This is a genomic window from Rhodothermales bacterium (genome assembly GCA_039944855.1).
Classification (GTDB): Bacteria; Bacteroidota; Rhodothermia; order Rhodothermales; family JANQRZ01; genus JBBSMX01.
This window is the reverse complement of record JBDUXZ010000022.1, coordinates 113345-162185: the sequence shown is the minus strand read 5'-3', so window position 1 is coordinate 162185 and position 48841 is coordinate 113345. Positions and strand designations below refer to the sequence as shown.

The window sequence follows — 48841 nt, the reverse complement described above, 5'->3', positions numbered from 1 at the left end:
CGAGCTCCTCGGGGATCTCCATCTCGAAGAAGCCCTTGAGCATGGGGCGGTGGATGCCGCTGACGAGGGCGGCGTAGGAGGTGTACATGAGGACGGCCTGGTACTCGTGGGCGAGGTCGTCGTTGAGCCCGTCGATGAGGGTCTGCCTGTCGGTAGTCATCGTAGGAGGGTTCATGAGTGAGCAAATAAGGACACACTCCCTGTTTTGACGCAGGGAGTGTGTCACGGTTCGGCCGTCGGGGCACTCACGCCCGGCTCGTCCTGCTCCGCCTTACGGCCAGATACCGCGCTGGAGCGCCACGTCGGCCACGCGGCCGATGGCGAGGATGTACGCCGCCGTGCGGAGGTCTACTGGCCCGAGCGACTGCCCGTTGAGGCCGCGCTCGCTGCGGAACCGCTCGATCCGCTCCAGGTCGCCGTTGATGCGGCGCTGCGTGTCGACTACAGCGTCGGTGGCGCGGTTCATCTTGCCGAGGAGTTTCTGGTTGACGACCTCCTCCTCCCACTGCTCGTTCTCGTGGTTCTGCACCCACTCGTAGTAGGAGACCGTCACGCCGCCGGCGTTGCAGAGGATGTCCGGCAGCACGGGGATGCCGCGCTCGAAGAGGGCGCGGTCGGCGGCCGGCGTCGTGGGCCCGTTCGCCCCCTCCACGATCAGCCGCGCCCGAATCCGGTGCGCGTTGTCGGCGCGGATCTGGTTTTCGAGGGCGGCCGGGATCAGTACGTCGCATTCCATCGCGAGAAGCGCCTCGTTCGAAATCGGCTCGGTATTACTAAGGCCCTCGACGAAGCCCGTCCGGTCGCGCTGCGCGAGGGCAGCCTCGACGTCGATCCCATCCCAGTTGTAGATGCCACCCGAGACGTCGCTGATGGCGATGACGCGGGCACCGGCCTCGGCGAAGAGCTTGGCTGCACTCGCCCCGACGTTCCCGAAGCCCTGGACCACGACGGCCGCGCCGTCCACCGAGTCCAGCCCCTTGACGAGGCCGCGGCGGAGGGCCTGCTCGCAGGCGAAGAGGACCCCGCGGCCCGTCGCCTCGGCGCGCCCGCGCGAACCTCCGATGTCGAGCGGCTTGCCCGTCACCACGGGGAGGTTGTTCTCGCCCGGGTGCATCATGGCGTAGGTGTCGTAGATCCACGCCATCGTCCGCGCGTTCGTGTTCACGTCCGGGGCCGGGATGTCGACGAACGGCCCGATGTTGTCGCCGAGCTGGGAGACGTACCGGCGCGTGATGCGGCGGAGGTCGCCCTCGGTGAGCTCGGTGGGGTCGCACTCGACGCCGCCTTTGGCTCCGCCGAAGGGGACGTCGACGACGGCGCACTTCCACGTCATCCACGCGGCGAGGGCGCGGACCTCGTCGGCGTTGACGCTGGGGTGATAGCGGACACCGCCCTTGCCAGGGCCGCGCACGCGGTTGTGGAGCACGCGGTGGCCGACGAAGTTCTGGACCGTCCCGTCGTCCTTCTCGATGGGGAACTCGACGGTGATCACACGCTCGGGGCGGATGAGGAACTCGACGAGGCCGGAGTCCAGCTCCGGCAGGTACCGCACGGCCGTGCTGAACTGCTGCTGCGCGATGACGAAGGGGTTGAGCTCCTCAGGACGGAGCTCCTCGGAGTGTTTGGGGGGAGCGGTCTGGGTCGAGGAAGGCATGGGAATGAGAGAGTGGCTGTAATGAGGAAGTAGGGAAGGAGGCCTTATGCTTCCGAGAGGCCGCTACGGATGCGGCGTTCGGAATAGCCCCGCGACTGCCGCTCCGCCCGTCGGGAGCCCCGGATCAGGCTGTCCGCCTTGACCCGGTAGGCTTCGGCGGCCTCCGGCTGGTAGAAGACGGCACCCACGCGGAAGCGCTTATTCCCCGCCGGCACCGCGACTTCGACGACGTCGAGGTCCTGGGAGCCGAGGAGCGCGGTGCCGACCGGAGCCAGAATCGACAGCTTGCCCTCGTGGAAGTCCGCTTCGTGGGGGTAGACGAGCGTGTACTCCTTCGCCGCCCCCGTGTCGAGGTCCTGCAAGCGGAACTGGGAGTGCATGGTGATCACGTGGTAGGGGATGTCCTCGGAGGGCACCACGACGGCGCACTCCAGCTTCCTCCGTAGACCGCAGGCGTACGCAGGGCTCCAGCCGCCCTCCTTTTTCATCCGGGAGAGCAACGTGGTCAGGCGGAGGTGGTCTTCGTCGGTGAGGTAGATCGTCTGGTCGTTCATGGCGGTAGGGAGGAGGCCGGGCCGTAGAACACGTCCGGGCCTTGGTGACTAGAACTCAGGCGCTCGCCAGACGTCCTCGATGTTCCTGCAGGCGCGTAATGAGCGCGCTTCCGAGGGAGCGTGCGGCGAGTCGGGCGCGTCGTGGATCAACGGTGAGCCCGGAGAGCCTCCCCCGGGGGACGTCCCAAGGAGTGGGTGCGAACGAAGGGAGGACCTCCCCGCTGATGAGGGCCCCTCGCCAGAGCATCCCCGTCAGGAGGGCGCTCGGCGTGGCGATGTTGCGGCTGCGCGGAGCGGCGTGTGGTGGCCGCTCCGCAGCACGTCGCTCGGTCGCGCTCCGCAGGGGGCGGTCCCGGAGGGGGCGGCCCCGGAGGGCCGGGGCCTCGGGGTCGAGGAAGTGGACGACGTAGTTGATCATGAGAACCTCTCTCGTGAGGGCCTCGACGTGGAACACGGAGGCCAGTGTGGCGGAAGCCGATGGGCCGTGTCCGCTTTCTCTACTGCGTTGTTCGTGTTTCTCTACTGCCTTGTTCGTATCCCCAACCGATCTGTTTCATCTCTTATCTTGATGTAGCGATAGGATCCCCCTATCACGAGACGCTATGACGCTCCTCCAGCTCACCTACCTCCTCGCCCTCGACAAGCACCGCCACTTCCGGCGCGCGGCGGAGAGCTGCTTCGTGACCCAGCCCACGCTGAGCACGCAGATACAGAAGTTCGAAGAAGAACTCGGCGTCGTCCTCTTCGACCGCACCGCTCATCCGATCATGCCCACCCGGATCGGTCGGCAGGTCGTCGCCCAGGCGCGCTCGGTGGTGGCCGAAGCCGAGCGGCTCGAGCAGCTCGTGCAGGAGGCGGCTGGGGAGATGGAGGGGGAGCTGCGCGTCGGCATCCTCTCGACGCTCGCGCCGTACCTCCTCCCCCTCGTCATCGCCCCGTTCTCCCGCCGCTACCCCGGTGTCGCGCTCGTGTTCGAGGAGCTCCCGGCGGACCGGATCGCAGCACACATCCGGCGCGACCTGCTCGACGCCGGCCTCGTCGCCACGGCCGTCACGGAGCGGGGCATCGCAGAGGTCCCGCTCTTCGAGGAACCCCTCGTGGGGTACGTCGCCCCCGGACACCGGCTCTACCAGCGGAAGACCCTGCGCACGGAGGACCTCCACCGCGACGACCTCTGGCTTATGAGCCCCGGCAACTGCTTCCGCGATCAGACACTCGAGCTCCTCCGGGGCTCGGCGCAGGCGGAGCCGCCCGACGCGGCGGAGCAGAACGTGGTCGAGTTCGCGAGCGGGAACCTCGAAACGCTCCAGCGCCTCGTGGACCGGGGCCACGGGATGACGCTCCTGCCGCTGCTCGCCGTGCAGGTCGAAGGCTCGCACGCGCCGGAGTCGGTCCGCCCCTTCCAGAGTCCCGCGCCGAGCCGGACCGTCCGGCTCGTCCACGCCGAGACCCTCGTCAAGCGCCGTCCCATCGAAGCGCTCGCGGCCGAGATCGTCGAGGCCGTCGCGCCCATCCTGCCGGAGGGCTCCATCCTCTACGAACCATGACACGGCCACCCATGCGCGTGCGCTTCTGGAGCGTGCGCGGGTCGATCCCTACCCCAGGCCCTACGACCGTGCGCTACGTCGGCCCAACACACGGTGGCTGAGCAGTTGAGGCCGAGGCGTGAGCGAGGGGGACCCCGGCCCCTCATGAGGAACGGCCGGAGCGAACCGGTGGTGAGGGTACGGGCGGCGCAGCGATCTTCGGCAGCACCCGTCGGCCCCGTCAGCCGAGGGCTATGGGCGCGGCGAGGGTCTCGCCGGGGATTCCGAAGGCGTCGACGAGGCTGACAGCGACGGGCCGGATCTGCCCGAGGAGCGCGTTCACCTCGGCCCGGATCGCGTTCGACTTCGGGGCGTCGATGTAATGCTGCGCGAGGAACCAGCCGTGGTGCGTCTCCAGCCGTTCGAGCGCGTAGAGCGCCGCGAGGCGGTCGAGGTGCGCCCGCAGGGCCTCGTCCTCGACGCTGCCGACGGCGGCCTGGAAGCGCTCCAGCACGAGCCGCTCGGCGTGCGCCTGTGCGAGCGTGAGGAGGTGGTCCTGCACCTCGACGAACGCGTCGAACGAGTCCTGACCGCCGTCGATGCGGCCCTTGAGGCGGCGGGCGGCCGAGATGAGGAGGTCGCGCTCGCGCGCCTCGAAGAGGCCGGCGTGCATGGCCGGGTCGAGGAGGTGGGCCGCGCTCGTCTTCCGCCGCTCGACCGGGTTCGGTTCGCCGATGCGGACGCTGACGCGCTCGCCGAGCTTGCCGAGGAGGCCGAAGAAGTCGAGCCCCTCGAACTCCTGCTGGTACCCGGCGAGGAGGCTCTTGGCGACCTGGAGCATGAGGACCGTGTTGTCGCCCTCGAACGTCGTGAAGATGTCGGCGTCGGCGCGGAAGCGGGCGAGGCGGTTGGCGTAGCGGTAGCCCTCGCCGCCGCAGGCCTCGCGGCTCTCCTGGATGGCGTCGGTCGCGAACCGCGTCGCATACGCCTTGAGCGCGGCGGCCTCGGTCTCGATCGCGCGGAGGTCCGCCCTCTCAGCCGTCGCCTGGAATCGCCGTGCGAGGTCGTGGAGGGCGAACGTGAGGCCGTAGGCCGCTGCCACGCGCGGGAGGAGGCGGCGCTGGTGGCTGAGGTAGTCCAGGATCGCCACCTCGGGTTTGTCCTTCGGTCCGAACTGGCGTCGTCGCGCGCCATAGCGGACGGCGATCGTGAGGGCGCTCTTGGCCGCACTCACCCCGCCGGACGCCACCGCGATCCGCCCGCCGACGAGCGTCCCGAGCATCGTGAAGAACCGCTTCGACGAGGACGGGATCGCCGACGTGTACTCGCCCTCCGGGCTCACTTGGGCGAACCGGTCGAGGAGGTTCTCGCGCGGGATGCGGACGTGGTCGAACCAGATCCGCCCGTTGTCGATGCCGTTGAGGCCGAGTTTGTAGCCGCTGTCCTCGATGCGGACGCCGGGGAGCACCGCGCCGTCCTCGCTGCGGATCGGAACGAGGAAGGCGTGGACGCCGTGGCGCTGCTCGCCCAGGACGAGCTGGGCGAAGACCGTCGCCATCCGCCCGTGCGCGGCGGCGTTCCCGATCCACTCCTTGTGGTCAGCGTCGGTCGGTGTGTCGACGACGAACTCGTCCATTCCGGGGTCGAACGTGGCGGTCGTCTGGAGGTCGCGGACGTTCGAGCCGTGGCCCTTCTCGGTCATCGCAAAACAGCCGGGGAGATCGAGCGTCGCCACGCGCGGGAGGTACTGGCGGCGGTGGCGCTCGGAGCCGAGTTGGTTGATGCTCCCACCGAAGAGACCGAACTGGACGCCGAACTTCACGGCCAGGCTGAGGTCGTGGTACGAGATCGTCTCGAAGGCGGCGATGAAGGCCTCGACGTCGTCCTCACCGCCAGCGTACTCAGGGTAGGCGACCGCGCCGATTCCCTGCTCGGCGAGGTGCACGGTCCAGCGGAGGACAAGCTCGCGGTAAGCCTCCTTGCCGAGGGGCTCGTCGGGGTGAGCAAAGACGGGGTCGCGGAGGAGCGTGCGGACGCGGTCGCGCAGCGCCTCGCGCGCGCCGCCGAGAACCGACCGTAGGGCGGCGACATCGAGCCCAGCGTCGTCGAGGGAGGGTTCGGCCGGAAGCCCATCGCCCTCAGCGACGGGCCGATCCTCGACGAGCTCACGGACGGCCTCGTGGCCGACGATGCCGAGGGCCGCCTCGATCTCGGCGAGGGCCTGGCGCGCCTGCGGCGTCGTGTATGTCGCGTCGCTCACGCCCGTGAGGTTCGCCATCTCGGCCCCCAACTCGGCGAGGCTCTTGCCGGCGGCGTCGGGGATGTGACGCGCCGCCTCTTTGATCGTGCGGATCCAGCGGTAGTAGGCGCTCGCGCTCGGAGGGTTCTGGGGGTCGAGCCACCCGCTGAGCGTCGCCTTGTCGGCCTCACTCAGCCAGTCGGCGGCCTCGACGCGGGTGCGGATCTCGTCGATCTGGGAGGGCGTCAGGAGCCCGTCGGCCCAGGCGATGTAGAGGAACGGGAGGATGCTCGCGACCCCGTATGTGAGGTCGGCGACGGGCGAGGCGGAGTCGGGCACGGGTGCGGGGAGTGGGTCCTCGGGATAGGCCTCGGTAGTACCCGGCACCCGCGTAAAAGATCAACGGCCGGAGGCGGATGGGGGCCGTTCAGGTTAACCTCGGTCTCGCCCTGCTTCGACCGCTCGGTGACGGGTCAGGATTTGTGAACGAGGGCGACCTTGAAGAGGCCGCCAAACAGGGCCGGCTCCGCCTGATCGAGCACGGTCCGGGACGAACCGACGACACCCTCTGCGCCGTTCGGAGAAGGCGCGGGAGCACCTGGAAGGCGAGCGAGCACCCCGGACAACTCGGGGCTGCCACCCGCTGCACCAGTGTCTATGAAGGCCCCGTGCTGGAGGTAGTCGCCGCACGCGGCGGGGCGGTCGCCCAACGGGCTACGCATCACGGTAGGCCAGGAGACGGAGCGCGTTGAAGACGACGATGAGCGTGCTCCCTTCGTGGAGCGCGACGGCCGGCCCGATGCCGAGCCCAAAGATGGTCGCGGGGACGAGGAACGCCACCATGCCGAGGCTCATCCACAGGTTCTGCCGGATGATGCCCCGCGTCTTCCGGCTGAGCCCGACGGCGAAGGGGAGGTGGCGGAGGTCGTCGGCCATGAGCGCCACGTCGGCCGTTTCCAGCGCCACGTCACTTCCGGCCGCGCCCATCGCGATGCCAACTGTCGCATTCGCCATCGCGGGCGCGTCGTTGACGCCATCGCCGACCATCGCGACCTTCGACTCCCGGCTGAGCGCCTTGATCGTCTCGACCTTGTCGTCGGGCATGAGGTCGCCGCGCGCCTCGTCGAGCCCGACGGCACGGGCGACGGCGTCGGCCACGCGCTGGTTGTCGCCAGAGATCATCACCATCCGCTTAATGCCGATCTCGCGGAGTCGGGCAATGGTCTCCTTCGCCGCCGCGCGCGGCGTATCCATCAGCCCGACCACGCCGAGGTAGCGGTCGCCCCGGCGGACAATCATCGTCGTCCGGCCCTCGATTTCCAGGCGCTCGACGGTCTGCCGCACGGCATCGGGAAGCGGCGGACCAGGGACCTCAGCGAAGAGGTCGTCTTTGCCGATGAACACGGCCTCGCCGCCGAGGTCAGCGCGGATGCCGCGCCCGGTGATGCTCTGGAGGTCGTGCGCCTCGGCGGGCGCGACGCCCTCGGCCTCGCCGTGGCGCACCACCGCTTTCGCGAGCGGGTGGTCGCTCAGCCGCTCGACGGCGACGGCGGTCGTGAGCAGCTCGGATTCGGTCGCGCCCTCGGCGGGCACCACGTCCGTCACGCGCGGCGCGCCCTCGGTCAGCGTCCCCGTTTTGTCGAAGGCAATCGCCGTGAGCTGGCCGAGGTTTTCGAGCGGCCCGCCGCCTTTGACGAGGACGCCGCCGCGCCCGGCCCGCGCCACGCCCGAGAGCACGGCGCTCGGCGTCGCAATCGCGAGGGCGCACGGGCTAGCGGCCACGAGCACCGCCATCGCCCGGTAGAAACTCTCTGCGAAGGTCTCGTCTACGACGACCCACGCGAAGAGGAGCAGGACGACGAGGCCGAGCACGGCGGGCACGAAGACGCGCTCGAACCGGTCCGTGAAGCGCTGTGTCGGCGACTGTTCGGTCTCGGCTTCGGTTACGAGTTGAACGACGCGCGCGAGCGTGGACTCGGCCGAGGTCTTCGTCACGACGACGTCGAGGGCGCCGCTCCCGTTGATGGTGCCTGCGAAGACACGGTGCGCGGCGTCGAGCGCTTGCGGATCGGAGAGGGCCGCTTCCGTGTCATCGACGGGCCGCTTGTCGACGGGGACGCTCTCGCCCGTCACGGGAGCCTGGTTCACCGCGCTCGTGCCTTTGACCACGAACCCATCGGCAGGGAGCCGTTCATTCGTTTTCACGACGATGGTGTCGCCAACGGCGAGGTCCTCGACGGGCACCTCCTGCTCCGCGCCGTCGCGGCGCACGACCGCCGTCTCTGGGGCGAGTTCGGCGAGGGCTTCGATGGCCTTCCGCGCGCGGCCCATCGCGTAGCCTTCGAGCGCGTGGCCGATGGAGAAGAGGAAGAGGAGCAGCCCTCCCTCGAACCACTCGCCGAGCGCGGCGGCCCCGGCGGCGGCGACGAGCATCAGGAAGTCGATCTCGAACCGCCCGGCCCGAATCGAGTCCCACGCCTCGCGCACCGTGAACCACCCGCCGAAGAAATACGCCCCGATGAATAGCGCGAGCGGGACCCACGCAACGATCCCGGTGAACGTGCCGAGCGTCCAGCCGAGCGCCACGCAGACGCCGGAGAGCACGGCGAAGATCACCTCGGTCCGCTCGCCGAAGATGCCGCCGTGATCGTGGTCGTGCGCCCCTCCGCCCTTAGCGTTCCCGTGATCGTCGCCCGGCCCGTGGTCGTGGCCCGCATGGGCATCGGCCTCGACAAGCGCGGTCTGTTCAGCGGGTTCAGGTGCCGTGATCGTCACGCCGAGTTCACCGAGCAGGCGGCGGAGCGCTGACTCGTCGGTCGCCTCGCGGTCGAACTCGATGCGGATCGGCCCCGTCGCATTTGCCTCCGCTTCGACGACGCCGGGGGCCTGCTTCAGCCGCTCGGCCACGGTCCGGGCGCGGCGCTGATGGCTCAGCCCGTCGACTTCCCACAGTACGTGGCGGTAGCGGCCGGTGATGAGAGCGCCGGTGCGCTCGGCGATGCGGCGGATGCGGGGGAGGGCGACGGCGCCGGGGTCGTAGTGGATGCAGACACGGGCGGGCTCGCCGTCTTCAGCCGGGAGGACGTGGGCACTCTCGACGCCCGCCGTGGCCGTGAGGGCATCGGTGAGGCGGGCCACGCAGGCATCTCGGACATCGGGCACATCCGGGAGCAGAACGGGGAGGTCGAGGCGTAGAGATTCAGGCATCGCAGAGGGGGGTGAGAGGAGAGCCAAGAGGCGCCTCACCGACAGCGAGGTAGACAGCCCCGAGGAGGTACTCTTCGTAGTCGGTGTCGGTTGTGTAGGTTGTGATCGACCGCCACGGCTGCACGTCTTCATAGGCGCGGCTCACGCCGAACGGTCGGTTAACCCATTCGCCGAGCCGGATCAGCCACTCGGGCCAACCTTCAGGCCGTCGGAGGCCCCCGACGGCGACATGGCCGCCCGGTGCGAGAGCTTCGACCGCCCGATGGATCACATCGTCGTGCTCGGGGACCATCTCGAGCCCGAACGTCGAGACGATACCGTAGAGAGGTTCCGGGAAGGCATAGTCTCGCACGTCAGCCTCGACCAGTTCCACATTGGTCCAACCGTGTCTGCCCACCCGCTCGCGGGCCTTCTCGATCATCCCCGGCGAGAGATCCACGCCGACGACGCGGCCCGTCGGTCCCACGGCGCGGACGAGGTGCGGGAAGTTCGCGCCCGTCCCACAGGCGAGGTCCACGGCGGTATCACCGGGGCGGAGACCAAGGGCGTCCACGGCTTGGCGGTGGAAGCGTCCTGCCCCGACGAGGTCGTAGGCCGCCGCGACAACATCGTAAAGGGGGGCGAGGCGGTCGTAGAGCGCGCGGACAGCGCCGGGTGGGAGCAACTCGGGCGGTGACACCGGGCGTATCCGGCGACGCACGAACGCAGCGCCACCTAGCGCAGCACCGAGGGCAGCACCAGTGAGCAGGAGTCGGCGGGTCGTCATACTGTTTCGGGCTGTGCGGCGGGCGCGATATCGCCGTCGCGGTGGAAGAGCCGGTAGAGCACAGGCAGAACGACAAGCGTAAGCGCCGTCGCTGACAGGATGCCGCCGATCACGACCGTCGCGAGCGGGCGCTGCACCTCGGCACCGGGGCCCGTCGCGAGCGCCATCGGGACGAACCCGAGCGACGCCACGAGCGCCGTCATGAGGACGGGCCGGAGCCGCTGGCGTGCCCCTTCGAAAATCGCCTCGTCGAGTCCAACACCGCGCTCGCGGAGCTGGTTGATGAACGTGATCATCACAAGGCCATTCAGCACGGCCACGCCCGAGAGCGCGATGAACCCGACGGCGGCGGTGATCGAGAGCGGGATGCCCCGCAGCCAGAGCGCTGCCACGCCGCCCGTCAGCGCGAGCGGGATGCCGGTGAAGACGAGGAGCGCGTCTTTCGTGCTCCCGCACGTGGCGTAGAGTAGCCCGAAGATGAGCAGGAGCGCGAGGGGCACGACGAGCCGGAGCCGCTCGGCCGCCGAGATCATCTGCTCAAACTTCCCGCCCCAGCCGAGCCAGTACCCCGCCGGCACATCGACGCGCGTGGCGACGGCCGTCTGCGCGTCCTCGACGAACGAGCCGAGGTCACGCCCACGCACGTTCGCCATCACCATCACAAGCCGCTTTCCGTTTTCACGGCTGATCTGGTTCGGGCCGGGCGCGAGGTCGAGCCGGGCGACCTCGCCGAGCGTGATCGTCCGGCCGCCGGCGCGTCCTCCAACGAAGCCGTCGGCCGAGGCAGGTAGCACCGGGGGGGCGGCGGGGAGCGGGATAGGCAGCCGCTCCAGCCGGTCCAGGTCCACGCGCTGCGTCTCGGGCAGGCGCACCACGAGCGGGACGCGCCGGTCGCCCTCGAACACGATACCGGCCTGCTTCCCGCCGACCGCGATCTCGACCACCTCCTGCACGTCGGCCCGCGTGAGCCCGTAGCGAGCGAGGGCGTCGTCGTCGAGTTGGACGGTCAGCATCGGGAGGCCGGTCGTCTGCTCGACGCGGACATCGGCGGCACCGGGGACGGTTTCGAGCACGCTCGCCACGGCCTCGGCGGTCTCGTTCAGCACGTCGCGGTCGTCGCCGTAGACCTTCACCGCGAGGTCGGTCCGCACGCCCGCGATCAGCTCGTTGAAGCGCATCTCGATGGGCTGCGTGAACTCGTAGTTGTTGCCGGGCACGCCGCGTGCCGCCCGCTCGATCTTCTCGACAACCTCGGCCTTCGAGAGGTCGGGATCGGGCCACTCGTCACGGGGCTTGAGGATCACGAAGTTGTCGGCCACGCTCGGCGGCATCGGGTCCGTCGCCACCTCCGGCGTGCCGATCTTGGCGAAGACGAACGCGGCCTCGGGCACGCCGCGCTGGATCGCCGCCTCGAGTTCCGCCTGCATCCCGACGGCCTGCGTGAGGCTCGTGCCGGGGATGCGGAGGGCGTGGAGCGCCACGTCGCCCTCGTCGAGTTGGGGCATGAACGTCGTCCCCATCCGCCCGGCGAGGAGCGCGGCGAGGAGGACGAGCACGGTCGCGCCGGTGAGCACGACCGGGCGGTTGGCGAGCGCGTAGCGGAGCGCCGGCCGGTACACCCGCTCGGCCCAGACCATCAGCTTGTTCTCTTTCTCCTCCTTCGGCGCGCGGACGAAGAGGGCGACGGCGGCGGGCACGAACGTGAGCGAGAGCACGAAGGCGGCCCCGAGCGCGAAGATCACCGTCAGCGCCATCGGCGTAAACATCTTGCCCTCGACGCCGGTGAGGAAAAGGATCGGGACGTAGACGATCATGATGATGAGTTCGCCGAACATCGTCGCCTTGCGCACCTCCTTCGAGGCGTCGAACACAACGCCTAATCGCTCTTTCAGGTCGAGTTGCCGTCCCAGCTTCTCGCGAGCTTCGGCGAGCCGCCTCACGCAGTTCTCGACGATGATGACAGCCCCGTCCACGATCAGCCCGAAGTCGAGCGCGCCCAGACTCATCAGGTTCGCCGAGATCCGGTTCTCGACCATCCCCGTCACGGTGAGGAGCATCGAGAGCGGGATGACGGCGGCCGTGATGAGCGCGGCTCGGAGATTCCCGAGGAAGAGGAACAGCACGGCAATGACGAGTAGCGCGCCCTCGACGAGGTTCTTCTCGACCGTCCGGATCGTCGCGTCAACGAGCTGCGTCCGGTCGTAGACCGTCCTCACCGTCACGCCGTCGGGGAGCGAGCGGGCGGCCTCGGTGAGCGCGGCATCCACGCGCTGCGCGACGACCTGGCTGTTCTCGCCGACGAGCATGAACGCCGTCCCGAGCACGACCTCCTTGCCGTTCATCGTCGCCGCGCCGGTCCGCAGCTCCCGCCCCTCGCCGACCTCGGCCACGTCGGACACGCGCACGGGCACGCCGTCGTCGGTCACGAGCGTGATGCGGCGGATCTCGGCGGCCCCGCTGACCTGGCCGGGCGTGCGGACGAGGAGCTGCTCGCCGGCCTGCTCGACGTAGCCCGCGCCGACGTTCGCGTTGTTCGCCTCGAGCGCGTCGATCACGTCGCCGAAGGAGAGCCCGTAGGCGAGGAACTGCTCGGGGTCGGGGGTGACGTGGATTTGCCGCTGGTACCCACCGATCGTGTTGACCTCGGCCACACCGGGGACGTTGCGGAGCTGGGGTCGGAGCACCCAGTCTTGGAGCGTGCGGAGGTCCGTCGCGGTGTACGGCATGCCATCGGGCTTGGCGGCCCCCGGCTCGGCCTCGACGGTGTACATGTAGATCTCGCCGAGTCCCGTCGCAATCGGCCCCATCTCAGGCGTGAGCCCGCCGGGGATCTGGTCGCGGACCTCCTGCAATCGCTCGGTGAGGAGCTGGCGGGCGAAGTAAATGTCGGTGCCCTCCTCGAAGACGACGGTCACCTGCGAGAGCCCGTAGCGCGAGAGCGACCGGGTATAGCTGAGCTTCGGGAGCCCGGCCACGGCCGTCTCGACGGGGTACGTAATCCGCTGCTCGACCTCGACCGGTGAGTAGCCCGGTGCCTCGGTGTTGATCTGGACCTGGACGTTCGTGATGTCCGGGACGGCGTCAATCGGGAGGCGGGTGAAGTTGAACACGCCCACGCCTGCCGCGAGGAGCGTGAGGGCGAGGACGGTCCACCGACGCCGGATGGAAAGCTGGAGGAGTTTCTCGATCATGGATTGTTCCGGGGTAGATCAGTGGTCGTGGGAGGCGCCGGACTTCTCCAGATCGGCTTTGAGCAGGAAGGCGCCTTCGGCTGCGTAGGGCTGCCCGGCGTCGAGTCCGGCGAGGACCTCGACGAACTCGGGACCCGTCCGGCCGAGCGTGAGGGGGCGCACTTCGAAGGCATCGCCGAAGCGGGCGAAGACGACGGGCATCTCGCGCCACGTCACGATGGCGTCGCGGCGGACGGCGACGGGCACCGTCTCCTCGCGCTGGAGCACCTCGGCGTTAACGAACATCCCCGGCCGCCACCGGCCCTCGGAGTTGGAGAGCGTGACGAGCGCCCGCGCCGTCCGCGTCGTCTCACCGACGAGCGGGCCGACATAACGTACGGTGCCGCGCCCGACCGGTCCCGCGCCCTCGCCACCGCGCGCACGGACGACGACCTCCTGCCCAGCCTCGACCGCGCCGAGATCCCCCGCATAGACCGTCACTTCGACCCAGACGGTCGAGAGGTCGGCGAGCGTGAACAGCTCCTCGCTCCCCATCACCTGCTGCCCGACGGACACGCTCCGCGCGATGACCTCGCCGCCTAAGGGGGCGCGGACGGCGTAGCGCGTGAGCGAGGTCGGAAGGGGCGAGCGGACCTCGCGGTCGCCGGCGACACCTTCCGGCTCGACGCCGAGCGCGGCGAGTTGGGTCGGGGGGACCCCGAGGGCGCCGAGGGCTTGTTCGGCGAGTTGCTTCTCTAGCTCGGCCTCTTCGAGGTCGTGCCGCGCCTGCTCGTAGTCCTTCCGCGCCGAGATGCGCCGCTCGTGGAGCCGCCGCTCGCGTTCGTAGGCCGACTGCGCCAACTCCATCCGGTGCAGGCTCTCGACGTAGTCGCGCTGCGCCCTCCCCAGCTCTCGGCTCTCGACGACGGCGAGCACGGTCCCCGCTCCGACGCGCTCGCCCAAGCCGGTCGGCACGGCGACGACGGTGCCGGAGACGCGCGGGGCCACGCGCGCCACACGATCGGCGTTGAGTTGGACCTCGCCGGGGAGTTCGAGGACCGTGCGGAGCGATGCGGGGCCGGCGTCTTCGACCACCACGCCGCTCGCCTCAGCGATCTCGAACGGCATCTCGACGCGGCCCTCGATGCTCTCGTACGCCCACCGCACAGGCTCGCCGTCCCACGTCCCGCGGATCACCACGTCGAACGAGTGCGGCTCGTAGATCTCCACGTCGCCGCGGAGGAACCCGCCCGTCGGGCGGAAGCGGACGGTGTCCACGCCGCCGCCGAGCCGATGGATTTCGGCGGTGAGGTCGAGCGCGTCCGGTTCGGCCGGCTCGCCGTCCACGAACGGGTAGAGCCGGAGTTCGGGCGGGCCACCGGCCTCGAAGATGGTGACTTCGAGCGCGCGGTCGCCTTCGGTGTCGAGGAGGCGACCGCCGTGGGGGCCGTGCGGTGCTTCTTCCCCAGCAAGGGCGTCGCCGTGCTCGTCCTGGATGGAGGAGGAGGACGGGGCGAGTAGGATGAGGAGCGCGAGGACGAGGCCGACGCTAGCAATTGCGCTCGTGACGAGGATCTGGTGCTTGGTCATGGCTGGTCGGTCAGTCTGATCGGGCGGGCGGTGAGCCGCTCGACATCGGCGGCGGCGGTGTGGTAAGCGGCGAGGGCGTCGGCGTAGCGCACGCGTGCGGCGGCCAGCGTGCGCTGGGCGTCGAGCACGTCGAGGAGCGAGAACTTGCCTGCTTCGTAGCCCTCCTCGATCCGGGCCGCGACGTCTTCGGCGCGCGGGAGCACCTCGATGCGAAAGGCCGTCGCCTCGGCAAAGGAGGCCGTGAGGGCACCGTGGGCTTCCGCTAGGGCGGACCGAGCTTCGACGAGGGCCACCTCCCGCTCGGCATCGGCGGCCTGGAGCCGTGCCCTCGCGGCGGCGACTGCCCCGCCGTTGCGGTCGAAGACTGGGAGCGGAACGGCGAGGCCAACGACGGCGGCTCCGCCTCCCGTCGCGGTGAAGCGGCGGTAGCCGGCGGAGACGGTCACGTCGGGGATGCGCCGGGCTTTCTCCAGGTCGACGGCGACCTCGCGGCGCGCAGTCTCCACGTCCCACACAGCGAGCGCAGCACTCTGCCGGAGCGGCCCGGCGAGCACATCGAAGGCGGGGACCGGCTCCGGCGGTGGGAGGGCCGCTACGGCGTCGAAGTCCGGGGATTCGGTCCAGAGAGCGGCGAGGCGGACGAACGCCGCCGTCCGCTCGGCCTGCGCCTGCGTCGCCTCGGCCTGGGCTATGGCGAGAGCGACCTCCGCCCGCGTCTCGTCCACGGGCGAGCGGTCCCCGGCCTCCACCTGCTCGGCCGTCGCCACAAGAGTGGCTCGGGTGAGGTGGGCCGAGGCTAGGGCGAGGCCGAGGCGGGCCTGGGCGGCGACCGCCTCCGCGTAGCGACTCCGAGCGAGGGCAGAGCGCTCGGTCCGGGCGAGAGCGAGGTCGGCGGCGGCGAGGTCGGCCTCGCGCGTTGCCAGGCGTCGCCGTGCCGCACGGTCTCCACCGAGCTCGACGAGCTGGGCCAGGGCCACTGTGACGACGCCCTGCTCAGGTCCGGTCGCCCCAATGTTTTCGGCCTCAGCGTCGAGGACCGGGTTGGAGAAGCGGCCGGCCTGCCGTGCGAGTGCCTCGCGGGCCTCCAGTTCGAGGCGCGCCGCGCGCAGGTGAGGGCTGGCCTCGAACGTCCGCCTGAGGGCGTCGTCGAGGGTGAGGGTGTCAGCGGGTGCGTCGTAGCCCGCTGCGAAAACAGGCTGGACGGCGAGGGCGGCATAGGCCACCAACCGGAGGGCGCGCCGCCACGCGCCGTAGAGAGAAACCATAGACCGTTGCTCCTGATCGTGGACGAGGGCCGCACCGGACGGGCACGGCGGTCGAACGAAAGCGGCTGCGACGCGCGCAGCCCGGATCAGGAGCGGCTCAGATCAGCAGCACCACGCTGCGGGAAAGAGCCGGGTCGGGAGGAAGGGCACCGCGCCCATCCTGAAGAGGGGAGGCTGCCGGGGAGGGCGTAGGGGCGCGGTCCGACGCTGGGAGCAACGCCACAACGGAGAGAACCGTCTGTGCTGAAGGGCCGCTCTCGGTCTTGAACGAGGCGCAGTCCGTATCGCCGCCGCTCGGGAGCGGGAGGTCGGTGCAGGGGTCGCAGTGCGTGGTGCCCAGCGGGACGTGTTCGTCGGCACCCTCGGCGCACGCCGCACCCTCGGAGCGCTCGACGGCGACCTCGCCGTCGGCCTCAATGCAGAGCACGGCCCCAACAGCGTGAGCACCCAGCGGCGCAAACAGCATCAGCGCGCTCAGCAGCCAGGCGGCTGAAGCGGCTTGCGCTTTGATGCGGTGGAGGCTAGGCATAAGGGGGCCTGAAATACATGAACGAATGTTCACATAAAAGGTAGACCCGTCGGTTCCCGTGTGCAACTCCTTCACGGGATCGTCGCACGAGAGTGCCCCATGCACGGGAGTCCCCGTACTCGTTCCAATCGCTCAGCGCTGTCAGCAGACCTCACGTCCGTGCTCCAGCGCGGCTGAGAGAATGTCGTAGACGTGGTCGTCGGCGAGGCGGTAGTAGACGCGACGACCCGCCTTTCTCGTTGCTACGAGGCGGGCCTCACGAAGCACGCGGAGTTGGTGGCTGACGGCCGACTGCGACACGGCAAGGGCGTCGGTGAGAGCGTGGACGTTCACCTCGCCCGCCCGCAGCAAGCAGAGGATGCGCAGCCGGGTCGGATCGGCGACCCCCTTGAGCAGGCGCACAGACTCCTCGACCACATCCTGCGGGGGGAGGTGCTCAGCGGGAAGTGGACTTGGAGGCTGAGAAGAGAAGGCAGCGGACATCGTAGGCAGATCGGGTCAGTCACATAGTAAGGTCTTGAGGGATGCACGATGAGCAGCACTCCGCATGGCGTCAGCGCTCTACACCCTTAGCAACCTTCGCAGCCAACCCAGCCGCCTTGGACACGACCGCCATTTGCGGCGGAGAGAGCGTACGACCGAGGTGGTTCGTCTGCGCCGTCGTGAGCACCTGCGCGCGCTGGCCGATCCGCTCCAGAATCTGTGTGGGCTGCCCGTGCCGACTCGTGAGTTGTGTCAGTTCTTGCTGGAGGGACTGTACCTCCCGGCCCTTCGAGGCCAGTGACGTTCGCAGTGCCTCGTGTCCGGTGCCTCCTACGAAGGCGCGTGTGTGGACGTACTGCTCGCCCACGTTGGCCGCGCTGCGTGCTGCCTCGTAACCCTCGGCCCGGCTCACCTCGCGGGCCAGCCCCATCCACTTCGAGTGCTCGGTGGCGACGACCGGCCCGAACTGTTCTGGTGTCCGACGCATCGTGCGCGCTGCGGCCTCAGGACCCTCCTGCGCTGCTAGCGCCTCGAACGAGCGGCGGGCGGCGGCAGGGTCGCGGTACGCCTCCCCGAGCGCCCGGTCGAAGGTGTCGGATAGGCGCGTGGCTTCCTGCCCCTGTCGGCCCGTAGACCGTAGTTGTCCCTCCAACTCGGCGTGGTCCTGTACGGCAAGGCCGAGGCGCTGCTCGACGCCAGCGACGCGCTCATACGCGCGTACCTCACCGGCGAGCTCCCGAACGGCTGGGCTGGGGGAGGGGGGAGATTCAACCGATGGAGCTTCGCCCTGAATCTGATCCTTGGACTCTGGGCCACGTGAGAGCCTGCTCGCCGTAAGCACCCCCGCTTCGATGGTGCGGGTCGGCACCTCGCGCTCGTCGGCCTCTCCGTCTATCGCGCTCAGGGTCGCGTTCGTCACAGCTCGTACCTGGGCGGCACGGGCGATCCCTGACGAGCCGGCGCTCTCCATGGGCTCGGGACTGGCGGCGTGTTCTGCTTTCGATGGTGCGAGTGCTGGGGCACCGAAGAGCTGCTTGTACACCTCTGGACTCATGGCCTTCTCGGCACCGGGCTGCCGTAACTGATGCTCCCCATCGTGTGCGTCGAGAGTTTGCCCGAACCGGGCTTCGAGGCGGGGACGGCTCAGTCGCTCGTCTACGGACGACGCCTTTGCATAGCGCTCACCGTCGGTGACGACCATCCCACGCTCGGTCGGCTCCAGCCGGTAGCCGCGACGGCCGAGCGCCTCGTGGACCTCGCTCCACCCCTTCGCGCTGCCCAGCGTGCGGCCGAGATCGTCGCCCATCTTCTCGCGGACCTGTTCGGGAAAGGGGAGCTCGCCCGTGCGGCGAACGCGGCGGACCTCGCCGGTCGAGAGGCCCCGCGTGCGGTCGGGGGCCGAGTCGCCGGCATCGCGGGCATGGTGGCCCGGCACCCGCGTCAGGCCCCACTCCTTCTCTAGCTCCCGGAGCACCGACTCGACCCGGCGATAGTCGAACGAGACCGTGGCGGCCTTCCCCGTGTCGGGATGGACGCGGTTCGCCATGACGTGGAGGTGGGGATGCCCTTTGTCCTCGTGCGCAACGAGGAGCGCCTGGTGCTCCCCCAGCCCGAGCTCCCCCAGCACGCGGTCGGCCGCTTGCTGCATCTGCTCCCGCGTCGGCTGGTCGGTCTCGCTGAACGAGATCGAGATGTGGTAGACCGGCTTCTCCAGGCGCGCGTCGCTCAGTGACGCCGCGGTCTCCATCTCGCGGGCGACCTCCTGAGGGTCCGTCCCGATCATCCAGCGAGGCTCGGTCCACGCTACGCGCTCCTCGCTCTGGGTGAGGTACGTCGCCAGCCCGCTGAAGCTCGTTCCCGATGAGACCTTCCCGATCATCTGCCTTTCCCGTCTTACCCGGTCCGTTCTACAGCGTCTCCCTCACGTCGATCACCTCCTGAAGCAACGCTTCTAGCGCGGCCTGATCGCCCCCTCGTTCCTCGTCGCCGGCGCGGCGAGCAAGGGTCTGGAGGCGAACGCCGATCCGGCTCAGCCGGTGGTAGAGCACGTCGTCCGCCCGCTTTGACACCCGAGTCCCCACGCCGACCTCCCGGAGATAGACGGCCGGGGCGAGACCCACCGCTTCGGCTGCCGCCTCAACGGTGGCTTTCTCGGCTTCGTTGACGGACACCGTGTACTTCGTGGTGCGCCGCTCGGCGGCGGCTTTCCGAGGGCGACCTCCCCCTCGCTTCCGCGTGGTCGCATCGGACCTCGCGTCATCGGACGTACCGTCACTGGAAGCATCTACTGGGTTTGCACCCGGTGAAAACTCGGCGACGGGGTTTCCGCCGTGCGAAAAGGTCTCGGCCCCATTACGACCGGGTGAAAACCTCCCCGGAGGGTTTTCGCCATGCGACATCATTGCTTGCTACCTCCCTCTCAGACCGCTACGCTTTCCAGACGATAGCGCATCGCCTCAGTAAGAGCCAGTCCGCTTCTGCCGCAACCCTGCTGTTCGTGCAGCGATCCTGCGCTTTTCCCGAGTCGGCTTCACTGTACCGATCCCTGGACTACGAGAGCAACCCGCGCTCGGCTAGGCTCGTGTGGCCGGGGTCGGTGAGGATGAGGTGATCGTGGATCGGGATGCCCATGACTTTTCCCGCCTCGACGAGTTGCTTCGTCACCTTCACGTCGTCGCGGCTCGGCTCGGGGTTGCCAGAGGGGTGGTTGTGCGCGACGATGAGCGCGGCGGCATTCGCGAGCACGGCCGCCTTGAACACCTGCCGAGGCTCGACGATGCTCGCGGCCAACCCACCGACGGATGCGACGTGCAGGCCGATGAGGGTGTTCGCCGTGTCGAGCAGGCAGACGACGAACTCCTCGCGGTCCCGGCTCTCGAAGTACGACCGGAGCACGGCGGCTACGGCCTCGGGCGAGCACACCTGCGTCCGCTCGGGGAACGAGAACGTGTGCTCCCGGACGAGCCGGGTCGTGTAGAGCGGAACGCCCGAGAACAGGGCACTCTCGTAGGGCGACCCCTCATACGCCGGCCTCGGCTCCGCGTAGGCACCGCGGCTCTCTGCTTGGCCCTCTACGACGTCGAACAGATTATGCTGCATGATCCACCTCCCGTGGGCTGGCTTCCGGCCCGCGTCCGTGCGGGTCCTCACGCCGCGCTGTGGACCCGCACGGACAGGGGAAGGCCCGATACGAGTCAACCCACCGCCGTCCCGGTCAGGGGACCGTTCCAATCGTATTCCTGCGGCACGACTCATCGCACCAGTAGAGCGCGGCGGATGGGGACCCATGCCAGGGAGCCGTCGACCTCGTCTTCTTCAGGAAGCCGAGCCGCACGAGGCGATCCGCGTGGTAGCGCTCGCCCCGCCGCAGGTCGCGGCTCAGCAGGGCGGGTTGGCCTGCGTAGCGCTCGCCCCCCTCCAGCATCCGACGCTCGATGCGAGTGAGCACGAGGAGGTTCTTCGGGGTCGCTTTCATCGGTCGCATGGTCGAGTGGAGAGGGGAGGGGCCGCACCGGCTTCGCCTGCCCGCCGGTGCGGCCCCTGGTCCCTCACCTGACCCCCTTCAGTTCATGCTCACGCCCGTCGTCAACTCGAGCGCGGCCTTGAAAGCGCGGACCTTCTCCTGCGCCCTCGGTCCGAAGAGCACCGACTCGGCCACGTTCCCCCGCCCCTTCCGCCAGTCGCTCGTCTCGGTGCAGGCGTTGTAAGCGGCCCAGACCGACCCGGCGAACTGCGGGTGCTCGTCGTTGAAGGTCTGGTAGAGCACGCGCGCGCCGTCGCGGATCTTCAGCACCCGGTCCGAGGCCACGACCCACGACTCCATCGCCCTCTCCGCGTCGAGGATCGCCGAGTTCAGCCTCGACTCCTTCATCACCGCGATCTGCTGCGGCGAGAGGTTCTGCCACAGCCGCACCTTCGCCGGGACCGGCGGCTCGGGGAACGCGGCCCTCAGCAACTTGTCGAGCCCTTCCTCGCCCACCTTCACCTTCGCCATCGCCTCGAAGTAGGCCTCGACCTTCTCCGTCGCCCGCGTCATCTCGGTCACGAGCTGTGCGGCAAAGGCCACCATCTGCGTGGGGTCGCCGGTGTGCGGGATGCGGAGGTTGATCGTGGCCTGGCGGATGCCGAGCGAGAGGGTATTCTGGCAGACGACGCGGCGGGGCGTGAACAGGATGCGGTGGCCTTTGCCCGGCACCTGGCTGAGCACGCAGACGAAGTAGTTCTCGATCTCGTCCACGCTCTGCACCGCAAACGAGTCACCGCGAAGGGCGAGGAAGAGCGTCTCCCCGTCCCGAAGGACCCCGCAGGTCTCGACGGGGAACGTCTCCGAGAGCGGGTCGAGGGCCTTCGCGTAGTCGAGGTACTGCGCGACGTGCCAGTTCTCCGAGGCGAAGCCGAACACGCGCGGCTCGGGGTCGTCTGGCGTCGGCTTGCGGATGATGGCGCGCTGCTCCGTCTCGTGGGCCTCGCCCTCGTAGACGTATTTCAGCGGGACTGCGTCGATCTCGACCCCGACGGCGGTCTTCCCGACGGCGTCCACGACGCTCACGTCGTCGTCGAGGTCGAACGTCTCGCCGAGGCGGTGCCAAGCGGCTTTCTGACGGCTGTAGAATCGTTCTCCGAATATTTCGTGCATGGTGAACCTCTGGTGGTTGGGTTGGAGGAGTTCGAGACACCGCACCTGAGCGTCGGTAAAGCCGCCCGGCGGTGCCCTGAAGGGCAGGCACCGCCGGGCGGCGTGCTGGTGGAGAGCACCACCTGCTCCCCCCGTTCCCTGCGGCCCTCGACAGTCGGCGGCCAAGCGAAGCGGCTGTCGGCGGAGAGCGCTCGGTCGGATGGACCGAAGGTCCTCAGATCCGTCGGAGCGCGCGGGGCCAGCACCCCAGCGCTGAGGTTTCAGCACAGCACGACGGCACGAAAAAGGCCGGGCGGCCCTGCGGAGCGATGCGGAATGCATCTACGCTCCGGGGCGGCCCGGCCTGTATCTCGGACGTCGTCTATGCCTCTACGCTTTCGTAGGCGCGGTCGTCGTAGTAGACGCTACGGTAGAGTTCATCGAACCGCTGCCGCCGCTCATCCTTCCAGTCGAGCCACTGCCGCGCGGCCTCGTGTGCGTGCGCGACGACGACGGAGACCTCCGAGGACTCAGCCGAGATGCGGCCCCGCGCACCCGTATGGATCGCCGAGCGCTCGACGAAAAAGCGGATGACGGGCCCGGTGCCGTAGGCGTCGCCTTCGAGCCTGAGAAGAGGCACGAGCCAGAAGGCATCTTCCTCCGGGAGCCGCCCCACGAGAACCTTCCGGTTCCGCGAGCTGGTGCGGTCCGCCTCTTCGATGAACAGATGCACTTCGTCGGCTGTCGGATCGTCGTCATCGATCTGCATCACCCGAGCGGTGAGTTCGAGGAAATGGTAGCTCCCGGTGAGGCTCCAGCGCTTCAGCCACCGGAGACCGGATTCAGAATCGGTCGTCAGCGTCAGCGTGGCGGGGAGGACGAAGGACCGCCCCCGAAGGCGGAAGCTGTGCGCGAGCGCCGCTTCTTTCTTGAGGTAGGCGTTGTAGGGACGACCTCTGAGATACTTCGCGTAGCGGTACCACATGCGGGCCTGCTCGAAATACGTGGAGCGACGGCCGTGGTGTGTGTTGGTGTGAAGCGCAGTCATGATGGACCTCCGTGCGACTGGTTGAGAGGAGTAGGAGGTCGAGCCCAGGGTGCATCCACCGGATGCTGGCCCGTGAGAGCGGGCTGCGACCGGCAGAAAGCAGTCGCGTAAGGCGAGACCAGCCGCCGTAGGCCGTGGACGCGGGTTGCCGCGGATGCGGCCAGAGGGCGGCGGCAAGGCAAGGTGGAGCCGGCGCAGCCGAAGCGAAGCCGGACGACCTTGCCGACGTCGAGCCGTCGCGTAATTTGCCGGACCTCTCGCAGCCCCCCAATCGGGTAACCGATGGCGGGTAGGGGAATAGTGCAGCCCTTGATCGTGCTGCTCCCGCTTATCTCATTTCACTCCCGGCTGAAGCAAAAAAGGGCAGCCGCCCCAGACGAATCCGGGACGGCTGCCGTCGCGCCTCGGTGCTCAGACCGTCGCGGCGATCTGCTGCCGGTCGTCCCAAGCAGCGTGCGTCCTCAGGTACGCCTCGACGCCCTCGTGGAAGTGCGCCACGACGACGTAGGCCTTCAGCGCCCCGTCGTGTACGGCCACTTCGCGGAGGTAGAACTTCGGCGGGTACCCGGCTTCGAAGAGTGGGCAGATCCACGACGCGGCCGGTCGGTTCAGCGTGCCCAGCTCGCGCCCGGTGCGGGTCGAGAGCGAGACAGCACCCCGCTTCGTGCGCCGAACCTCCAGCTCGTCGGACGGTCGGAAGCCGGTTTCCAGGAGGCTCAGGAGCGTCGCCTCACTGCCACCGTCGAGCCGGGTGGTGAGGACGAACGAGCGCGCCCGGAGCGCCTGCGTCTGGCGGAGCCCGTACTGCGCGTGGAGCTTCGGCTTGACCCAGAGGCGCGAGCCTCCGGCCCGGAGCTCAGCGTCGAGCGCGTGCGCGAAGCGGAACCAACGGCGACCCTGCTCGATGACGGTACGATAGGCCGAGTGGAGAGAACCAGGACGGTTCTGCGTGTGATCGGTATGCATGGCGACCTCCAAGAGGCTGGTAAGAGGAATGAGAGAGCCTCTAGCGACGCAGTCTGCGCGTCGGCCAGCGGCCACCATGCCGGCAGGCGTAAGGGCGGACAGGACCGAGGCACCCCGAGCGATAGCTCGGCGAGCGATAGCTCGGCCGGGTCCCAAGGTCCGGTTGGGTCAAGGTGGAGCGCCCCCGCGCGGAGCGACCGGCGCGAGAAGCGAGCGCGGAGCGCGTGCGGGGTGTTTAAGTGTGTAAGCCTTCTCGCGGCGCAGCGCGAGCACGGGGCCGAACGACCTTGACGCTGTCCGCCCGTCGCCTACCTTTCCTCTTCCGCTGGCAAAGCCCCCTATACGTGGGATGGACCCGAGGGACCTCCTCCCGAAGGGTCCCCGTTGTGAGGCCGGGGTAGCCGCACTGCCCTGTCCTTTTCGAAACGAGACGATTCCAGCGCCGGAACAGGACTCTCACCTCCTGCCCCCGTGCCGAAGCACGCGCCGGGCCGCTGGAATCATCTCCTACGGAGCGCTACTTCGAGGCAGCGCTCCTCCTCTCACCATGCACCGGCACCACTCGGTCGAAGCCGGAGCGGGCCGGAGCCGCATGGAGACTCGTCGCTACGCCGCCTCGCCCCGACGCCCTATTACCATTTCGGCTTCGTAGAAGCGGTGGTAACAGAGCGCCGCGATTCGCCGGAGGTCGGCTTTGCGGTACTGGTTCCAGGCCTCCGGCGAGAGCCCGTCCCCATCGCGGCTGAGCGCCGCGGCGGCCTGGAAGTCACCGAACAGCCGAGCGGCGATGCGGAGGTCTTCATCCCGGTGGTACTGTTCCGCGAGGTTGATACGCATCCAGTCGTGGAGCGCGTCGAGCTGACTCTCCGTGAGCCGCTCGGCCGCGTCGAGGCAGGCGTGGTGCCGGACGACGCGCTGGACGAAGGTGAGCATCTCCGGCTTCCGCATCGAGGAGTAGAACCGGTCACCGAACTGACTCCACAGCCCGACGCCAAACTTCTGGTAGACGCCTTCGAGCTGTTTCTTCGTGTAGGTGGGGAGGACCGACCAAACACGGTTCAGGCGGAGTTCGGGGAGCGTCCTGTCCGGCCTTTCCTCGGGAAGAACATCTCCGTTCGAAGCATCCTCTGCAGGGGCGACTTTCACGGCAGGACATTCCTCCACGGCAGGACATTCCTCATCGGGCACCTCCCCATCAGGGACTCTGGCAATTACCGGGGCCGCTTCGGTGTTGGTAGTTCCGTCACCCGAGGCAACTCCGGTGGGAGAGGTTCCGACAACCTCTACCGACTCGCCCCCCTCAGCGTCAGGCACTTCGGCTTCCAGCAGCCCCATTGCCGCCACCAGTCGACGTGCCGCAGCCCAGCTGAGACGGTCGCTGATGCCACGCTTCGCGAGCACCTTCTTCTGCCGCTCGCCGAATCCTGCTGACGACGAGTTCGAGGCGGCATCGCAGAGCACAAGAAGATCGGTCTTCGTGGCGAGGCGGAAGAGCAGGGCGGGGCACCAATGCTCTTCGTGGAGCCGGTGGAACGCGGCGAAGACGTGCCACTGGCGTACGGCCGTAGCGAGCGCGCTCAGCTCCCACGCCTCGGGGACCACATCGCGGTCTCGCAGCCGTTCGAGGTCAGCTTCGACCTTTGACCGTTGCGCTTCTGCCCACTCGCCGAACCGCTCGATGGTGGCCGAGTTGCGCGCCGTGATGCAGGTGGGGAAGGGGTTCTCCGGGAGGGGCGGGCGGTCGAGCTCCTCCGCGATGGCTTCGAGCGTGAGACACGGTGGTGGCAATTGGACGGTCATGACGGAAAGGCGTTCGTGGATGGGGATACCAGACGAGTGCCTCCGCCGCGAGGTCGGGGCGCTCGTCGCTCCGTCAGGAGCGCCCCGACCTCCCGTGTTACAGGACTCCTGCGTTGCAAAGACCGATTAGTGCCCTGCCCTGAAGGAACGACCGTCAGGTTAGCGCCGTCACACATATAGCGTCCGGAGTTCCGGCTCCGTCGCTATGAGCGTGCTGTTGTGTGCGCTCGTCCTCCTGACCTGCTACGGAGGTCCTGCTATGAAAACCGACGACTACGTCCACTTCGGTGGCGACTGGAGAGAGGCCGAGCGTGAAGCTGTAGACGAGGCCGTCGCGGTTTCCGAGGAGGAGGCGGGCCACCGTCAGCCCGACGACGGCTCTGCGCCTTGGGTGTGTCTCCGCGTCCAGTTCAATGGCGAGCCGTACTTCCTCGGCTACCGGCTCGGTGGGGAGGAGATTCTAAAGGCGCAGTCCGCCGCCGAACTGGCAGCCAAGATCGAGGGCGAGGTGGACGGTGACCTCGGTGAGGCGGAGTGGCGGGGCGGCATCCCCGTTTACCGGCTCCAGAAGGTCGTCGACTTCGTCCGGACTGACCCCAGCCGTCGCATCACCGTAGCCCAGATGGCCGAGCAGGCTGGGATGAGCGAGTTCCACTTCGCGCGGGAGTTCAAGCGCTCGCTCGGGCTGACGCCGAAGCAGTACGTCACGAAGTGCCGAGTCGAGGAGGCCGGACGATTGCTGCGAAGCACGGACCTGAAGATTGAGGAGGCCGCGCGCCGGTGTGGGTACCAGAGTGCGAGCCACTTCGCCGAGGTGTTCCAGAAGCACGTCGGGATGACGCCGAGCCGGTACCGACGCAGGGGGCACGCCTGAGCACCGTGCCTTCGTTCTCGCCCTGTGCAGGAAACGAGCTGAGAGTTGATACGCTGCGTGCGGTCCTCACATAGTCCCGGTTCAGGATCACCGCGCTATCGGGGTCTCCGTACCTGTGCAGCCGTTGTTGGCGAGGAGGCCAAGCGCATTGAAGACGACCAGCTCGAAGATCGTCATACGCACGACGGTGGCACCGGGCTGGGGACGGGGGGGCTCAACCGCCTGCCTGCGGTGGCTACTGACGCCGGAGAGGCGGTAGCCCCCCAGGGCAAGGTCGTAGATCGGGGCGAGGCGTAGATGACGTGCCTACGTCCGGTCTCGATTGAGGATCATTCCTGCTCGTCCCCGGCCGGGCGGTGGACACCACCCGCTGCGGAGTTCACGCCTTCCGACAGGGTGGGGTGGACGTGGAGGCTGCGCCCGACTCGGTCGTAGGTCGCCCCGAGGTCGAGCGCCACGACGAGCTCGTGGATGAGTTCGCCCGCGTGCGGCCCGACGATGGTCGCGCCGAGGAGGCGGTCGGTCTCGGCGTCGGCAACGAGCCGCACGAACCCGGCCGTCTGGCCCATCGCTTTAGCGCGGGCCACGCGGCTGAACGGGTGCGTCCCAACCTTGAGTTCGTACCCCGCCCCGCGCGCTTCTGCTTCCGTCATCCCGACGGCCGCCACCTCAGGATCGGTGAATACGGCGTGGGGCACGTGACGCCCGGTGCTCGTCGTGGCGTCGTCGGCCTCCGAGTCGTCGGTCTCGCCTTTGACGATGCGGCGGTAGAGACGGTCGGCATCATCGCGAGCGCTGTGGGTGTACATCGGCCCGCCTACGACATCCCCGATGGCCCAGACGTCTTCCGCGCTCGTTCGGTAGGCCTCGTCCACGACGACGAACCCCCGCTCGTCTACTTCGACCCTGGCGGCTTCGAGGTTCAGGGCGTCCGTGTTCGGCGTGCGACCCGCCGCGATGAGGAGCGCGTCGCCCGCGAACGTGCGCTCGGCGTTTCCTACGCGTGCTGTGAGCCGGATCGCACCGCCCCGTTCCTCGACCCGCACGGCCTCGGCGTCGAGGACGACCTCGATCCCCTCATCGCGGAACACCTCCGCAATGACATCCCCCGCGTCGGGGTCGTCGGAGGGGAGGAGGTGCGTGCCTCGCTGGAGCACCGTGACGCGGCTCCCGAACCGCGCTAACGTCTGCGCGAACTCGCACCCGGCGTAGCCACCGCCCACCACGAGGAGGCGCTCGGGGAGTTCGGTCACGTCGAGGAGCGTCCGGCTCGTGTGGTAGGGGACGGACTCCAGCCCCTCGATGGGCGGGAGCGTCGGCCGTGCGCCGGTGTTGACGACGACGCGCTCGGCCCGGATCGTGGTGTCGCCGGCCTGGAGCACACCGGGCTCCAGGAACCGGGCCTCGGCTTCGACGAGCGAGAGGTGCTCGTTCGTCTCGACCTGAGCGTAGGCGCGCTCTCGGATGGAACGGACGACCTCGTCCTTGCGGCGGACGACGGCTGCGAGGTCCACCCGGACCTCGCCCGTGACCTCGACGCCGAGCCGCCCGGCCGTTCGTGCGACGTGCGCCGCCCGCGCCGATTCGATCAGGGTCTTGGTCGGGATGCAACCCCGGTTGAGGCACGTGCCTCCGAGGAGCTCGCGCTCGACGAGGACGGTGCGGAGCCCCTTGTAGGCGGCCTTGTTCGCGATAGGGAGTCCGGCCATGCCGCCCCCGAGGACGGCGAGGTCGCAGTGAACGTCGGACATGAGAGGGGCGTAGGGTGAGGGTGAGGGTGAGCTATGCTATGGGGCACAACAGGACGCCGTCTCGCCTCCCGCCTGCGAATCGCCTCCTGCCTGCTCGGACTGGACGGGCGGGCACGGCACGTCGCCGTAGGAGCAGAACACGCAGCAGTCCCCCTTCTCAGGACGCAGGAGGGTCCCACACGACGGGCACGGCCAGAAGAACTGGCACGCCCCGGTCGGCATCTCGGCCGCGGTGCGCGCCCCGCACGACGGGCACGTGATCGTGGAGATCGAGAGGGTCTCGGGCGGAGCTTCAGGCATCGGGAGCGGGGGGAAGGGTGAGGGTCACGCCGTCGGCCGCCTGCTCCTCGAAGAGCCGGACGAGCGAGCGAGCGAAGGGGTTGTCGGTGCAGACGGAGTAGTAGATGGTCTGCGCATCGCGGCGGGCCTCGACAAGGGCCTTCTCCCGCAGGATTTTAAGGTGGCGCGAGACGGCCGGCTGCGTGATCTCGAAGAGGTCCGCGAGGTCGCACACGCACAGCTCGCCCGCGCGCCAGAGCACGAAGAGCATGCGGAGGCGGGTCTCGTTGCTCGCGGCCGAGAAGTAGGCGGCGAGGGCGACGAGGTGGTCGTTAGCGTGAGCCTCGCGCTGGAGCTCCGAGAGCGAGGGGGCGCGTCGATCGCCCGTCTCTGGACGGACGCAGGTGCGGTCCGTGACGGCGCGGCGAGCATCGGGGGGGGAAGACATGGGAACCAGCCTACAAAATGGTTATATAACGATCTTGTTAACCAACAGCACCGATGCCGGTTCCCCCCAACGAAGAGAGCGTGTTGCCATGAACCCGTCTCGCCTCCCCCTCCTCGCGGCCCTCGGGGCCGCGCTTGCGGCCTCGGCGTGCTGCACGCTACCGCTGGCCCTGGCCACCGTCGGCGTGGGCGGGGCGTTCGCCTCGTCGCTGGCCGTGCTGGAGCCCTACCGACCGCTCTTCGTAGCTCTCGCCGTGGGAGCGCTCGGGGTGGCCTTCTGGAGAAGCGCACGGGCTACGCCTGAAGCCGTAGCAAGCGAAGGGCCGGACTGCGCCTGCGACGACGCGCCCCGTCACCGGACGCGGTGGGTGCTCCTGGCGGGGGCTACGGTCGCCGTCGCAGCGCTCGTCGCGGCACCCGCGCTCCTGTCGAGGGAGACCCCGACCTCAGCCGAAGCTGTCGTCCAGCCGGTCTCGGTCGAGGCCGAGCGCGAGGTCGTCGTCCGCATCGAGGGGATGACCTGCGATGCGTGCGCGCGCGGGGTCGAGGCGACGCTCGCCAGGACGGAGGGGGTACTCGCGGCGAGCGTCGGGATGACGCCCCCGGAAGCTCGCATCCGCTACGACGACGTACGCACGACGCCGGAGGCACTGGTCGAAGCGATAGAGACCCTGGGGTACGAGGCAGACGTAGCAGCGCGGTAGGCACAGAGGATGGCCGTCGGCTTCAGGTGCCCGGTGCGCGGTAGGCGAGGAGTCGGAGCGCGTTGAAGACGACGACGAGCGTGCTCCCCTCGTGGAGCGCCACGGCCGGGCCGATCCCCAGCCCGAAGATCGTCGCGGGGACGAGGAATGCCACCATCCCGAGGCTCATCCAGAGGTTCTGCCGGATGATCCCCCGCGTTTTCCGGCTGAGGCCCACGGCGAAGGGGAGGTGCCGCAGGTCGTCGGCCATGAGCGCCACGTCGGCCGTCTCCAGCGCCACGTCGCTGCCGGCCGCGCCCATCGCGATGCCCACCGTCGCGTTCGCCATCGCGGGGGCGTCGTTGACACCGTCGCCAACCATCGCCACCTTCGCCTCGCGGCTGAGGCGCTTGATCGTCTCGACTTTGTCCTCGGGCATGAGGTCGCCGCGTGCCTCGTCGAGCCCGACGGCCTTCGCGACGGCCTCGGCCACGCGCTGGTTGTCGCCCGAGATCATCACCATCCGCTCGATCCCGATCTCGCGGAGCCGAGCGATCGTCTCCTTCGCGGCCTCGCGCGGCGTGTCCATCAGTCCGACGACGCCGAGGTAGCGCTCGCCACGTCGGACGATCATCGTCGTTCGCCCCTCGGTCTCCAGGCGCTCGACCGTCTGGCGTACCGCCTCGGGGAGGGGTACTCCCTCGACTTCAGCGAAGAGATCGTCCTTACCGATGTAGACGGGCTCGCCGGCGAGGTCGGCGCGGATGCCGCGCCCGGTGATGCTCTGGAGACCCGTCGCCTCGGCCGAGGTCACACCCTCGGCCTCGCCGTGGCGGACGACGGCCTTCGCGAGGGGGTGGTCACTCAGGCGCTCGACGGCCACGGCGGTCGTGAGCAGCTCGTCCTGCGTTGCGCCCTCGGCGGGCACCACGTCCGTCACGCGGGGCTCGCCCTCGGTGAGCGTTCCGGTCTTGTCGAAGGCGATGGCCGAGAGCTGCCCGAGGTTCTCGAGCGGCCCGCCGCCTTTGACGAGCACGCCGCCGCGTCCGGCCCGGGCGACGCCCGAGAGCACGGCGCTCGGCGTCGCAATCGCGAGCGCGCAGGGGCTGGCGGCCACGAGCACCGCCATCGCCCGGTAAAACGACTGCGCGAACGTCTCGTCCACGACCACCCACGCGAAGAGGAGCAGGAATACGAGGGCGAGCACGGCAGGTACGAACACGCGCTCGAAGCGGTCGGTGAACCGCTGCGTCGGCGAGCGCTCCGTCTCCGCCTCCGTCACCATCTGCACCACGCGGGCGAGCGTGGACTCGTTCGCCGTCTTCGTCACGACGACCTCCAGCGCCCCGCTCCCGTTGATGGTGCCGGCGAAGACGCGGTGGTCGGCGTCGAGCCCATGCGGATCGGCGAGGGCGGCCTCGGCGTCGTCCACGGGCCGCTTGTCGACGGGCACGCTCTCGCCGGTGACAGGGGCCTGGTTGACAGCGCTCGTGCCTTTGACGACGAACCCGTCGGCGGGGAGGCGCTCGTTCGTCTTGACGACCACGGTGTCGCCGACGACGAGCTCCTCGACGGGTACTTCCTGCTCGGTGGGGCCGATCCTCGGCCCTCCGTCTCGCCGGACCGTCGCCGTATCGGGGGCGAGCTCGGCGAGGGCCTCGATGGCCTTACGGGCGCGGCCCATCGCGTAGCCCTCGAGCGCGTGACCAATCGAGAAGAGGAACAGCAGCAGCGCACCCTCGAACCACTCGCCGAGGGCGGCGGCCCCGGCCGCGGCCACGAGCATGAGGAAGTCGATCTCGAAGCGACCCGCGCGAACGGAGTCCCACGCCTCGCGCACGGTGAACCACCCGCCGAAGAAGTAGGCCCCGATGAAGAGCGCGAGCGGCACCCACTCGGTGACGTCGGTGAATGCCTCCAGCACCCAGCCGAGTCCGACACAGACGCCGCTCAACACGGCGAAGATGAGCTCGGTCCGCTCGCCGAAGATGCCGCCGTGGGCGTGGCCGTGTGCCCCCGGCGCGTGATCGTGCCCGGCGTGGCTCGCCAGCGGGACCTGCTCGGCAGGAACCGGAGTCGGGACCGTCACACCGAGGTCGGCGAGCGCCCGTCGGAGTGCCGTCTCGTCCGTAGCCTCGCGGTCGAACTCGATGCGGATCGGGCCGGTCGCGTTGGCCTCGGCCTCGACGACGCCCGGCTGCTGCTTCAGCCGCTCCGTCACGGTGCGTGCGCGGCGCTGGTGGAGAAGCCCGTCGGCCCCCCATAGCACGTGGCCGTAGCGCCCCGTGATGCGGGCTCCGGCGCGCTCGGCGATGCGCCGGATGCGCGGGAGGGCGAGCCGGTCCGGGTCGTAGTGGATGCAGACCTGGGCCGGCTCGCCGTTCGCGGCCGGTACGACGTGAGCGCGGTCCACGCCTTCGGTGGCCGCGAGGTCGTCAGTGAGCCGAGCGACGCAGGCGTCGCGGGCGTCGGGGACGTCCGGGAGGAGAACGGGGAGTTCAAGGCGAATGGATTCGGGCATGGGGAGAGGTCGGTTCAGCCGGAGTAGACGGCGACGAGAGCGAAGAGGGTGCCGAAGAGAATCGGCTCCTCGCGCTCCAGCACGAGTCCACTCGCGTCGAGCAGGGGACCGAGGCGACCGTTGAGGTCGGTGGCGATGACGTTGGCGACGGCACTCGCAGCCCGCCGGATGAGCGACGGCTCGGCCGCGTCGGCGAGGAACTTGTCGAAGACGCCGACGCGCCCGCCGGGGCGGAGCACGCGGGCGACCTCCCGGATCGCCGCTTCGGGGTCGGGCACGACGGCGAGGACGAGGTGGAGCAGCGCCGTGTCGAACGAGCCGTCGGAGAGGTCGAGGGCATGGGCATCCATCACGCGGACGTCGGCGTCGAGGCCGAGCGCGTCGGCGCGGGCCTGCGCCTTCCGCACCATCACCGGCGAGAGGTCTCCCGCGACCACGCGGAGGCCGGGCGGGAGGGATTCGAAGTCGAGGCCGGTTCCGCAGCCGGGGATGAGGACGCGCTCGCCCGTCTGGAGGCCGAGCGCTTCGATGGAGCGGCGGCGTCCGCGGTCGAGCCTGCGGGCCACGACATCGTAGAACGGCGCGTAGAGCCCGTAGCCGATACGATTCCAAGTGTTGGTGTTCGGGTTCACGGCAGCCTCCGGGACCTGTTCACCTCGACAGCGCGAGGATCTGCCGCGCGCCATTTGCGACGATGAGGAAGATGAAACCGCCAGCGAGCAGGTCCGGGATGGCCGAGGCCGTCGCCCAGACGACGAGGGCGGAGGCGATCACCAGACCGTTCACCTTGATGTCGTTCGAGGTGAAGATCCAGGAGGCCTCGATGTGGGCCTCTCCTCGCTTCGCCTTACTCAGGATCACGAGCGTCGCCACGTTCCCGGCGAGGGCGAGCGCGGCCACGACGAGCATGGTCGTCACGTCTGGTGCGCCTTCGCCCGTCACGAAGCGCCGCGCCACCTCGACCAAGCCGAAGACGGCGAGGCCAAGCTGGAGGTACCCGCTCGTCCGCGCGAGCTGCTTCTTACGGAGCACGGTCCCGCCGACGGCTGCGAGGCTGAGCGCGTAGACGAGCGCGTCGGCGAGCATGTCGAGCGAGTCGGCCACGAGGCCCATCGACCCGGCGAGGAGCCCGGCCGTGAGTTCGCCGACGAAGAAGGCGGCGTTGATGACGAGGGCGAGAAGGAGCGGCCTCCGTTCCCCAGTGTCGTCAGCGTCAGCGTCGGAGAGAGCGCCATCCAACGCTTCCGTCGTGACGTGCCTGGCCCCGAGGCCGAGCTCGTCTAGCGCTGCCGTGACGGGTGCCACGTCGCCGGCGTGAACGACGTCGAGCCGTCGGGCCGGGAGGTCGAAGGCGAGGCGGCGGACGCCGTCCATGTCTTCGAGGCGCATCCGCACGAGGTGCTCCTCGGCGGCGCAGTCCATCTTCTCGACGTGGTAGGTGGTCTGGTGCATAGGTCTGCTTCGGCTAGAGTCCCCAGAAGATGACGGCGACGACCCACAGCGGGGCGACGACGGCGAGCGTTACCACCTGCCACCGCTGGAAGCCCTTCTCGCGCCCGCCCACCCACACGAAGGCCGCGTAGAGCACCGCCACGAGCGCGACGCCGACGAGGTTGATCGCGAAGAGCCGGAAGTTCTCGGCCGGGAGCGTCGCCAGCGCCAGCGGCACGAACGAGAGCGTGAGCGTCACGGCGTGGTCGCCGATCACGCTCGTCACCGCCGGCGTCACCTGCCCGCTCCGCGTCACGCTCCACGTGGCGAACACCTCCGGGAGCGCCGCCATCGGGGCCGTGATGAAGAGGCCACCCACGACGGCCTCGATGCCGAGCCCGGAGACGATGTTCTCGGTTGCGAGGACGGTGAAATAGGCCCCGGCCACGAGTGCCGCCACGCCACCGACGGCGAGGGCGACCTCCTTCTTGGGCCAGTCCACGTCCTCGCCCTCGCCGCGCCCCCGAAGGAGCGCCTGCGCGGCGTAGGCGAGGTAGCCCGCCCCCAAGAGCGCCGCGTCGAGGGGCTGGAGGCCGCGCCATGGGGCAGGCAGCGTCAGCGCAGCGAAGAGGGCGACGAGGCCGAGGTACGGCAGTGCCTGCACCGTGACCGCCTGGCGGTCCACGACGAGAGCGTGCTCGCGAAGGTGCCGCTCGTGACCCTCGTGCTCCGCGCTGCCGCCCCCTTCGCCGCCGCCGTCGTTATTCCCGTCGTTCTCCTGGTCCTCCCCCAGCCGTCGCTTCCGCGTGGCGAGGTAGGCCGTGACCACCATGATGGGGATGGCGATGACGTTCGACCCGACGGAGCTCCCAAGCCCGATGTCGGAGACGCCCCGCATCGCCGCCGACGTGGCGATGCCGACCTCGGGGCTCGCCGCGGCCAGCCCGATGAGCGCGCCGCCGGCGGCCACGGAGATCCCCCACTTCTGGCGCAGCTTTCTCAGCGGAGCCGAGAGGTGCTCGGCCCCCCAGTGCGCGGCCCAGACGGCGGCGAGGAGGACGGGTACCCAGAGGAGGTACGTCATAGGATTCGAGATAGAGAGCGGTCAAACGGCGGCTTCGCCGCGCTCACCGGTGGAGATGCGGACGGCGTCCTCGACGGGCGCGACGTAGATCTTCCCGTCGCCGCGGAGGCCCGTGTGCGCCTCGCGCCGGATCGTCTCGACGACCTCCTCCACGATCTCGTCGCGGCACACGGCCTCGATGCGGACGCGCGGGACGAAGTCGGCGGCCCCCTCCGAGAACGTGTCAGGCATGTCGAGGGCGCGCCCTCGGCCGAAGCCGCGGACGTCGGCGGCGCTCATCCCCGTCAGCCCCTCGACGCGGTGGAGCGCGAGCGTGACGTCGGAGAGCTTGTGCGGTTTGATGAAGGCGATGACGTGTTTCATAGCAGGTTCGGGTCAGGCAGTAGCATGAGCGAGTTCGGCCGTTTCCGGTTCGGCGGGCTCCGCCGCTACCGTCGGCTCGCTGAACCACGTGTAGAGGGCGGGGAGGACGAGGAGCGTCAGCACCGTCGAGGTGAAGAGGCCGCCGACCACGACGGTCGCCAGCGGGCGCTGCACCTCGCTCCCCGTCCCCGCCGAGAAGAGCAGCGGGAGGAGGCCGAGCGCCGTCGTCACCGCCGTCATCAGCACGGGGCGGAGCCGGAGGAGCGCGCCCTCCACGCTCGCCCGGTCCATCGCCGTCCCGTCGCGGATGAGCTGGTTGAGGTAGGTCACGAGCACCATCCCGTTCTGGAGCGAGATCCCGAAGAGCGCGATGAACCCGACGGACGCCGGGACCGAGAGGTTCTGCCCCGTGATCCACAGCGCGACGATGCCGCCGACGAGGGCGAGCGGGATGTTGAGCACGATGAGCGTGGCGTTCTTCAGCGAGTTGAAGCTGGAGTAGAGCAGGAGGAATACGATGAGGAGCGTGATGGGGACGACGACCATGAGCCGCTTGTTCGCCTCCTGCTGGAGCCGGAACTGCCCGCCCCACGTCGTGAGGTAGCCCGGCGGGAGGTCCACCTCTTGCCGGATCACCTCCTGCGCCTCGGCGACGAACGAGCCGATGTCGCGGCCCTCGACGTTGAGCTGGACCGTGATGAAGCGCTGGTTGTCCTGCCGGGTGATCTGCCGCGGCCCGACGACCTCGCCCACCTCGGCGAGTGCGCCGAGCGGGACGGTTCCGCCGCCGGGGAGCGGGATCAAGAGGTCGCCGATCGCCTCGGGCGTCGAGCGGGCGTCTTCCTCGAAGCGGACGTAGATGGGGAAGCGGCGGATGCCCTCGAAGATCTGCCCCGCCTCGGCCCCGCCCACCGCCGTCGCCACCGTCCGCTGCACGTCGGCAACGTTGACGCCGTAGCGGGCAATCGCCTGCCGGTCCACGGTGATCTGGAGCTGCGGCGTCCCGGTGATCTGGTCGGCCTGCACGTCGGCCGCGCCCTCTACCGTGTTCAGCGCGGCGGCGATCTCGTCGGCCTGCTCCTTGAGCACGCCCAGGTCGTCGCCGAAGAGCTTCACGGCGAGCTCGGCCTTGACGCCTTCGAGGAGCTCGTCGACCGTCATCTGGATGGGCTGCGTGAAGTTGGTCAGCACGCCCGGCACCTCGCCCAACTCGTCGCGGATCGCCGTCATCAGCGCCTCCTGGCTGTCGAAGCGCCACTCGTCCTCCGGTGTCAGCACGAGGTACATCTCGGCCGAGTTGATGGGGTCGGCGTGCGCGCCCACCTCGCCGCGCCCGATCCGGCTTATCACGTCCTCGATTTCGGGAATCGCCATGAGGCGGCGCTCGACGCGCTGCGCCGTCGCCTGGCTCTCGGTGAGCGAGATCGACGGGGCCATCGTGAGGCGCATGATGACGGTGCCCTCCTGGAGCGTCGGCGTGAACTCGCTCCCGAGGAGGGGGAAGACGGCCGCCCCGACGGCGAGGAGGCCCACGGCGAGGCCGATCGCCCACGTCCGCTGCCGCACGAAGAACGCCACGACGGGGCGGTACCACGCGGTCATCCGGTCGAGCACCCGTTCCGCGAGCGGCTTCTTCCCCAGTGCGCCGTCACCGCCGATCTCTTTCGGACGCCGCATCAGCAGGTCCGAGAAGACCGGGGCGAGGACGAGCGCGTAGACGAGCGAGCCGAGCATCGCGAGGGCCACGGTGTAGGCGAGCGGCCGGAACGTCTTGCCCTCGACGCCCTGGAGCGTGAAGAGCGGGAGGAACACGACGACGATGATGAGGACGGCGAAGGCGACCGGCCGCGCGACCTCAGCGCACGCCCGCGCGACGACATGCACGCGGGGTTCGTCGGGCGGCGCCTCGCGCAGCATCCGGTCTACGTTCTCGACCATCACGATCGCCCCGTCCACCATCATCCCGATGGCAATTGCCAGGCCGCCGAGCGACATGAGGTTGGCCGAGATGTCGAAGAGCCCCATGAAGACGGCCGCGAAGAGGACCGAGAACGGAATCGCGAGCGCCACCACCACGCTCGGCCGCCAGGAGCCGAGGAAGGCGATGAGCACGATGACGACGAGGAGGATGCCCTGCCAGAGCGCGTTCGTCACCGTCGCCACGGCGGCTTCCACGAGCGTCTTCTGCTCGTAGTACGGGACGATCTCGACGCCGTCCGGGAGCGCCTCGTTGATCTCGGCGAGCTTCGTCTCGACGCGGCCGATGACGGTGGACGAGTTCGCCCCGTAGAGCTTCACGACCATGCCCGAGACGACTTCGCGCACGCCTCCTTGCGTCTGGAGGCCGCGCCGGATCGCGCCGCCTATGCGCACGTCCGCCACGTCGCGCACGAAGATGGGCGTGCCGTCCGCCGTCCGCACGACCACGTTTTCGAGATCGACCAGGCTGGTCGCCAGCCCGACCGAGCGGACGACGAACTGCTCGGCGTTCTGCTCGATGTACTGCGCCCCGACGTTGAGGTTGTTCTCCTCCAGCGCCTCGGTCACTTCCGCCAGCGTGACGTCGTAGCGCAGCAGCGCGTCGGGGTCTATGACGACCTGGAACTGCCGCTCGTAGCCGCCGATGCCGAGCACCTCGGTGACGCCGGGGACGGTTTGGAGGCTCGTCTTCACGATCCAGTCCTGCATCGTGCGGAGCTCCTCCAGGCTGTACGCGCCCGTCGTGTCGTCGAGGTAGTAGAAGAGGACGAGGCCCATGCCCGTCGAGATCGGCCCCATCTCGGGCTCGCCGAAGCCGGGCGGGATGCTCTCCCGGGCCTCCTGGAGCCGCTCGCCGACGAGCTGGCGGGCGAAGTAGACGTCGGTCCCCTCCTCGAAGTAGACGTTGACGACGCTCAGCCCGAAGTTAGAGACCGAGCGGATCTGCTCCAGGTTGGGCAGCCCGTTCATGGCCGTCTCGACGGGGTAGGTCACGTAGCGCTCGACCTCCTCCGGCGCGAGCCCTTCGGTGACGGTGAAGACCTGGACGAGGGATGGCGAGACGTCGGGGAAGGCGTCGATGGGGAGGCGCTCATAGGTCCACCACCCGGCGGCCACGACGAGCACGCCGAGGGCGAGGACAAGGAGGCGGCTCCGCAGCGCGAACGGGATGATCTTTTCCATTGAGTTGGGAGTTCAGTCGTGCTTCGATGTGCGAGGGATTGGGGGCGTCGGCGCGCCATCAGTCGTCGTCGTCGCCGAAAGCCTCCTTTCCGAGCTCGGCCTTGAGCGCGAAGGCTCCGGCGGCGACGTAGCGCTCGCCGGCCGAGAGCCCGCTCGTGATCGCCACCTCGTCGGCCGTGCGGTCGCCGACTTCGACGGGGCGAGGAACAAAGCCTTCGCCCGTCTGGACGAAGACGGTGGGCGTGCCCTCGACGTCGAGCACGGCCGTCTCGGGCACGACGATCTCGACCTCGGCCTCATCTACGGCGATGAGGCCGGTGACAAACTGGCCGGGGCGGAGCATCCCCTCCGGGTTCCGAATGACAGCGCGGGCAATCGCCGTCCGCGTCTCCTCCCCCACGACGGGACGGACGTAGGAGATCGTCCCGCGCGTGCGGCCGAGCGCCGGCCCGGCGTCGACAACGACCTCCTGCCCCTCGCGGACGACGCCGAGGTCGCGCTGGTAGACGGAGAGGTCCACCCAAACGGTAGAGAGGTCGGCTACCTCGAAGGCGTCGGTGTCGGCCTCAACGGCCTCGCCGGCGACGATGTGCTTCTCGAGGACACGGCCCGAGAGCGGGGCCGTGAGGGGGTAGGTAACGAGGCTCCGCTCGCCCCGCTGCGGGAGCGACTCGATGTAGCCATCGGAGAACCCGAGCGCGATGAGCTTCTGCCGGGCCGAGCGCGTGCGGATGCGGGCCTCGGCCAGCTCCTGCCGCGCCTCGAGGTAGTCGGCCTGCGAGGTGATCTCCTGCTCGTAGAGCCGCTCCTCGCGCTCGAACGAGGTCCGTGCCAGCTCCTCCCGCTCCACGGCGGCGAGGTACTCGGCCGAGAGGTCGGCCAGCTCGCGGCTCTCGATGACGGCCATCGTCTGGCCCTGCCGGACGTATGAGCCGACGCTCACGCTCACGCTCCGGACGATGCCGGGGAGGCGGGGCGTGACGTGGGCGTAGCGGTCCTCATTCGCGCGGACCTCGCCCGGCAGCTCCTTCTCGACGGCCATCGTGCCCGGCCCCGCCGTCCGCACGTCGATCCCGAACTCCTCGACCTCGGCTGCGGTGAGGACGACGAGCTCTTCCTCGGCGTGCTCGCCCCCTTCTTCCGCGTGCTCGTCGGTCTCGATGGTGGCATCGTCCCCGAGCGGTTCGCCGCTCCGTGCGACGAACCACCAGACGAGGACGACGACGGCGAGGAGGCCCATGCCGAGTGCGAGGAAGCGCGCGCGGCGGTTCTCGGCGAGGTAGGTCCGCAGGCGGGCGCGGGAGCCGAGCGCGGTCGGTGTTGGTTCGGAAGGGGGGGGAACGGAACGGTCGGGCCGAGAGGGCGGCGTCACCGGGGGGGTGGGGTTCGTGTGCTTGTTCATGGCGCTACTCGTTGTCGGGGTTGGGGAGCACGCCGTCGGCGGCGGCTTCGAGAGGGGTGGCGATGAGACGCTCGACGGCGGCGCGGGACTGGGCGACGTCGGCGAGGGCGTCGGCGAGGGCGTTCTGCGTCTCGACGAGCGCGCGCTGCGCATCGAGCACGGCGAGGAGGTCGAACTCGCCTTCCCGATAGCCCGTCTCTATGCCTTCGAAGGCAGCACGGGAGTTGGGGAGGGCGTCGTCGCGGAGGATGCGTGCGGCCTCGGCAGCGGCGGCGTAGGTGCCGTAGGCCTCGGCCAGGTCGCGCTCTGCGCGGAGCAGCGCGGCCTCGGCCTCGGCCGCCGTCCCGCTCACTCGCGCACGCGCAGCCTGGATCGCGCCCCGGTTCGTGTCGAAGAGAGGGATCGGGATCGATACGCCCGCGGTGACAGCAGCCTCGCCCACCTCGTTGAAGTAGGTCCCGCCCGCCCGGAGCGTCGGGTCCGGGATGCGGCGGGCTCGTTCGAGAGCCACCTGCGCCTCGGCCTGCGCGAGCGCCGTCCGGTACCGGGCCACGTCGGGGTTGAGCGCGAGGAAGGGGAGGAGCCGCTCGTAGGGCGGGACGACGCCTAGCCGGTCGAGATCGCCCGCCACGTCGAGACCGCCCGACGGGAGACCGATGAGCGGAGCGAGGCGAGCACGGGCGGCGTCGAGCGCGCGGCGGGCACGCCCGAAGGTGGCCTCGGCCGTAGCGGCAGCCACCGCCGAACGGCGGGCCTCCAGCGGCGAGATGGCCCCCGCCTCAGCGCGGCGGGTCACGGCGTCGGCGAAGCGGGCCGCGATGTCGCGCTGCTCCTCGGCGAGGGCGAGCCGCGTCTCGGCCGCGAGCACGGACGCGAAGGCCTGGTGGACCCGCGTGATGAGGTCGAGGCGGGCGGCCTCGAAGCTCCACGCACCCAGCTCAGCCCCACGGGCGGCGACGGCGGCACGGGCGCGGCGGTCCCCGCCGAGCTCGATCGTCTGGGAGACCCCCGCCCCGACCTCGGCCGCATCCGTGCCCGTGCGGTCGCCACTCCCACCGAACTCTTCGGCGTCGATCTCTAGCTCTGGATTGGGCAGGCGAGCGGCCTGGTACGCTTCGCCTTCGCGGGCGCGCACCTCGTGGGCCGCCGCGCGGAGGTCGGGGTTCTGCGCCAGCGCGAGGGCGACGGCCTCGTCCAGCGTGAGCGGCTCTGCGAGCGCCACGCTGTTGGGTGCACCGTTCTCAGACTCGACTCTCTCGATGGGAGTCGGAACGTAGGAAGCGGTGACCGGGCCGAGCGGGCGCGGTTCGGGATAGGTGAGGTCGTAGGGAGCGGCGCAGCCGGTGGCGAAGGCCACGAATGCGGCGGCGGCCCCGAGCCACGCCAGTCGGCGCAGCGCGAGCGGGGGGAATACCATGTGCCTGGATCTCCTGATCGTGGACGAAGGCCGTACCAGACGGGCACGGCGGTCGGGATCGGCTGCGGTTACGAGGACCGTGAGCGGTCGTCGGACAGCCGGGATCAGGAGCGGCTCAGATCAGCAGCACCACGCTGCGGAGGGGAGCCGGGGTCGACGGCAGGGATACCTGTACCGCCTTGGACATAGACGCTACCTGGACCGGGAGGCGGTCCAGTACCGGGAGGAGCGCGGTGACGGGAAGGAACGTCTGCGCCGACGGGCTGCTCTCCGTCTTGAACGAGGCGCACTCCGCGTCGCCACCGCTCGGGAGCGGGACGTCGGTGCACGACTCGCAGTGCGTCACACCGAGCGGGGTGTGCTCGCCTGTCCCTTCCGCGCACATCGCGCCCTCGGCGCGCTCGACAGCGACCTCGCCGTCGGACTCGATGCAGAGCACGGCCCCGACAGCGTGGGCACCCAGCGGCGCGAACAGCATCAGCGTGCTCAGCAGCCAGACGGCCGGAGCGGAGTGCGTTTTGATGCTGGAGAGGCTAGGCATGAGGCCGGGGAGCGCCCTGCGATATATGAACAAATGCTCATATGAAAGGTAGGGATCCCGGTTCCCGCGCGCAATCGCTTCACGAAATCGTCGCACGAGCAAGACCGCCTCACCAATGCAGGCGTGCCGATCAGCAGACCTCGCGCCCGTGCTCCAGCGCGGCCGAGAGGATGTCGTAGACGTGGTCGTCGGCGAGGCGGTAGTAGACGTGGCGGCCGTCTCGCCTGGTCGCCACGAGGCGGGCCTCGCGGAGGACGCGGAGCTGGTGGCTCACGGCCGACTGCGACACGTCGAGGGCGTCGGTGAGGGCGTGGACGTTCTGCTCGTCCTGCCGCAGCAGGCAGAGGATGCGGAGCCGGGTCGGATCGGCCACCCCTTTGAGCAGGCGCACCGATTCCTCGACCACATCGGTCGGTGGAAGCTGCTCATCGGGCGCTGCGGAAGAATCGGGTACCATCGGGGAGGGCGTGGGGAGCGCCTCGATAGTACGGCACGGAAGCCTCGGCGTTGCCGACCAATCTCGCGTTCCGCTTGGTGCTGGTAAACTCCTTCACTGCGCTCCCGGACGGGCTGAGACGACCGCAGTCCACGACCACCCACCGTCTTCTACCAAGCCCCGGAGCAGCCGGCGGCGGTGTGCCCCTCGCTCCACCGCCCGTTTGAAGTCACCCGCTGCCTCCGTAGGAATGCCAGCCGAGGCTACCACCGCGAGATCCGGCGTCGGAGGCACGTCGTCCGAGGGCTCGATGAACGCATCGCCGAGGGTATCGAGGAAGCTGCCTACCGAGCGGCGGGTCGGCTCCACGATGGCCGGCGCGGGGCGTGCGTCCGGTGCTACGCCCTCGGCCAGAATCAGGAGCGCGTCGTCGAGCACGGCCACGGCCGGTCCTAGCGCCGTCCGCCGCTCGGTGCTGTGGAAGTAGTGGAGGATGGGGTAGGCAGCGTGCCGCTGGTCGTGGTATTCGAGCGCTGAGCCGAGCGACGGGAGGTGCTGGTCGAGGCCCGCGAAGCCGCTCCCATCCCAGGCCCGGCGCACGACGTCCGACGGCGTCTCACCGAGGCTATGGATGGAGCCGGCGAGCCGTCGCTTCGCCGCGACGGCGGAGACGACCGAGAGCACGTAGGTGATGGCGAGCGTGACGACGAAGAGGCCGCTGAGCGAAGCGAGGGCGGAGAGCACCTCCCACGTCCCACCCACGGGCACGTAATCCCCCGTGCCGAGAGTGAAGAGGACGAACCCGACGTAGTAGACGCGGCCGGCGAGGTCGGCCGACTCGTTCGACGAAGAGCCGACGACGGCTCCGGGTTCTGCGCTGAAGAGGAGCGTCCACCCCGCCCACAACAGCCCCACCCACACGAGGAAGGCGACGACGAGGAGGGCAGGCCCGGCGAACGCCAGGAGGCCGTGCGCGCCGCCCGCCCGCCGTCGGTGCACCCACAGGCTCGCCGTCCACCACCCCCGGGCGATCCGCTTCGAGAGGGGGCCGGCGCCGTGCGGCGCGATCGTCGTCCAGAGCGCGTCGAAGAGCGTGAACGCGATGAGCGAGAGTCCGACAACGAGGAGGAGAAGGGGCATACAAGAGCGGATGGGTGAACCTCTGAGAGCGCGTGGGGGCGTGTAAGGAGCGGCGTCAGTGCGTGTCGCCGTCGTCGAGAGTCTTGCGGGCGAGTGGGCGGACGGCGGGGCCGTGGAGCACGGCGCCGTCCACGTCGAAGCGCGAGCCGTGGCACGGGCAGTCCCACGAGCGCTCGGCCGGGTTCCACGTCACGTGGCAGCCGAGGTGCGTGCACACGAGCGAGACGGCGTGGACCGCGCCCTCGGCGTCGCGGTACGCCCCGACGCGCTCGCCGCCGGCCTCGACGACGGCGCCCTCGTCCGGCTCCAGCGCGGCCACGTCGGCCCCCGTGAGGTGGCGGATGCGGTCGCGGACGAAGCGCTCGGCCACGTTGAGGTTCTCCTCGACGAACTTCTTCGCCGACTCGGGGAGGTCGTGCCGGTTCGCGTCGAACGTCTTCGCCCACGGGTTGTCCCGCCCGGCGATGCCGTCGGCGATGATCTGCGCGGCGGCCGTCCCGTTCGTCAGCCCCCACTTGTTGAAGCCCGTGGCGACCCACACCCGCCCCGCGCCGAAGGGGAGCCGCCCGACGTAGGGGAGCCCGTCGACGGGGACGTAGTCGTGCGCGCTCCACCGGTAGGCGACATTTTTGACGGTGTAGTTCTCGCGCGCCCACCGCTCGATCTCGTCGTAGCACGACGGCGTATCGGGCTCCTGCCCCGCCTTGTGACCGGCGCCACCGAGGACGAGGTACCTGCCTCCCTCAGCGCTCCTGAGCGTCCGTGTCCGCTGCCCCTCGCCGAGGTACATCCCCTCGGGCGCAGGCTCTTCCACCTCGACGGCGAGGAGGTACGTGCGCTGCGGCGAGACCTTCGCGAAGAACCCGCCCCGGTCGAGGAATGGGATATGGGTCGCGAGGACGATCTGGTCAGCCACGACGGTGCCGCCGTTCTCCACCCGGCACACCCCGGCCGAGGCATCGATGGCCACGACCCGACTGCGCTCGAACACCCGGCACCCGTCGCCGTCGACGGCCGAGGCGAGGGCGAGCCCGTAGTGCCGCGCGTGGAACTGCGCCTGGTCCTCGAAGCGGACGGCCCCGAGGACCTCGAACGGGAGCTCGGTGTCCGTCGTGAACGAGGCCGGGAGCCCCGCCGCCTGCGCCGCCTCGACCTCCTCCTCGATCTTGCCGAGCGTCTGCCGGTCCGTCGTGTAGGTGAAGGCCGGCCCGCGCCGCCACCCGCACTCGATCCCGAGTTCGTCGACGAGGCCGGCCACGAGTCCGATCGCCGCCTCGTTGGCCTCGCCGTAGGCGCGGGCCGTCTCCTCGCCGAACGACGCCCGGAGCTTGCGGTAGGTCAGCCCGTGGAGCGACGAGACCTTGCCCGTGGTGTAGGCCGTGACGCCGGCGCATACCCGGCCCGCCTCGACGAGCGCGACGCGCACGCCGCTGCGCTTGAGGAGCAGCGCCGTCGTGAGCCCGGCGATGCCCGCGCCGACGACGGCGACGTCGGCCCTCACGCGTTCGTTCGGGGCGAGGGCGGGGTAGTCGACGCCGGTGGCGGTGGCGAGCCAGAGGGAGGGGTTGGGGACGTCGGTGCGGGACACGGCGGGAGGGCTTGGAGGAAGAGGCTAAATGTGCAGCGGGGTAGGAGGGCGGCGCTCGTGGGAGCACCCTATGACGCGGAGGTCCTCGATTCGGCTACGGGCCACGTCCGCGCGTCGGCGGTGACGACGCCCAGCAGCTTCCGCCGACGCTCGTCGAGGTCGCCGAGCACTTGCGCGAAGGCCGCGTCGGAGACCGTCGGGACGCCGGCGGCGGCGAGGCGGCCGAGGTCCGGCGGTGGTGGGGAGTACTCGGCCGGGTCGATCCCGGCCTCCACAAGCGTGCGGAGATAGCTCCGCACGCTGGACCGAGCGCTCTTCACGACGGCACCGTTGGGACGGGCCTCCGCCGCGACCCCGCACGCGAGCACCGTCAGCGCCTCGTCGAGCACGGCCACGGCGAGGGCGGCGGCGGCCTCGGCGCGCTCGCTGTGGTAGTAGTGGAGGATCGGGTACGTCCGGTGCTGGTCGGCGAGCCGGTCGAGCTCCGAGCCAGCCGATCCGAGGGGGGGGGGCGAGGGCGTGGAAGGTCTGGCCGTCCCAGCCGCTCAGCACGTATTCCTCGGCGCTCTCGCCGAGGCCGGTGACGCCGCTGGCGAACGAGCGCTTCGAAGCTACGGCGCTGAGGACGGAGAGGACGTACGAGACGGCGAACGTGACGAACGTCATCCCGCTCGCCGCCGTGAGGGCGGCGGCGATCTGCCACGGGCCGTCGACGGGCGTGAAGTCGCCGTTCCCCACGGTGAACAGGGTGTACGCTGCGAACCAGGCCCGCCCGGTCCAGTCGCTGGGCTCGTCGGCGCGGGTGTCGAGGAGGGAGGGCTCGCCCCCGGCGAAGACGAGCGTCCACCCCGCCCACAGCATCGCGATCCACAGGAGGAGCGTCGCCACGAGGGCGAGCGGCCCCGCCAGGCTGAACAGGCGGGAGCCGCCCCCCACGGCGCGGAGCCCGCGCCACAGCCCCCGCGTCGCCCACCGGGAGAGGGGGCCGGCGCCGCCGTCCACCCACAGCGTCGTCCAGAGGAGGTCGAGAATCGTGAGGAGGACGAGGAGAGCGCCCGCCGACGCGATGAGCCAGGACATGCGGTGTTACGGCGAGGGGACGAGGCGGTAGACCCAACCCGAGGCGCCTTCCAGGCCCGGCTGGTCGGTGACGAGGACGTAGACCTCGCCCGCGCGGTCCTGCCCGAAGCTGAGCAGGAGCCGGTCGAGCCCGCCGTCCGGCCGGTTCGCGAACGTCATCTCCTCGAAGGGCCAGGCGTCTCCCTCGCGCGTCGCCACGAACACGCGGCCGGGCTGATGGCCGCCTTCCATGCTCCGGCTGTAGACCCCGAAGACGTACTGCCCGCCCAGCCGCGGTAGCGTCGGCCCGCGGTAGACGTAGCCCCCGACGATCGCGACGCCCGCGCCGTCGTCGAAGTAGCCCGCGTTCTTCGTCTCGATCACCGGCATGAGCAGCGGGTCGCCCTCGACGGGGTGCCCGACGCCCGTCTCCGTCGGGCACGTCTCGAACGGGTCGGTCGGGCTCGCCGCGTTGAAGCAGTGCGCCCCCTCCCACACGTTCCACCCGTAGTTCCCGCCCTTTTGGATCACCGAGATCTCGTCGTAGAGGTTCTGCCCGACGTCGGCCGAGATCAGCTCGTGGTCGCCGGCCATGTCGAAGGAGAACCGCCAGGGGTTGCGGAGGCCGTAGGCCCACACCTCGCCGTGGACGCCGGGGATTTCGGCGAACGGGTTGTCCTCTGGCACCTTGTAGGGGTTGCCGCTGCCGTGGTGGCCGCCGCCCGCCTCGGCGTTGACGTCGATCCGGAGGATGGAGCCGAGGAGGTTGTTCTCGATATCCTGCCCGTTCCCGCCGTCGTTGAGCTCGTACCAGTCCTCGGGCCGGCCCTGGACGAAGTTCTGGTCCTGGTCGTCGCGGAGGCCGCCGTCACCGAGGGCGACGTAGAGCATGCCGTCGCCGGGCCCGAAGGCGAGCGTGCCGGCGTTGTGGTTCATGTACGGGTGGTCCATCTGGAGCAGCTTCTGCTCCGAGGCGGGGTCGGCTCGGTCCGCGTCGGTGGGGGAGGCGCGGAACTCCGCGAGCACGTTCGTGTGGTCGAACCCGTCGGGCGCGCTCTCACGTAGCGGCGCGCTGTAGAAGACGAAGAACCGCCCGTTCTGGGCGTAGTCCGGGTGGAAGGCGAGGCCGAGGAGGCCGCGCTCGTCGTAGCCGTGGTTGAGCTCGACGAGGCGGTCGGCGATGTCGAGGAAGGGCTCGCCGAGGCGCTCGCCCTCGGCGGTCACGATCCAGATCTGGCCCGTCTGGTCCACGACGAAGAGGCGGCCGGAGTCGTCGGGCGGCTCGGCGAGGGCGAGGGGGTGCGTGAACCCGTCGGCGACGAGGTCGAGCGCGGCCTCGGGCTGCGCGGCCTCGGGCTGCGCGGCGGCGGGCGGCGCAGCGGTGAGGGGGACGAGGAGGAGGGCGAGGGAGAGCGTGGAGAGGCGCATGGCGGAGAGGGGAAGGGTGAGAGGAGAGAGGGAAGGCGTTACAGCGTCGCCCGGAGCCCGAGACGGAGCTGGCGCCCGGCGGCGGGGTAGTAGTAGACGAGCGGGCCGCCGTCGGGGCCGGGCGTGCCGCTCGCGTCGGGGAACCCCGTCGTGCTGTAGCCCGCGTCCAAGAGGTTGAAGGCCTCGGCCGTGAGCGTCGCCGCCGGGCCGGGGAGCGGGAGGCGGAGGGCGAGCTTCGCATCGAACACGGTCCACGGGTCGAGGGGAATCGTGTTGGCGTCGTCGAGCCAGATGCGCCCGGCGCCGCGCACGACGACGCTCCCGCTGAGCCGGCCTCGGGTCGCGCTCGCCCCGGCGGCCCACACGTCGCGCGGGATGGCCTTCAGCACGTTCCCGGCGAAGTCGCCGTTCTCGACCGTGGCCTCGGTGTACGTGTACGTCCCGAAGAGCCGCGCTCGCTCGCCGACGAGCACGCTCAGCCCCGTCTCGACGCCGCGGTGGCGGCTCTCGCCGAGGTTGAGGTAGGCGAACTCCTGGAGGCTGAAGTCGATCTCGTCCTCCATGTCGATCTGGTAGAGCGTCACCTCGGCCTCGGCGGCGAGGCGGCCGGGCACGAGCTCGGCGCGGTGGCGGAGCCCGGCCTCGACGGTCGTCCCCCGCTGCGGCTGGAGGTCGGCGTTCGAGAGCGAGACGGTGAAGGGCGGGAACGGCACGCCGACGAGGCGCTGGTCGAAGAGCTGGTCGAGCGTCGGCGCTTTGAAGGAGCGGGTCGCCTGGGCGTAGGCGTGGCCGACCTGCCGATCCGTCGCAATCCACCGGAGGTTCGCCCCGACGCGGGGGCTGAAGGCGGTGTGCGTCGTCTCGGTCTCGCCGGGCTCGGGCAGCACCGCGTCGTAGCGGTCGCCGAGCCAATCGAAGCGGGCGCCGAGGACGAGGCGGAGCGGCGCCACGGGCGCGGCCTCGGCCTGGGCGTAGAGAGCGAGGGCGCGGCGGCTCCCGTCGCCGCTGACTTCGGCCTCTGCACGCAGGTCTGGCTCCGCGTCGGCGTAGTCCTCGGCCGTGCCGACGAGGACGGGCCGGTACGCGGACTCCAACGTCTGGAGCGACCCCGTTGCCCCCACCACGACGCGCGTGGGGAGTGGCAGCCCGAGCGTACGGTCGCCCGCGCCGAGGCCGCCCGCCGTAGCCTGGAGGTTCATCTCGACCCGGCCGCCGTCGAGGTCGCGCCGCTTCGTGTCGCCGAACTCAGGCGAGAGAGGGAGCGTCCGGGTGATTTCGGCCGAGCGCCACCCCCCGAAGAGGCCGCCGTCGAGGGCGAGGCCGGGCACGGCCTCCCAGCGGCCGTCGAGGGCGAGGCGGTGGCGGCGCTCCTCCGTCCCGTCGAAGCGGTAGAACGGGCTCGACGGCGTGCGGCCGTCAGCGAGGGCGGGGCCGAGCAGCGGGCCGGGGAGGTCGGCGTCGGTCCAGCTGTGGCGGGTCGAGAGGGCGAGGCTTCCGCGCTCGGAGCGCAGCACCTCGGCGCGGGCACCGGCGAGCCCGACGGTGCGCTCGGCGTGGTCGCGCCAGCCGCCGTAGCGCTTGACGGAGCCGTAGGCGCTGACCGCCCGACCCCGCCACGTCGCGCTTCCGCTGCCGCTGAGGAAGTACGTGTCGTTGCTCCCACCCGAAGCGGATATCTGCACCGGTTGCGGTCCCCCGTCCGTGACGACGTTGACGACGGCGCCGATGGCGGCGTCGCCCCACAAGGGCGAGGCCCCGCCGCGGAGCACCTCGACCCGTTCGACCGACCCGAGCGGCACCAGCTCCCAGTCCACGAGCCCGGT

General features: G+C 69.8%; 40 protein-coding genes and 1 pseudogene (1 of these 41 only partly in view). 3 read left to right on the top strand and 38 right to left on the bottom strand.

What is annotated here, in order from left to right; translation table 11 throughout:
* The 3 genes from ABJF88_12260 to ABJF88_12250 form a co-directional block, all read right to left on the bottom strand.
* A partial coding sequence (locus ABJF88_12260; protein MEP0547699.1) for a ferritin-like domain-containing protein occupies nt 1–160 on the bottom strand: 160 nt, incomplete at its 3' end.
* Nucleotides 161–271: 111 nt separating this feature from the next.
* Nucleotides 272–1654: a Glu/Leu/Phe/Val dehydrogenase gene (locus ABJF88_12255; GenBank protein MEP0547698.1), complete on the bottom strand. Its 1383-nt coding sequence runs from the start codon at nt 1652–1654 to the stop codon at nt 272–274.
* A 44-nt stretch (nt 1655–1698) separates the two neighbouring features.
* Nucleotides 1699–2208: a GreA/GreB family elongation factor gene (locus ABJF88_12250; protein ID MEP0547697.1), complete on the bottom strand. Its 510-nt coding sequence runs from the start codon at nt 2206–2208 to the stop codon at nt 1699–1701.
* Nucleotides 2209–2810: 602 nt separating this feature from the next.
* Between ABJF88_12250 and ABJF88_12245 the strand changes: the two genes are divergently transcribed.
* Complete coding sequence (locus tag ABJF88_12245) at nt 2811–3755, top strand: LysR substrate-binding domain-containing protein (GenBank protein ID MEP0547696.1); 945 nt, start codon at nt 2811–2813, stop codon at nt 3753–3755.
* Nucleotides 3756–3975: 220 nt separating this feature from the next.
* On the opposite strand, the gene ABJF88_12240 is transcribed toward ABJF88_12245, so the two are convergent.
* From ABJF88_12240 to ABJF88_12165, 16 genes are all read right to left on the bottom strand, one after another.
* Nucleotides 3976–6312 (bottom strand): acyl-CoA dehydrogenase, encoded by a 2337-nt coding sequence (locus ABJF88_12240; GenBank protein ID MEP0547695.1) that lies wholly within the window; start codon nt 6310–6312, stop codon nt 3976–3978.
* A 375-nt stretch (nt 6313–6687) separates the two neighbouring features.
* Complete coding sequence (locus ABJF88_12235) at nt 6688–9180, bottom strand: heavy metal translocating P-type ATPase (protein ID MEP0547694.1); 2493 nt, start codon at nt 9178–9180, stop codon at nt 6688–6690.
* Complete coding sequence (locus ABJF88_12230; GenBank protein ID MEP0547693.1) at nt 9173–9946, bottom strand: methyltransferase domain-containing protein; 774 nt, start codon at nt 9944–9946, stop codon at nt 9173–9175. The genes ABJF88_12235 and ABJF88_12230 overlap by 8 nt, the downstream gene beginning before the upstream one ends.
* A complete protein-coding gene (locus ABJF88_12225; GenBank protein ID MEP0547692.1) occupies nt 9943–13137 on the bottom strand; it encodes a CusA/CzcA family heavy metal efflux RND transporter in 3195 nt (1064 codons plus the stop codon). Before ABJF88_12225 ends, ABJF88_12230 begins: the two co-directional genes overlap by 4 nt.
* A gap of 18 nt (nt 13138–13155) precedes the next feature.
* Nucleotides 13156–14706, bottom strand: coding sequence for an efflux RND transporter periplasmic adaptor subunit (locus ABJF88_12220; protein MEP0547691.1), 1551 nt, complete (start codon nt 14704–14706; stop codon nt 13156–13158).
* A complete protein-coding gene (locus tag ABJF88_12215) occupies nt 14703–15971 on the bottom strand; it encodes a TolC family protein (protein ID MEP0547690.1) in 1269 nt (422 codons plus the stop codon). Before ABJF88_12215 ends, ABJF88_12220 begins: the two co-directional genes overlap by 4 nt.
* 97 nt (nt 15972–16068) lie before the next feature.
* Entirely contained in the window at nt 16069–16500 is a 432-nt protein-coding gene (locus ABJF88_12210; protein MEP0547689.1) for a hypothetical protein, read from the bottom strand.
* Between the two features lie 141 nt (nt 16501–16641).
* A complete protein-coding gene (locus tag ABJF88_12205) occupies nt 16642–16902 on the bottom strand; it encodes a metalloregulator ArsR/SmtB family transcription factor (GenBank protein MEP0547688.1) in 261 nt (86 codons plus the stop codon).
* A 151-nt stretch (nt 16903–17053) separates the two neighbouring features.
* Nucleotides 17054–18862, bottom strand: a complete 1809-nt coding sequence (locus ABJF88_12200; GenBank protein MEP0547687.1) for a relaxase/mobilization nuclease domain-containing protein — start codon at nt 18860–18862, stop codon at nt 17054–17056.
* A 28-nt stretch (nt 18863–18890) separates the two neighbouring features.
* Nucleotides 18891–19154, bottom strand: a complete 264-nt coding sequence (locus tag ABJF88_12195) for a hypothetical protein (GenBank protein ID MEP0547686.1) — start codon at nt 19152–19154, stop codon at nt 18891–18893.
* A 379-nt stretch (nt 19155–19533) separates the two neighbouring features.
* Complete coding sequence (locus tag ABJF88_12190) at nt 19534–20082, bottom strand: JAB domain-containing protein (protein MEP0547685.1); 549 nt, start codon at nt 20080–20082, stop codon at nt 19534–19536.
* 115 nt (nt 20083–20197) lie between these two features.
* Nucleotides 20198–20458, bottom strand: coding sequence for a hypothetical protein (locus ABJF88_12185; GenBank protein MEP0547684.1), 261 nt, complete (start codon nt 20456–20458; stop codon nt 20198–20200).
* 87 nt (nt 20459–20545) lie between these two features.
* The gene (locus ABJF88_12180) at nt 20546–21619 is read right to left on the bottom strand and encodes a DUF932 domain-containing protein (GenBank protein ID MEP0547683.1); all 1074 of its coding nucleotides are present in this window, start codon (nt 21617–21619) and stop codon (nt 20546–20548) included.
* 361 nt (nt 21620–21980) lie between these two features.
* Nucleotides 21981–22646 carry a hypothetical protein gene (locus tag ABJF88_12175; protein ID MEP0547682.1) on the bottom strand — a complete coding sequence of 222 codons (666 nt, stop codon included), beginning with the start codon at nt 22644–22646 and terminating at the stop codon, nt 21981–21983.
* A gap of 411 nt (nt 22647–23057) precedes the next feature.
* Nucleotides 23058–23612 carry a hypothetical protein gene (locus ABJF88_12170; GenBank protein MEP0547681.1) on the bottom strand — a complete coding sequence of 185 codons (555 nt, stop codon included), beginning with the start codon at nt 23610–23612 and terminating at the stop codon, nt 23058–23060.
* Nucleotides 23613–24218: 606 nt separating this feature from the next.
* Nucleotides 24219–25412 carry a hypothetical protein gene (locus ABJF88_12165; GenBank protein MEP0547680.1) on the bottom strand — a complete coding sequence of 398 codons (1194 nt, stop codon included), beginning with the start codon at nt 25410–25412 and terminating at the stop codon, nt 24219–24221.
* A 259-nt stretch (nt 25413–25671) separates the two neighbouring features.
* Between ABJF88_12165 and ABJF88_12160 the strand changes: the two genes are divergently transcribed.
* On the top strand, nt 25672–26286 hold the full coding sequence (locus tag ABJF88_12160; GenBank protein MEP0547679.1) for an AraC family transcriptional regulator: 615 nt from the start codon (nt 25672–25674) through the stop codon (nt 26284–26286).
* A gap of 329 nt (nt 26287–26615) precedes the next feature.
* Here ABJF88_12160 and ABJF88_12155 read toward each other — a convergent pair whose 3' ends face one another.
* Genes ABJF88_12155 through ABJF88_12145 form a run of 3 tightly spaced genes read right to left on the bottom strand, consistent with a single transcriptional unit; the run spans nt 26616 to nt 28764 of the window.
* Nucleotides 26616–28037, bottom strand: a complete 1422-nt coding sequence (locus tag ABJF88_12155; GenBank protein ID MEP0547678.1) for a mercuric reductase — start codon at nt 28035–28037, stop codon at nt 26616–26618.
* Between the two features lie 36 nt (nt 28038–28073).
* Nucleotides 28074–28337 carry a GDCCVxC domain-containing (seleno)protein gene (locus ABJF88_12150; GenBank protein ID MEP0547677.1) on the bottom strand — a complete coding sequence of 88 codons (264 nt, stop codon included), beginning with the start codon at nt 28335–28337 and terminating at the stop codon, nt 28074–28076.
* Nucleotides 28330–28764 carry a metalloregulator ArsR/SmtB family transcription factor gene (locus ABJF88_12145; protein ID MEP0547676.1) on the bottom strand — a complete coding sequence of 145 codons (435 nt, stop codon included), beginning with the start codon at nt 28762–28764 and terminating at the stop codon, nt 28330–28332. The genes ABJF88_12150 and ABJF88_12145 overlap by 8 nt, the downstream gene beginning before the upstream one ends.
* A gap of 88 nt (nt 28765–28852) precedes the next feature.
* Here ABJF88_12145 and ABJF88_12140 point away from each other — a divergent pair, with 88 nt between their 5' ends.
* Nucleotides 28853–29467 carry a mercuric transporter MerT family protein gene (locus ABJF88_12140; protein MEP0547675.1) on the top strand — a complete coding sequence of 205 codons (615 nt, stop codon included), beginning with the start codon at nt 28853–28855 and terminating at the stop codon, nt 29465–29467.
* Nucleotides 29468–29489: 22 nt separating this feature from the next.
* Here the strand turns inward: ABJF88_12140 and ABJF88_12135 are convergent, their stop codons facing one another.
* The 16 genes and pseudogenes from ABJF88_12135 to ABJF88_12060 form a co-directional block, all read right to left on the bottom strand.
* Nucleotides 29490–31967, bottom strand: a complete 2478-nt coding sequence (locus tag ABJF88_12135; protein ID MEP0547674.1) for a heavy metal translocating P-type ATPase — start codon at nt 31965–31967, stop codon at nt 29490–29492.
* Nucleotides 31968–31981: 14 nt separating this feature from the next.
* On the bottom strand, nt 31982–32599 hold the full coding sequence (locus tag ABJF88_12130; protein MEP0547673.1) for a methyltransferase domain-containing protein: 618 nt from the start codon (nt 32597–32599) through the stop codon (nt 31982–31984).
* Nucleotides 32600–32618: 19 nt separating this feature from the next.
* On the bottom strand, nt 32619–33419 hold the full coding sequence (locus ABJF88_12125; protein ID MEP0547672.1) for a cation transporter: 801 nt from the start codon (nt 33417–33419) through the stop codon (nt 32619–32621).
* A 13-nt stretch (nt 33420–33432) separates the two neighbouring features.
* The gene (locus ABJF88_12120) at nt 33433–34482 is read right to left on the bottom strand and encodes a sodium:calcium exchanger (protein MEP0547671.1); all 1050 of its coding nucleotides are present in this window, start codon (nt 34480–34482) and stop codon (nt 33433–33435) included.
* Nucleotides 34483–34503: 21 nt separating this feature from the next.
* Entirely contained in the window at nt 34504–34845 is a 342-nt protein-coding gene (locus tag ABJF88_12115) for a P-II family nitrogen regulator (GenBank protein ID MEP0547670.1), read from the bottom strand.
* A 12-nt stretch (nt 34846–34857) separates the two neighbouring features.
* The gene (locus ABJF88_12110) at nt 34858–38007 is read right to left on the bottom strand and encodes a CusA/CzcA family heavy metal efflux RND transporter (protein ID MEP0547669.1); all 3150 of its coding nucleotides are present in this window, start codon (nt 38005–38007) and stop codon (nt 34858–34860) included.
* Between the two features lie 58 nt (nt 38008–38065).
* Nucleotides 38066–39409: an efflux RND transporter periplasmic adaptor subunit gene (locus ABJF88_12105; GenBank protein MEP0547668.1), complete on the bottom strand. Its 1344-nt coding sequence runs from the start codon at nt 39407–39409 to the stop codon at nt 38066–38068.
* 4 nt (nt 39410–39413) lie between these two features.
* The gene (locus ABJF88_12100) at nt 39414–40826 is read right to left on the bottom strand and encodes a TolC family protein (GenBank protein MEP0547667.1); all 1413 of its coding nucleotides are present in this window, start codon (nt 40824–40826) and stop codon (nt 39414–39416) included.
* A 115-nt stretch (nt 40827–40941) separates the two neighbouring features.
* Entirely contained in the window at nt 40942–41367 is a 426-nt protein-coding gene (locus ABJF88_12095) for a hypothetical protein (GenBank protein MEP0547666.1), read from the bottom strand.
* 130 nt (nt 41368–41497) lie between these two features.
* On the bottom strand, nt 41498–41824 hold the full coding sequence (locus ABJF88_12090) for a metalloregulator ArsR/SmtB family transcription factor (GenBank protein MEP0547665.1): 327 nt from the start codon (nt 41822–41824) through the stop codon (nt 41498–41500).
* 93 nt (nt 41825–41917) lie between these two features.
* The gene (locus ABJF88_12085; protein ID MEP0547664.1) at nt 41918–42943 is read right to left on the bottom strand and encodes a two pore domain potassium channel family protein; all 1026 of its coding nucleotides are present in this window, start codon (nt 42941–42943) and stop codon (nt 41918–41920) included.
* Nucleotides 42944–42998: 55 nt separating this feature from the next.
* The gene (locus ABJF88_12080; GenBank protein MEP0547663.1) at nt 42999–44531 is read right to left on the bottom strand and encodes an FAD-dependent oxidoreductase; all 1533 of its coding nucleotides are present in this window, start codon (nt 44529–44531) and stop codon (nt 42999–43001) included.
* A gap of 68 nt (nt 44532–44599) precedes the next feature.
* Nucleotides 44600–44926: a hypothetical protein gene (locus ABJF88_12075; protein MEP0547662.1), complete on the bottom strand. Its 327-nt coding sequence runs from the start codon at nt 44924–44926 to the stop codon at nt 44600–44602.
* Nucleotides 44927–45209: 283 nt separating this feature from the next.
* A pseudogene (locus tag ABJF88_12070) lies at nt 45210–45392 on the bottom strand (ion channel).
* Between the two features lie 225 nt (nt 45393–45617).
* Nucleotides 45618–47018 (bottom strand): PQQ-dependent sugar dehydrogenase, encoded by a 1401-nt coding sequence (locus tag ABJF88_12065; GenBank protein MEP0547661.1) that lies wholly within the window; start codon nt 47016–47018, stop codon nt 45618–45620.
* Nucleotides 47019–47056: 38 nt separating this feature from the next.
* On the bottom strand, nt 47057–48841 hold the 3' portion of the coding sequence (locus ABJF88_12060; protein MEP0547660.1) for a TonB-dependent receptor. 360 nt of this gene lie beyond the right edge of the window; 1785 of the gene's 2145 nt are visible here — the last part of the coding sequence; its start codon lies beyond the right edge, outside the window; its stop codon occupies nt 47057–47059.

What these genes read in the sequence shown, in the direction of transcription:
- ABJF88_12255 (MEP0547698.1), bottom strand. Translation starts at nt 1,654, where the DNA reads ATGCCTTCCTCGACCCAGACCGCTCCCCCCAAACACTCCGAGGAGCTC.
- ABJF88_12250 (MEP0547697.1), bottom strand. Translation starts at nt 2,208, where the DNA reads ATGAACGACCAGACGATCTACCTCACCGACGAAGACCACCTCCGCCTG.
- ABJF88_12245 (MEP0547696.1), top strand. Translation starts at nt 2,811, where the DNA reads ATGACGCTCCTCCAGCTCACCTACCTCCTCGCCCTCGACAAGCACCGC.
- ABJF88_12235 (MEP0547694.1), bottom strand. Translation starts at nt 9,180, where the DNA reads ATGCCTGAATCTCTACGCCTCGACCTCCCCGTTCTGCTCCCGGATGTG.
- ABJF88_12230 (MEP0547693.1), bottom strand. Translation starts at nt 9,946, where the DNA reads ATGACGACCCGCCGACTCCTGCTCACTGGTGCTGCCCTCGGTGCTGCG.
- ABJF88_12225 (MEP0547692.1), bottom strand. Translation starts at nt 13,137, where the DNA reads ATGATCGAGAAACTCCTCCAGCTTTCCATCCGGCGTCGGTGGACCGTC.
- ABJF88_12220 (MEP0547691.1), bottom strand. Translation starts at nt 14,706, where the DNA reads ATGACCAAGCACCAGATCCTCGTCACGAGCGCAATTGCTAGCGTCGGC.
- ABJF88_12215 (MEP0547690.1), bottom strand. Translation starts at nt 15,971, where the DNA reads ATGGTTTCTCTCTACGGCGCGTGGCGGCGCGCCCTCCGGTTGGTGGCC.
- ABJF88_12210 (MEP0547689.1), bottom strand. Translation starts at nt 16,500, where the DNA reads ATGCCTAGCCTCCACCGCATCAAAGCGCAAGCCGCTTCAGCCGCCTGG.
- ABJF88_12200 (MEP0547687.1), bottom strand. Translation starts at nt 18,862, where the DNA reads ATGATCGGGAAGGTCTCATCGGGAACGAGCTTCAGCGGGCTGGCGACG.
- ABJF88_12190 (MEP0547685.1), bottom strand. Translation starts at nt 20,082, where the DNA reads ATGCAGCATAATCTGTTCGACGTCGTAGAGGGCCAAGCAGAGAGCCGC.
- ABJF88_12185 (MEP0547684.1), bottom strand. Translation starts at nt 20,458, where the DNA reads ATGAAAGCGACCCCGAAGAACCTCCTCGTGCTCACTCGCATCGAGCGT.
- ABJF88_12180 (MEP0547683.1), bottom strand. Translation starts at nt 21,619, where the DNA reads ATGCACGAAATATTCGGAGAACGATTCTACAGCCGTCAGAAAGCCGCT.
- ABJF88_12175 (MEP0547682.1), bottom strand. Translation starts at nt 22,646, where the DNA reads ATGACTGCGCTTCACACCAACACACACCACGGCCGTCGCTCCACGTAT.
- ABJF88_12170 (MEP0547681.1), bottom strand. Translation starts at nt 23,612, where the DNA reads ATGCATACCGATCACACGCAGAACCGTCCTGGTTCTCTCCACTCGGCC.
- ABJF88_12165 (MEP0547680.1), bottom strand. Translation starts at nt 25,412, where the DNA reads ATGACCGTCCAATTGCCACCACCGTGTCTCACGCTCGAAGCCATCGCG.
- ABJF88_12160 (MEP0547679.1), top strand. Translation starts at nt 25,672, where the DNA reads ATGAAAACCGACGACTACGTCCACTTCGGTGGCGACTGGAGAGAGGCC.
- ABJF88_12155 (MEP0547678.1), bottom strand. Translation starts at nt 28,037, where the DNA reads ATGTCCGACGTTCACTGCGACCTCGCCGTCCTCGGGGGCGGCATGGCC.
- ABJF88_12150 (MEP0547677.1), bottom strand. Translation starts at nt 28,337, where the DNA reads ATGCCTGAAGCTCCGCCCGAGACCCTCTCGATCTCCACGATCACGTGC.
- ABJF88_12145 (MEP0547676.1), bottom strand. Translation starts at nt 28,764, where the DNA reads ATGTCTTCCCCCCCCGATGCTCGCCGCGCCGTCACGGACCGCACCTGC.
- ABJF88_12140 (MEP0547675.1), top strand. Translation starts at nt 28,853, where the DNA reads ATGAACCCGTCTCGCCTCCCCCTCCTCGCGGCCCTCGGGGCCGCGCTT.
- ABJF88_12135 (MEP0547674.1), bottom strand. Translation starts at nt 31,967, where the DNA reads ATGCCCGAATCCATTCGCCTTGAACTCCCCGTTCTCCTCCCGGACGTC.
- ABJF88_12125 (MEP0547672.1), bottom strand. Translation starts at nt 33,419, where the DNA reads ATGCACCAGACCACCTACCACGTCGAGAAGATGGACTGCGCCGCCGAG.
- ABJF88_12120 (MEP0547671.1), bottom strand. Translation starts at nt 34,482, where the DNA reads ATGACGTACCTCCTCTGGGTACCCGTCCTCCTCGCCGCCGTCTGGGCC.
- ABJF88_12115 (MEP0547670.1), bottom strand. Translation starts at nt 34,845, where the DNA reads ATGAAACACGTCATCGCCTTCATCAAACCGCACAAGCTCTCCGACGTC.
- ABJF88_12110 (MEP0547669.1), bottom strand. Translation starts at nt 38,007, where the DNA reads ATGGAAAAGATCATCCCGTTCGCGCTGCGGAGCCGCCTCCTTGTCCTC.
- ABJF88_12105 (MEP0547668.1), bottom strand. Translation starts at nt 39,409, where the DNA reads ATGAACAAGCACACGAACCCCACCCCCCCGGTGACGCCGCCCTCTCGG.
- ABJF88_12100 (MEP0547667.1), bottom strand. Translation starts at nt 40,826, where the DNA reads ATGGTATTCCCCCCGCTCGCGCTGCGCCGACTGGCGTGGCTCGGGGCC.
- ABJF88_12095 (MEP0547666.1), bottom strand. Translation starts at nt 41,367, where the DNA reads ATGCCTAGCCTCTCCAGCATCAAAACGCACTCCGCTCCGGCCGTCTGG.
- ABJF88_12090 (MEP0547665.1), bottom strand. Translation starts at nt 41,824, where the DNA reads ATGGTACCCGATTCTTCCGCAGCGCCCGATGAGCAGCTTCCACCGACC.
- ABJF88_12085 (MEP0547664.1), bottom strand. Translation starts at nt 42,943, where the DNA reads ATGCCCCTTCTCCTCCTCGTTGTCGGACTCTCGCTCATCGCGTTCACG.
- ABJF88_12065 (MEP0547661.1), bottom strand. Translation starts at nt 47,018, where the DNA reads ATGCGCCTCTCCACGCTCTCCCTCGCCCTCCTCCTCGTCCCCCTCACC.